General features: G+C 60.2%; 55 protein-coding genes (1 of these 55 running past the window's edge). 20 read left to right on the top strand and 35 right to left on the bottom strand.

Features of this window, described 5'->3' with window-relative positions; all coding sequences use genetic code 11:
• From HY962_13405 to HY962_13350, 12 genes are all read left to right on the top strand, one after another.
• Positions 1-504: the 3' portion of a phosphoribosylglycinamide formyltransferase gene (locus HY962_13405; protein MBI5647921.1), read on the top strand. Its footprint begins 126 nt before the window's first position; only the last 504 of its 630 coding nucleotides appear in the window; its start codon lies off the left edge, out of view; its stop codon occupies positions 502-504.
• The gene (gene purH, locus HY962_13400; GenBank protein ID MBI5647920.1) at positions 501-2,030 is read left to right on the top strand and encodes a bifunctional phosphoribosylaminoimidazolecarboxamide formyltransferase/IMP cyclohydrolase; all 1,530 of its coding nucleotides are present in this window, start codon (positions 501-503) and stop codon (positions 2,028-2,030) included. Before HY962_13405 ends, purH begins: the two co-directional genes overlap by 4 nt.
• 18 nt (positions 2,031-2,048) lie before the next feature.
• On the top strand, positions 2,049-3,074 hold the full coding sequence (locus HY962_13395; GenBank protein ID MBI5647919.1) for a rod shape-determining protein: 1,026 nt from the start codon (positions 2,049-2,051) through the stop codon (positions 3,072-3,074).
• A 14-nt stretch (positions 3,075-3,088) separates the two neighbouring features.
• Positions 3,089-3,928, top strand: coding sequence for a rod shape-determining protein MreC (gene mreC / locus HY962_13390; GenBank protein MBI5647918.1), 840 nt, complete (start codon positions 3,089-3,091; stop codon positions 3,926-3,928).
• The gene (mreD, locus tag HY962_13385) at positions 3,928-4,452 is read left to right on the top strand and encodes a rod shape-determining protein MreD (protein MBI5647917.1); all 525 of its coding nucleotides are present in this window, start codon (positions 3,928-3,930) and stop codon (positions 4,450-4,452) included. The genes mreC and mreD overlap by 1 nt, the downstream gene beginning before the upstream one ends.
• Positions 4,445-6,277: a penicillin-binding protein 2 gene (gene mrdA, locus HY962_13380; protein ID MBI5647916.1), complete on the top strand. Its 1,833-nt coding sequence runs from the start codon at positions 4,445-4,447 to the stop codon at positions 6,275-6,277. Before mreD ends, mrdA begins: the two co-directional genes overlap by 8 nt.
• 11 nt (positions 6,278-6,288) lie before the next feature.
• Positions 6,289-7,509: a rod shape-determining protein RodA gene (gene rodA, locus HY962_13375; GenBank protein ID MBI5647915.1), complete on the top strand. Its 1,221-nt coding sequence runs from the start codon at positions 6,289-6,291 to the stop codon at positions 7,507-7,509.
• 184 nt (positions 7,510-7,693) lie between these two features.
• The gene (locus HY962_13370; protein ID MBI5647914.1) at positions 7,694-8,647 is read left to right on the top strand and encodes an NAD(P)-binding domain-containing protein; all 954 of its coding nucleotides are present in this window, start codon (positions 7,694-7,696) and stop codon (positions 8,645-8,647) included.
• Positions 8,644-9,897, top strand: coding sequence for an acetate kinase (locus HY962_13365; protein MBI5647913.1), 1,254 nt, complete (start codon positions 8,644-8,646; stop codon positions 9,895-9,897). The genes HY962_13370 and HY962_13365 overlap by 4 nt, the downstream gene beginning before the upstream one ends.
• Before the next feature lie 15 nt (positions 9,898-9,912).
• Positions 9,913-10,992 carry a glycosyltransferase family 9 protein gene (locus HY962_13360; protein MBI5647912.1) on the top strand — a complete coding sequence of 360 codons (1,080 nt, stop codon included), beginning with the start codon at positions 9,913-9,915 and terminating at the stop codon, positions 10,990-10,992.
• A gap of 58 nt (positions 10,993-11,050) precedes the next feature.
• Positions 11,051-11,440, top strand: a complete 390-nt coding sequence (locus HY962_13355) for an Ig-like domain-containing protein (protein MBI5647911.1) — start codon at positions 11,051-11,053, stop codon at positions 11,438-11,440.
• A gap of 37 nt (positions 11,441-11,477) precedes the next feature.
• Positions 11,478-12,884: a cation diffusion facilitator family transporter gene (locus tag HY962_13350; protein MBI5647910.1), complete on the top strand. Its 1,407-nt coding sequence runs from the start codon at positions 11,478-11,480 to the stop codon at positions 12,882-12,884.
• On the opposite strand, the gene HY962_13345 is transcribed toward HY962_13350, so the two are convergent.
• The 7 genes from HY962_13345 to HY962_13315 form a co-directional block, all read right to left on the bottom strand.
• The gene (locus HY962_13345) at positions 12,875-13,363 is read right to left on the bottom strand and encodes a flavin reductase family protein (protein MBI5647909.1); all 489 of its coding nucleotides are present in this window, start codon (positions 13,361-13,363) and stop codon (positions 12,875-12,877) included. The genes HY962_13350 and HY962_13345 overlap by 10 nt on opposite strands.
• A 111-nt stretch (positions 13,364-13,474) precedes the next feature.
• The gene (locus HY962_13340; protein MBI5647908.1) at positions 13,475-15,007 is read right to left on the bottom strand and encodes an aldehyde dehydrogenase family protein; all 1,533 of its coding nucleotides are present in this window, start codon (positions 15,005-15,007) and stop codon (positions 13,475-13,477) included.
• 50 nt (positions 15,008-15,057) lie between these two features.
• On the bottom strand, positions 15,058-16,428 hold the full coding sequence (locus HY962_13335) for an L-lysine 6-transaminase (protein ID MBI5647907.1): 1,371 nt from the start codon (positions 16,426-16,428) through the stop codon (positions 15,058-15,060).
• Positions 16,429-16,627: 199 nt separating this feature from the next.
• Entirely contained in the window at positions 16,628-17,920 is a 1,293-nt protein-coding gene (locus HY962_13330) for an adenylosuccinate lyase (protein MBI5647906.1), read from the bottom strand.
• A 4-nt stretch (positions 17,921-17,924) separates the two neighbouring features.
• Positions 17,925-19,064 carry a trypsin-like peptidase domain-containing protein gene (locus tag HY962_13325; GenBank protein ID MBI5647905.1) on the bottom strand — a complete coding sequence of 380 codons (1,140 nt, stop codon included), beginning with the start codon at positions 19,062-19,064 and terminating at the stop codon, positions 17,925-17,927.
• 48 nt (positions 19,065-19,112) lie between these two features.
• Positions 19,113-19,658: a glycerol-3-phosphate acyltransferase gene (locus tag HY962_13320; protein MBI5647904.1), complete on the bottom strand. Its 546-nt coding sequence runs from the start codon at positions 19,656-19,658 to the stop codon at positions 19,113-19,115.
• 75 nt (positions 19,659-19,733) lie between these two features.
• The gene (locus HY962_13315; protein MBI5647903.1) at positions 19,734-22,910 is read right to left on the bottom strand and encodes a T9SS type A sorting domain-containing protein; all 3,177 of its coding nucleotides are present in this window, start codon (positions 22,908-22,910) and stop codon (positions 19,734-19,736) included.
• 324 nt (positions 22,911-23,234) lie between these two features.
• On the opposite strand from HY962_13315, the gene sppA reads away from it, so the two are divergent.
• From sppA to HY962_13275, 8 genes are all read left to right on the top strand, one after another.
• Positions 23,235-24,170 (top strand): signal peptide peptidase SppA, encoded by a 936-nt coding sequence (gene sppA, locus HY962_13310; protein ID MBI5647902.1) that lies wholly within the window; start codon positions 23,235-23,237, stop codon positions 24,168-24,170.
• On the top strand, positions 24,167-24,475 hold the full coding sequence (locus HY962_13305; protein MBI5647901.1) for an integration host factor subunit beta: 309 nt from the start codon (positions 24,167-24,169) through the stop codon (positions 24,473-24,475). The genes sppA and HY962_13305 overlap by 4 nt, the downstream gene beginning before the upstream one ends.
• A gap of 2 nt (positions 24,476-24,477) precedes the next feature.
• Entirely contained in the window at positions 24,478-25,341 is an 864-nt protein-coding gene (locus HY962_13300; protein ID MBI5647900.1) for a tetratricopeptide repeat protein, read from the top strand.
• 169 nt (positions 25,342-25,510) lie between these two features.
• On the top strand, positions 25,511-26,026 hold the full coding sequence (locus tag HY962_13295) for an HIT domain-containing protein (protein ID MBI5647899.1): 516 nt from the start codon (positions 25,511-25,513) through the stop codon (positions 26,024-26,026).
• A 61-nt stretch (positions 26,027-26,087) separates the two neighbouring features.
• The gene (locus tag HY962_13290) at positions 26,088-26,480 is read left to right on the top strand and encodes a YtxH domain-containing protein (protein ID MBI5647898.1); all 393 of its coding nucleotides are present in this window, start codon (positions 26,088-26,090) and stop codon (positions 26,478-26,480) included.
• A 36-nt stretch (positions 26,481-26,516) separates the two neighbouring features.
• Positions 26,517-26,915 carry a hypothetical protein gene (locus HY962_13285; protein MBI5647897.1) on the top strand — a complete coding sequence of 133 codons (399 nt, stop codon included), beginning with the start codon at positions 26,517-26,519 and terminating at the stop codon, positions 26,913-26,915.
• Complete coding sequence (locus HY962_13280; GenBank protein ID MBI5647896.1) at positions 26,915-27,823, top strand: decaprenyl-phosphate phosphoribosyltransferase; 909 nt, start codon at positions 26,915-26,917, stop codon at positions 27,821-27,823. Before HY962_13285 ends, HY962_13280 begins: the two co-directional genes overlap by 1 nt.
• 9 nt (positions 27,824-27,832) lie before the next feature.
• Positions 27,833-28,954 carry a DUF362 domain-containing protein gene (locus tag HY962_13275; GenBank protein MBI5647895.1) on the top strand — a complete coding sequence of 374 codons (1,122 nt, stop codon included), beginning with the start codon at positions 27,833-27,835 and terminating at the stop codon, positions 28,952-28,954.
• Here HY962_13275 and HY962_13270 read toward each other — a convergent pair.
• The 28 genes from HY962_13270 to HY962_13135 all read right to left on the bottom strand — a co-directional run.
• The gene (locus tag HY962_13270) at positions 28,940-29,248 is read right to left on the bottom strand and encodes a lycopene cyclase domain-containing protein (GenBank protein MBI5647894.1); all 309 of its coding nucleotides are present in this window, start codon (positions 29,246-29,248) and stop codon (positions 28,940-28,942) included. The two genes, HY962_13275 and HY962_13270, sit on opposite strands and share 15 nt — an antisense overlap.
• Positions 29,248-29,559, bottom strand: coding sequence for a lycopene cyclase domain-containing protein (locus HY962_13265; GenBank protein ID MBI5647893.1), 312 nt, complete (start codon positions 29,557-29,559; stop codon positions 29,248-29,250). Before HY962_13265 ends, HY962_13270 begins: the two co-directional genes overlap by 1 nt.
• On the bottom strand, positions 29,556-30,407 hold the full coding sequence (locus HY962_13260; protein ID MBI5647892.1) for a carotenoid biosynthesis protein: 852 nt from the start codon (positions 30,405-30,407) through the stop codon (positions 29,556-29,558). Before HY962_13260 ends, HY962_13265 begins: the two co-directional genes overlap by 4 nt.
• Positions 30,404-30,955: an SRPBCC family protein gene (locus tag HY962_13255; protein MBI5647891.1), complete on the bottom strand. Its 552-nt coding sequence runs from the start codon at positions 30,953-30,955 to the stop codon at positions 30,404-30,406. Before HY962_13255 ends, HY962_13260 begins: the two co-directional genes overlap by 4 nt.
• A complete protein-coding gene (locus HY962_13250) occupies positions 30,952-32,085 on the bottom strand; it encodes a glycosyltransferase (protein ID MBI5647890.1) in 1,134 nt (377 codons plus the stop codon). The genes HY962_13255 and HY962_13250 overlap by 4 nt, the downstream gene beginning before the upstream one ends.
• A complete protein-coding gene (locus HY962_13245; GenBank protein ID MBI5647889.1) occupies positions 32,082-32,804 on the bottom strand; it encodes a lysophospholipid acyltransferase family protein in 723 nt (240 codons plus the stop codon). The genes HY962_13250 and HY962_13245 overlap by 4 nt, the downstream gene beginning before the upstream one ends.
• The gene (crtI, locus tag HY962_13240; GenBank protein ID MBI5647888.1) at positions 32,797-34,281 is read right to left on the bottom strand and encodes a phytoene desaturase; all 1,485 of its coding nucleotides are present in this window, start codon (positions 34,279-34,281) and stop codon (positions 32,797-32,799) included. Before crtI (HY962_13240) ends, HY962_13245 begins: the two co-directional genes overlap by 8 nt.
• Complete coding sequence (locus HY962_13235) at positions 34,278-34,745, bottom strand: sterol desaturase family protein (GenBank protein ID MBI5647887.1); 468 nt, start codon at positions 34,743-34,745, stop codon at positions 34,278-34,280. Before HY962_13235 ends, crtI (HY962_13240) begins: the two co-directional genes overlap by 4 nt.
• A 5-nt stretch (positions 34,746-34,750) precedes the next feature.
• Positions 34,751-35,788: a phytoene/squalene synthase family protein gene (locus HY962_13230; protein MBI5647886.1), complete on the bottom strand. Its 1,038-nt coding sequence runs from the start codon at positions 35,786-35,788 to the stop codon at positions 34,751-34,753.
• A 36-nt stretch (positions 35,789-35,824) separates the two neighbouring features.
• A complete protein-coding gene (crtI, locus tag HY962_13225; GenBank protein ID MBI5647885.1) occupies positions 35,825-37,303 on the bottom strand; it encodes a phytoene desaturase in 1,479 nt (492 codons plus the stop codon).
• Positions 37,304-37,669: 366 nt separating this feature from the next.
• Entirely contained in the window at positions 37,670-39,646 is a 1,977-nt protein-coding gene (locus HY962_13220) for a VWA domain-containing protein (GenBank protein MBI5647884.1), read from the bottom strand.
• Positions 39,643-40,005, bottom strand: coding sequence for a T9SS type A sorting domain-containing protein (locus tag HY962_13215; GenBank protein MBI5647883.1), 363 nt, complete (start codon positions 40,003-40,005; stop codon positions 39,643-39,645). Before HY962_13215 ends, HY962_13220 begins: the two co-directional genes overlap by 4 nt.
• 2,911 nt (positions 40,006-42,916) lie before the next feature.
• Positions 42,917-43,072 (bottom strand): T9SS type A sorting domain-containing protein, encoded by a 156-nt coding sequence (locus tag HY962_13210; protein ID MBI5647882.1) that lies wholly within the window; start codon positions 43,070-43,072, stop codon positions 42,917-42,919.
• 130 nt (positions 43,073-43,202) lie between these two features.
• Positions 43,203-43,640: a VOC family protein gene (locus HY962_13205; protein ID MBI5647881.1), complete on the bottom strand. Its 438-nt coding sequence runs from the start codon at positions 43,638-43,640 to the stop codon at positions 43,203-43,205.
• A 657-nt stretch (positions 43,641-44,297) separates the two neighbouring features.
• A complete protein-coding gene (locus HY962_13200; protein ID MBI5647880.1) occupies positions 44,298-45,728 on the bottom strand; it encodes an MmgE/PrpD family protein in 1,431 nt (476 codons plus the stop codon).
• 444 nt (positions 45,729-46,172) lie between these two features.
• Positions 46,173-48,143, bottom strand: a complete 1,971-nt coding sequence (gene lysF / locus HY962_13195) for a homoaconitase (protein ID MBI5647879.1) — start codon at positions 48,141-48,143, stop codon at positions 46,173-46,175.
• Positions 48,144-48,367: 224 nt separating this feature from the next.
• Positions 48,368-48,901: a hypothetical protein gene (locus HY962_13190; GenBank protein MBI5647878.1), complete on the bottom strand. Its 534-nt coding sequence runs from the start codon at positions 48,899-48,901 to the stop codon at positions 48,368-48,370.
• 69 nt (positions 48,902-48,970) lie between these two features.
• Positions 48,971-50,023: a hypothetical protein gene (locus tag HY962_13185; protein ID MBI5647877.1), complete on the bottom strand. Its 1,053-nt coding sequence runs from the start codon at positions 50,021-50,023 to the stop codon at positions 48,971-48,973.
• 84 nt (positions 50,024-50,107) lie between these two features.
• Entirely contained in the window at positions 50,108-50,821 is a 714-nt protein-coding gene (locus HY962_13180; GenBank protein ID MBI5647876.1) for an LUD domain-containing protein, read from the bottom strand.
• On the bottom strand, positions 50,808-52,220 hold the full coding sequence (locus HY962_13175) for an iron-sulfur cluster-binding protein (protein ID MBI5647875.1): 1,413 nt from the start codon (positions 52,218-52,220) through the stop codon (positions 50,808-50,810). Before HY962_13175 ends, HY962_13180 begins: the two co-directional genes overlap by 14 nt.
• Positions 52,217-52,948, bottom strand: a complete 732-nt coding sequence (locus tag HY962_13170) for a (Fe-S)-binding protein (protein ID MBI5647874.1) — start codon at positions 52,946-52,948, stop codon at positions 52,217-52,219. Before HY962_13170 ends, HY962_13175 begins: the two co-directional genes overlap by 4 nt.
• 78 nt (positions 52,949-53,026) lie before the next feature.
• A complete protein-coding gene (gene trxB / locus HY962_13165; protein MBI5647873.1) occupies positions 53,027-53,971 on the bottom strand; it encodes a thioredoxin-disulfide reductase in 945 nt (314 codons plus the stop codon).
• 114 nt (positions 53,972-54,085) lie between these two features.
• On the bottom strand, positions 54,086-55,168 hold the full coding sequence (gene queG / locus HY962_13160; protein MBI5647872.1) for a tRNA epoxyqueuosine(34) reductase QueG: 1,083 nt from the start codon (positions 55,166-55,168) through the stop codon (positions 54,086-54,088).
• Positions 55,162-55,521: a nitrite reductase small subunit NirD gene (gene nirD / locus HY962_13155; GenBank protein MBI5647871.1), complete on the bottom strand. Its 360-nt coding sequence runs from the start codon at positions 55,519-55,521 to the stop codon at positions 55,162-55,164. The genes queG and nirD overlap by 7 nt, the downstream gene beginning before the upstream one ends.
• 9 nt (positions 55,522-55,530) lie before the next feature.
• Positions 55,531-56,394, bottom strand: a complete 864-nt coding sequence (locus tag HY962_13150) for an MBL fold metallo-hydrolase (GenBank protein ID MBI5647870.1) — start codon at positions 56,392-56,394, stop codon at positions 55,531-55,533.
• A gap of 74 nt (positions 56,395-56,468) precedes the next feature.
• On the bottom strand, positions 56,469-56,801 hold the full coding sequence (locus HY962_13145) for a 4Fe-4S dicluster domain-containing protein (protein ID MBI5647869.1): 333 nt from the start codon (positions 56,799-56,801) through the stop codon (positions 56,469-56,471).
• A gap of 26 nt (positions 56,802-56,827) precedes the next feature.
• The gene (locus HY962_13140; protein MBI5647868.1) at positions 56,828-57,199 is read right to left on the bottom strand and encodes a DUF309 domain-containing protein; all 372 of its coding nucleotides are present in this window, start codon (positions 57,197-57,199) and stop codon (positions 56,828-56,830) included.
• Between the two features lie 83 nt (positions 57,200-57,282).
• Positions 57,283-57,671 (bottom strand): hypothetical protein (locus HY962_13135; protein ID MBI5647867.1); only part of this gene is annotated, 389 nt, incomplete at its 5' end.

The raw sequence follows: 57,671 nt of genomic DNA, 5'->3' as shown, positions 1-57,671 counted from the left end.
GCAGTGACATTTGCGACTGCCGAGGGCATACCCACGCGGATTCTCACCTCCGAAGACCTGTCCTCACCCGCCCGCGGCGCAATTCTCCTGGAGGCAACACAACGGCACGGGGCCGATTTTATTGCCCTCTGCGGTTATCTGAAACTTCTGCCCGCCGAATTCGTGCGCGCCTTCGCGAACCGCATTCTCAACATCCACCCCGCCCTTCTGCCTGCCTTCGGCGGGAAGGGCATGTACGGGACGCGTGTCCATGTCGCCGTTCTGGAGTCGGGCGCAAAATTTTCCGGTCCGACAGTCCATCTTGTCGATGAAGAATACGACCGCGGTCCCATCGTCGCCCAGCGTGTTGTGCCCGTGCATGACGACGACACGGTGGAAACGCTCGCGGCGCGTGTCCTCACCGAAGAACATCTCCTCTATCCCGCAGTCCTGCAGGCCTTTTCGGAAGGCCGTGTGACTGTCAGCGGATCACGTACCTACATTCTGGAGCACCCTCGCACATGATTTCGACCGCGCTGCTCAGCGTTTCCGATAAAACGGGACTTCTCCCCTTCGCGCAGGCACTTGCCGGGAAAGGCATTCACCTCATCTCAACAGGCGGCACGCACGCAATGCTCGCCGGCGCCGGCGTTCCCGTGACACGCATCGACGATGTGACCGGGTTCCCGGAAATCATGGACGGACGCGTCAAAACCCTGCATCCGAAGATTCACGGCGGACTGCTCGCCCGGCGCCCCGTCGCGGAACACATGGCGCAGGCGCATGAACACGGCATCGGAATGATCGACCTCGTGGTCGTGAATCTATACCCCTTCGAAAGGACCGTCGCCTCGGGTGCGCCGCTCGAGGAGTGTATCGAACAGATCGACATCGGCGGACCGTCAATGCTCCGTTCCGCGGCAAAAAATTTCGAAAGTGTCACGGTGGTGTGTGATCCCGCCGATTATGAGAGCGTCCTGTCTGAAATTCTCCGAGACGGAGACACGGATCCCGCGACACGGGCGCGTCTTGCGCGGAAGGTGTTTGCGCGCACCGCGGCGTACGATGCCGCCATCGCAACACACCTCGAGAACTCCTCCGTCGGCGACGGCACCCTCCCCGCCACGCTGCGTTTGTTGCTTCCGCAGAGTATGCCGCTCCGCTACGGCGAGAATCCGCATCAGAGCGCAGCGTTGTACGGCGACTTCGACGGCATCTTCGAGAAGCTGCACGGCAAGGAACTGTCGTTCAACAACATCGTCGACATTCAGGCAGCCGCGTTGCTCGCCGAGGAATTCGAACATCCTGCGGCAGCGATCATCAAACACACGAATCCCTGCGGCTGCGCCATTGGTGCTTCCGTCCTCGAGGCCTATGTCGAGGCGCTTACCACCGACACTGCATCCGCCTTCGGCGGTATCGTTGCGGTGAACCGCGTGATCGACGCCCCCTTCGCCGAAAAACTCAACGAGATTTTTCTCGAGGTGCTTATCGCACCCGATTACACCGACGACGCACTCGCGCTGCTCATGCAGAAAAAGGACCGCCGGCTCCTCCGTCAGCGCGGCGCGGTGCGGGAGCGCCTGAAGTACGACATCAAAACAGTCGCCAACGGCTGCCTCTGCCAGACCGTTGATACCGCGGTCGAGGATCCCTCCACATGGAAATGTGTCACGCGCCGCGCACCAGACGCTCGCGAGCTGGCCGCACTCGCTTTCGCGTGGAAGGTTGCCAAACACGTGAAGTCCAACGCGATCGTGTACACCAATGACATTAAAACGCTCGGCGTGGGCGCGGGACAGATGTCGCGCGTCGACAGCAGCACCATCGCAGTGATGAAGGCGAAGAAGGCGGGACTCCCGCTCGACGGATCCGTCGTCGCTTCCGACGCGTTTTTCCCCTTTGCCGACGGTCTGCTCGAGGCCGTCGCCGCAGGCGCGACAGCAGTCGTGCAGCCGGGCGGCTCGGTCCGCGATCAAGAAGTGATCGACGCCGCCGACGCCCACAACATCGCGATGCTCTTTACGGGCATCCGCCATTTCAAACACTGACCGGAACACGGAAGGCCCATGGGCTTGTTTAGCGTATTCTCCAACGACATCGCCATCGATCTCGGAACAGCCAACACCCTCATCTGGGTGAAGGGCAAGGGCGTGGTTCTCAGCGAACCATCCATCGTGGCGTTCGACATCAATACAAAAAAAATCATCGCCATCGGCAACGACGCGCGCGAGATGCAGGGCAAGACGCATCGCGACCTTCAGGTGATCCGCCCGATGCGCGACGGCGTGATCGCGGACTTCGAAATCGCCGAGGGTATGCTGCGCGCCTTTATCAAGAAGATTTCGAATAGCTGGGTCCCGAGCAGGCGCATTGTCATCTCCGTGCCGAGCGGCATCACCGAGGTCGAGAAACGCGCGGTGCGCGACAGCGGCGAACACGCGGGCGCGAAGGAAGTGTACCTTGTTGCCGAACCCATGGCGGCGGCCATCGGCATCGGACTGCAAGTCGACGCACCCGTCGGCGACATGATCATCGACATCGGCGGCGGCACGACCGAAATCGCCGTGATCGCGTTGAGCGGTATTGTGCAGGAGGAATCGATCCGCATCGCGGGCGACGAACTCAACAACGCGATCATCACGCATTTCAAGAAGAATCACAATCTGCTCATCGGTGAGCGGACGGCCGAGATCATCAAGTGCGAGGTCGGATCCGCCGTGCCCCTGAAGCAGGAGCTTGCGGTACGCGTGAAGGGCCGCGACCTGGTCGGCGGTCTTCCCACCACGGTTGAAGCGTCCTCATCCGAAATTCGCGAGGCCCTCGCCGAACCGATCGGCATCATTGTCGAAGCCGTCAAAGCCACGCTCGAGCGCACGCCGCCGGAACTCGCGGCCGACATCCTCGACCGCGGCATCATGCTCACAGGCGGCGGAGCGCTGCTCAAAGGACTCGACGCGCGCATCCGTCAGGAAACCCACCTGCCTGTACACGTCGCGGAAGATCCGCTCACAGCCGTCGTGCGCGGCGCGGGCGCGATCATGGAGAACTTGCCGAAGTACAGCAAGGTCATTCTCAAGGGCAAGAAGTACTAACCGATCGGGCCGCGATGCAGCGTCTACTCCGCCTGCTCGAATCTCTGAGGGACTATCTCGTCGCCGCCGGGCTCTCGCTCGTGTCGATCGTGCTGATCGCCAACAGCGACGGCCCCCAGGTGCAGGTGCTTCGCGCGGGCGCGCTCGCCGTCTTCGCCTCGGCGCAGACACCGACGAGCTGGCTCGCGTCGCTGTTCACAGCGCGCGACGAGATACGCACCATGCGCACCATCAACATGGAGTTGATGGAGGAAGTGATGCAGCTCCGCCGCCTCAAGCAGGAAAACGACGAATTGCGTTCGATGGTGGGATTCAGCCAGCGATCACAACATCAGCTTGTTCCCGCCGAGATCGTCGGGAAAAGCACGGCGCCAGGGCAGTCGACAGTCACGCTCAACGTCGGATCCGACGACGGCGTGGCGGCGGGCATGCCTGTCGTTCATGAACGCGGGCTCGTCGGCAAAGTGATTTCAACCAGCGGCGGCTACTCGATCGTGCAACTGGCCACGAGCAAGACGTTCCGCGCAACCGCGAAGATCGCCCGCACACGTGTCGACGGGATCATCGGCTGGGAGAGCGGCGCGTCGCTGCTCCTGTTCAACGTGTTGAAAACGGCGGACGTCGTTCCAGGCGACACCATCGTGACGTCCGAGTACTCGAACACGTTTCCCGCCGAAATACCGATCGGAGTGGTCCTGTCGATCGGACCCGGCGAGCGCGGCATTTTCAGCCGCATCGACGTCAGCCCCGGTGTACAATTCGAACGGCTCGAACGAGTGTTTGTCATTCGTTACACACGCAAACCGGGTCAAGATGAACTCGAGCAGCGCGTCACGCCGAAGGAGCCGACGTGATGTCGCAGACCGTCCGCGAGATACTCCGCGCTTCCGCCCTTCTGCTCGGTCTGATCCTGCTGCAGGTCCTCTTCGCGCGGTACCTCTCCATCGGCGGCGTTGCTCCTGACCTGCCGCTCGTGGGATTGATCTTCATTGCCCACCGGCTGGGCCGTCTTCCCGCGACAGCATTGGGCTTCGGCGCGGGCCTGATCATGGACCTTGCCTCGGGCGAAGTGGTCGGCATACTCGCGCTCGCAAAAACCCTGACGGGCTTCGGCGCGGGCATCCTGTACGATCCGGAGCGCAGTGAACCGTTTGGACGCCTGCCGCGCTTCATGACGCGTACGGCCGGCCTGGTCTTTTTCCATCAGATCCTGTCCCTCCTGCTGTATTTCCGCACACTCGACACCGATGTGCTGCTGGCGATAGTGCAACACGGTTTCGGCGGCGCCGTGTACACGGCCGTCATCGTACTTATCGTAGTGCTTATCCTGTCGCGGCAGAGCCGTCGCGTCGACATGCAGAAGGCCGTCAATGGATAGCGAGCACTTCTCCTCGTCGCGCCGGGGCATCGTCATCTACGGCATTTTCCTCGCTGGGTTCGCGCTGCTGGGCTACCGGCTGTACCATCTGCAGTTCGTGGAATACGACGCATTCCGCGAACACGCTGCACGCAACTCGCTCCGCCGCATCGCGCGGGAACCGATGCGCGGCCTTATATACGACCGTGAGATGAAGGTGGTGGTGGACAACAATCCGTCGTACACACTCACCGTCACACCGTTCGAGTTCTCGTGGAGCAGCCTTCCCCTCCTGAGCCGCCTCTTCGCCCTCGATTCAAATCTCGTGCGGTACCGCATCTCAAAATCGACACGGAACGCGTTCGAACCCGTCAAGATTGCGCGCGACATCACCTTCGAACAATTGGCGCTGCTCGAGGAAAATCGCGCCGCGCTGCCGGGAGTGAGTTATCTGGTCGAGAGCCGGCGCGAGTACAAGATGCAGGCGCGCATGGCGCATCTCATCGGGTACACAAAGGAAATTTCGCAGAAGCTGCTCGAGAAGAAGGGCCCGTATTATCAACCCGGCGACATCGTCGGATACAGCGGACTCGAGGCCTACTACGAGGATGTGCTGCGCGGTGTGAAGGGCTACGGGTACTACACAGTCGACAGCCGCGGCAAGGTGGTGGAGAGTTTCGAGAACGGACGTTCCGACGAGGCGGCCACGGAAGGATCCGACATCGTGCTGTCGCTCGACATGAAGTTGCAGGATTACGCCGAGCGCCTGCTGCGCGGGCGTCGAGGATCCATCGTCGCACTCGATCCGAGCAACGGCGAGATCCTGGCATTTGCAAGCAGCCCCGATTACGATCTCAAGGATTTGTCCGGCAGAATTTCCTCCGATCTCTGGCGCAACCTCAATGAGGACGAGGGCCATCCGTTATACAACCGTTGTTCGATGGCCGCCTATCCCCCCGGCTCCACGTTCAAAATGCTGCTCGCCGTCGCGGCTCTGCAGGAAGGCATCATCGATGAGAAGACCACCATCCCCTGCCCGGGCTCTTACACCCTTGCGGGCGTGACCTTCAAATGCCACGGCGCGCACGGAAACATCTCGGTCATCCCCGCCATCGAATACTCGTGCAACGTGTTCTTCTACAAGCTCATCTTCAAGCTCGGTTTCGACGCGTGGTCGCGCTACGGAGCGATGTTTCACTTCGGGAGGAAGACCGGCATGGACATCGCGTCGGAAAGTCCCGGCGTGCTGCCAAGCGAGGCGTATTACAACCGCCGATACGGTAAGCGATGGAACAAGGGGTATCTAGTGAGTCTGGGCATCGGCCAGGGAGAGGTGAACACGACACCGTTGCAGATGGCCGCCTATACTGCGACCATCGCGAACGGCGGCACCTACTTCCGTCCCCATGTCGTGCGCGCCATCATCGACAGGACGGCGGGAGGAAAAAAGATGGTGCCGGTGCCGCGCGAGAAGCTGCCCATCGCCGATCACGTGTGGAGTACGGTGCGGTATGGAATGTTCCGCGCGGTGAACGGGAACGGCACGGGATACGCGGCACGCATCGGCGGCGCTCAGGCGGCGGGCAAGACAGGCACCGCGCAAAATCCTCACGGCCGCGACCACGCATGGTTTGTGGGATTCGCCCCGTACAAAAATCCAAAGGTTGCCGTGGCCGTCATCATCGAGAACGGCGGCTGGGGTGGTGATGCGGCGGCGCCGGTCGCAGGATCCATCATGCGGTACGCGCTGTTCGGACCAGGCGCCGGAACCGCGGGAGGCGACAGTCTGCGCGTCGCAACTCCGGACGAGCGGCGCCCCAAAGTCGTTCCCCACCTGGCGGACTGATGCCGAGAAGTATGACCGACAGATCCGGCGGAGGTGTCGACTACCTTCTGATCGCGGCCGTCGCGGTGCTGCTGGCGCTCGGCCTCGTGTCGATGTACAGCGCGACACACGGGACGGAAGTCTTCGTGCGTTTCCAGAAACAGATTGTATGGGCGGTGCTCGGCATACTTCTGTTTGTTGTCGTGCTGCTCTCGCCGGCACGATTCTTCCATTACAGCGCGTACATCATCTACGCCGTCGCGCTGGTACCGCTTCTTCTTGTTCTGCCCTTCGGGAAAGTGGTGTCGGGGAACGCCGGCTGGTTCGGTGTCGCCGGATTCGGAATACAGCCGTCCGAATTTGCCAAGGTCGCGACCGTGATTGCGCTGGCCCGCTTCGTCTCAGACAGCACCACCTCGCTACGCTCGTTTCGTGATCTCGGTATCGCCTTCGCCATCGTGTTTGTTCCCTGGCTGCTGATTTTTATTCAGCCGGATTTCGGAACCGGCCTCGTGTACTGGGCGTTCTTCCTCGTGATGATATTCTGGGCGGGAGCCGATCTTGTCATTCTATTGGCCTTTGTGTCCCCGGTCATCGCCGCGGTGCTCTCCATCTTCGATCTGTGGATGTTCCTCGCGTTCACGATGGTTCTCTCGGTTGTGTTCTACCTTCTGCGCCGAAATATCGGCGTGGCGCTGCTCTTTCTTGTGCTGAACCTCTCGGTTGGCTTCACGGTGCAGTACTTCTACGACCGTCTTCCAGAATACCAGAAGGCGCGTATCGCCGTGTTCCTCGATCCCTCGCGCTCGCCGACCTCGGCCGGCTACAACGTGATGCAGGCGAAGGTGGCAGTGGGATCGGGTGGTTTGACCGGCAAGGGCTACCTGCAGGGAACGCAGACACAGTTGCGGTTCGTCCCCGAACAGTGGACCGACTTTATTTTCTGCGTCCCGGCGGAGGAGTTCGGTTTTATCGGCGCCATCGTCATCCTCTGTCTTTTCGGATTTGTCCTTCACAGGGGGTGGCGAATCGCGCGCGACGCGCCCTTCCGCTTCTCGAGCGCGATGGCCATCGGTATCACGACAGTCTTTTTTGTGCATGTGTTCGTGAACGTCGGCATGTCGCTCGGGCTGCTTCCCGTCATCGGCATTCCCCTGCCGTTCATGAGTTACGGCGGATCCTTCCTCATGACCACGATGATCGCCGCAGCGTTGCTTGTCCACACGGCACTCTACAACACCCGCGGCGAATAGCACCGTTCACGATATTCTTGTCCTCTATCGCATCTTTTTTTTCACCCGCCCGAGCGGTACTTTTGTAAGGATAGAACGGATCATGCCGCACGGCGGCATTCCCACGCGCACATTCCATCCGCACCTCCACTCACCAACACCTTGCGTGGCACATCCCCGCGAGCGTTCCACCGGAGCACACCTCATGTCTGAACAACCACTCACGCTGCAGGATCTCACCAGCGACATGCCCGCGCAACCCGCGTCGGCCTCTCGCATCGAATCGGTGGGCATCATCGGTGGCGGCGTCATGGGCCGCGGCATCGCCCAGACCCTCTCGACGCACGGCCTGAACGTCCTCATCGTCGAAAAAGATTCCGAACGGCTGCAGGCCTGTCTCGACGGCCTCTCCGAGAACATGGACCGCGAAATACAGCGCTGGGCCATGACAACCGGCGAGAAACGCGCCATCCTCTCGCGCATCAAGGTCACCACCGACATCAACGAAATGGCGCATGTCGACTTTGCAATGGAAGCGGTCGACGAGGGCTTCGAATTAAAACGCGACGTGCTGCTGAAGCTCGATCGCGTGGCGGCACCCGGCGCGATCATCGCCTCGAACACATCGACGCTCAGTCTCACGAAGATGGTCCGCGGCGCGGTGCACCCGGGAAAAATCATCGGCCTGCACTTCTCGAATCCCGTGCCGAAAACGCCGCTCTGTGAGATCATCCGCGGCTTCCATACAACGGAAGACACCTTCCGCAAGACCAAGGACTTCATACGCTCGATCGGCAAGACGCCTGTGGAAGTGTACGAGTATCCCGGATTCATCACCACGCGCACCATCATCCCCATGTTGAACGAGGCGATGTACATCCTGATGGAAGGAGTCGCGTCGGCCGAGGACATCGACACCGCCATGCGCCTCGGTTTCAATTTTCAGATGGGTCCGCTTGAACTTGCCGATTCGATGGGTCTCGAGGAGTTGCTCGCGATGATGGAATCGATGTTCCACGAGTTCGGTGAAGCGAAGTACCGTCCCTGTCCGCTGCTGCGCCGACTTGTGCGGGAGCAGAAATTCGGAAAGAAAAGCGGCGAGGGATTCTTCCTGTATGACGAATCCGGCAACCGCATCAAAGAGGAGGCATCCAAATGAACATCCTCGTCGTCAATTGCGGAAGCTCCTCGATAAAGTACCAGTTCATCGAAGCAGAATCGCGCACCACGATGGCGCGCGGTCTCGTCGAACGCATCGGCATGAGCGGCGCGGTGCTCACAAACACGCGCTACGACAGCGACACGATCAAGCTGACGGGTGACATCCTCGACCATGGCATTGCCATCGAATACGTGCTGGCGGTGCTTCTGAGCAAGAATCACGGTGTTATCAAGGACCGCTCCGAGATACACGCCGTCGGGCATCGTGTCGTGCACGGCGCGGAAGACTTCGCCGGTTCCGTGCTGATCACCGACCAGGTCATGCAGTCGCTTCGCGACAACATCGAACTTGCGCCGCTTCACAATCCGCATAACATCCGCGGCATCGTCGCATGCAAGCAGCATCTACCCAGCGTGCCCCAGGTGGGCGTGTTCGACACCGCCTTCCATCAGTCCATGGAGCCGAAGTCCTTCCTGTACGGCATTCCGTACGTGTTCTATCAGAAGTACAAGATCCGCCGCTACGGATTCCACGGCACATCACACTTCTTCGTGGCGAACCGCATGGCGGAGTTGCTCGACAAACCCATCGAGGATCTGCGCATCATCACCTGCCATCTTGGCAACGGCTGCAGCATGGCCGCGGTGAAACACGGACAGTCGATGGACACAACGATGGGCTTCACGCCTCTCGAGGGATTGCTCATGGGCACCCGCTCGGGCGACCTCGATCCGCAGTTGATCCTGTACATCATGGGCAAGGAGGGCCTGACGCTTTCGGAGGCGACCACCCTGCTCAACAAACACAGCGGTCTCATCGGTATCTCGGGCGAGAGCAGCGACATGCGCGAAATCGAGAACGCCATGGTGAAGGGTTCGGCAAAATCAAAAATCGCGTTTGATCTGTTCTGCTTCCGCGTGAAGAAATACATCGGCGCGTACGCCGCAGCGATGGGTGGAGTCGACGCGGTCGTGTTCACCGGCGGCATCGGTGAGAACAGCGTCCGCGTGCGTGACGCCGTGTGTTCGTCCATGGATTTCATCGGCATCGACTTCGATCCCGCGCTCAACGCGGAGGGTCCGAAGGAGCGCATCGTGACACGGCCGGGGTCCCGCGCCGTTGTGGGTGTGATTCCGACCAACGAGGAACTCGTGATTGCACTCGACACCATGGCCATCGTAAACGGGCAGACGCCCCCGACGATGAAAAACATGGTGAAGAACCGGGACCTCGAGCCCCTGTCCTGACGCATCCAATCCGACATGCGCGCGCCCGCACCGCAGTTTTTGTATCCCGCGTTGCGGGCGCGTCCTGTCCGGCGCATACTCATCGTCAAGCTGCGCGCCATCGGCGACGTCCTTTTGTCGACGGTAGTTCTGCGCTCTGTCCGCGCGGCCTTTCCCGACGCGGAGATCGACTACCTGACGGAGGCGCCCGCGCGCGACATCGTCGAGGGGCATCCTGCACTGACTCGGACGCTCATCTTCGATCCGCGGCACGACAGTTTTCTTTCGCTCCTTCGGCAGATATATCGCGCGCGTTACGATCTGGTTTTCGATCTCTTCTGCAATCCCCGCTCGGCACAGATCACCTTCGCGACGCGCGCGCCGGTGCGAGTCGGGTATCCCTTCCGTGGTCGGGCATACGCCTACACCGTCCATGTTCCGGTGCGGTCCGACCGCGTGCACAACACAGAGTTCAATCTCGACGCGCTCGCCGTCCTGCAGATCCCCATTACCGACCGCGCGTTGTCGTTTGCGATCACACCGGATGCCGACCGCTGGGCGGCGGGTCTGCTTGCTCCCTACAGGGCGGAGGGAAAAATGCTTGTCGCCCTGAACCCGAGCGGCACCTGGGAATCGAAGCGCTGGGGACTCGATCATTACGCCGGCCTGGGGGACGCTCTGGCGGCGCGATATAACGCCGTGCCTGTGATTGTATGGGGTCCCGGTGAACACGACGACGCTCTGCGCGTGGCCTCACTCATGCAGGCACCCGCGCTTGTTCCTCCGAAGACGACCCTCAAACAACTGGGGGCGCTGCTCGCGCGCTGCGACGGCATGGTTTCGAACGACACGTCGCCCATGCATCTTGGCGCGGCTGTGGGCATTCCTGTGCTCGGCGTGCACGGTCCGACCAATCCGCATCTGCAAGGACCGTTTAATGCCCTCAGCGCGTGGGTGCGCAATGAAAAACTCGAATGTCTTGCATGTAATTACACGGAGTGCCCCATCGGCAACATGTGTATGACGGAACTCTCCGTCGACACCGTGCTTGCGGCCTTCGATTCCATGCTCGAGAGAGCACGGCATATCCGTGCAGGCGGCGGTGCGGCGCTTTGATTCCACACACAAATCCGCTAGCATCGGTCAGGCAACCATCTCACATCCCGACAGAGCAATGAAACATTCGGCCATAGTCCGCCGCCTCACGCGCGGGCGCATCGTGCTCGCCGCGACTACCCTCCTTCTTGCCTTTATTGTTGCGGCCTGCGACGAGGACACCCCCACCGAAACGCCATGGGTTAAAACCGTCATCACGCAGCCGTTGGCCGGAGAGGTCATCAGCGACTCGACCGTGCGTATCATCGCTTCGGTGACACGCAACTGCGGATGTCTCGCGCAGGCGGAGTTCTGGATCGACGGCAACCACCTGTTCACGGATTTTCTCGCGGACTACTCCTACGACTGGGACGTGCGCGGGCTCAGCGGCGAACATCTGATCGTTGTGCGCGGCATAGTGCCGGGGAAGGCCGAAGACAGCGACTCGCTCCGAATAACGCTCCGATGACGGCCGATCTGCACACAGGCCACAGTCCACACAGCATATGAAATCGGCAGAGGAACACGCCGCGGCCGACGCCCTGATGCGTCGCGAAAAAAACTTTGTCGCGATGACGTCCGTGATCGCGGCAATAGCCCTGACCGGCGGAAAACTGGCAGTCGGCTTGATGACCAATTCCCTCGGCATCCTTTCCGAAGCGGCGCACTCCGGACTTGATCTCGTCGCAGCGGCCATCACATGGATCGCCGTGCGCGCCGCGGATCGACCGCCGGACGAGGATCACAATTTCGGGCACGGGAAGATCGAGAATCTTTCCGCACTCGTTGAAACGCTGCTGCTCCTGCTCACCTGTGTGTGGATATTGTACGAAGCGGCCGACCGCCTGCTCGGAGGCGGACATCCGGTCGAAGTGACTTACTGGTCGTTCATCGTCATCATCGTGTCGATCGTGATCGACTTCAGCCGCTCCCGCGCACTCTCGCGCGTGGCGCGGAAGTATCACAGCCAGGCCCTCGAGGCCGATGCGCTGCATTTTCAGACGGACATCTACAGTTCGTTTGTGGTGCTGATCGGACTCGTGAGCGTGCTCCTCGGATACCCGGCGGCAGATGCCATCGCCGCCCTGCTCGTCGCGGCCATCGTAATCTGGATCAGCCTGCAGCTCGGGAAACGCACCATCGATGTGCTCCTCGACCGGGTTCCCGCCGGCATGCAGGCCACACTGACGGATGGCATTCGCGGCGTTGACGGCGTGCGCGACGTGCGCTCTCTGCGGCTCCGTCAGAGCGGTGCGCGCACTTTCATCGACACGGTGGTAGGAATCGATCGGCGGAACACCTTCGACGACGTGCACCGCATCATGGACGACGTGGAGGCGCGTATCGCCGAACTGGTTCCGCGTTCCGACGCGATTGTCCATGCCGAGCCGGCCATACACGAGAACGAGGCCGTGCAGGACAGCGTCGCCTGGCTCGTACAGCGCCACGGCGTACGCGCGCACAACATCCTCGTGCTGCGCGCCGACGAGCGACTGCACATCGAACTCGATGTCGAGTATCCGTTCGGGACCGATTTCGACAAGGCCCACGCGCTCGCAAGCGTAATCGAGAGGGATATTCTCGAGGCCATTCCCCGTGTCGAGGACGTGCGCGTCCACCTCGAAATGGAGGCGGGCGGTATCATCGAGGCCGATGATATCACTGGCGCCGAGCCGGATCTTGTCGGAAAAATCACCGCCGTTGCTAAGGCCGACACCGAGGTGCTCGGCTGCAGCGACATACGATGTTACCGCACACATCGCGGCATCAAGGTGGCACTCTCCTGCGTGTGTCCGTCAGCGCTTTCGCTGCAGCACATGCACGACGTGGTCAACCGGGTCGAGACGGCTGTCAGTGCCTGTGATCCGCGCATCGTGAAGGTGTTCATCCACGCGGAGCCGGGTCAATCCTGAGGCGCAAGCCTCCTGTAGCCACCGCGGTGGTAGACGAGCGGGCGCGCGTCCTCGTGCATCAAGTGGAGCGCGGTGACCCTGCCGATGAAGATCGTGTGGTCGCCTGCGTCGCGGCTGTCCACGATTTCCGTGTCGAGATACGCGATGGCTCCCTCGACGACGGGATTGCCGAGCGGAGACGCCTCGGTCTGCACGAGCGTGAAACGTTGATTGTTCGGGGCGCCTGCGAAAACGGTGGAGACGGACTCCTGTCCCTCCGCAAGAATACTGACGGTGTACGCCCCGGCCTGGCTGATAACCTCGTGCGCCGTGGTGTTGCGGGTGATGCAGATAAGCACCATCAGTGGATCGAGCGAGACGGATGTGAAACTGTTCACCGTCAGACCGACCGCGTCACCGTTGCAGCGCGCGGTGACAACACACACACCTGTCGGGAAATGGCTCATTACTTTTTTGAACTGTCGTATGGAATCGGACATGGCTGTACCTCGACAGTGTAACACTCGCCGTCGCCCATTGGTTCAACACGCGTCTCCCACACGCGGAAAGACAAGGCGGAGGGCCCCCGCGGGGCCCTCCAACCATGCGAACTATATGTCGAACTTTATTCCCTGCGCGAGCGGGAGTGTTGTGCCGAAGTTGATCGTGTTTGTCTGCCTGCGCATATAGGCCTTCCACGAGTCGGAACCGGACTCGCGGCCGCCGCCCGTTTCCTTTTCGCCTCCGAAGGCGCCGCCGATTTCGGCACCGGATGTTCCGATGTTGACGTTGGCGATGCCGCAATCGGATCCGCGGCACGAAAGGAATTCCTCCGCCTCGCGGAGATTGAGCGTGAAGATCGCCGACGAAAGACCCTGCACGACATCGTTCTGTATGCCGATCGCGTTGCGCACATCACCGGAATACTTGAGCAGGTACAGGATCGGCGCGAAGGTCTCCTCCTGCACGATCGCGTAGCTGTTCTCGGCCTCCATGATGGCCGGGCGCACATAACAGCCCGATTCGTAACCCGGACCTGACAGCACCTCTCCCCCGCTCAACAGTGTGGCGCCCTCGTTCTTCGCCGACTCGATGGCCGCGGTAAACATGCCCACGGCTGCGGTGTCGATGAGGGGTCCGACATGATTCGATGCATCGAGCGGATTGCCGATACGTAGGGCGCGGTAGGCGTTGACGAGCGCGTCCTTCACGCGGTCGTAAATGGATTCGTGTACAATGAGGCGCCGGGTGCTGGTGCAGCGCTGGCCGGCCGTACCTACTGCACCGAACACCACTGCAGGGACGGCGAGAGCAAGGTCGGCGTCCGGTGTGAGAATGATCGCGTTGTTTCCGCCCAGCTCGAGGATGGCGCGGCCGAAGCGGCGGGCAATGGCCTCGGCGGCATGACGGCCGACCGACGTGGATCCGGTGACGGAGACCAGCGGCACGCGCGAATCGTTCAACATTTTTTCGCCGATGGTGGAGCCCTTGCCGATGATCAGCGAGAAGATGCCCTCGGGAAGGTTGTTCTCCGCGAGGACTTCGGCCACAATATTCTGGCACGCGATCGCGGTAAGCGGCACCTTCGACGAAGGTTTCCAGAGGTTCACGTCGCCGCACACGGCTGCGAGCATCGCATTCCACGACCACACGGCGACCGGGAAATTGAAGGCCGAGACCGTGGCCACAATGCCGAGCGGGTGGTACTGGTCGTACATGCGGTGATCGGGACGCTCGGAATGCATCGTGAAGCCATAGAGCTGCCGCGATTGCCCCACGGCGAAATCGCAGATGTCGATCATCTCCTGCACCTCGCCGAGGCCCTCCTGCAGCGACTTGCCCATCTCGAGCGAGACGAGCGTCCCGAGCGGCTCCTTGAATGCGCGCAGGCGGTTGCCGATCTGTCGCACGATCTCTCCGCGTTTCGGCGCGGGAATGTCGCGCCACATGCGGAAGGCCGCCGTTGCCGTCGCGACTATGTGTTCGTAGTCCGCCTCCGAGGCCTGGTATACCGACGCGATGTATTCGCCCGTCGCGGGCGAGCTGATGCGCAGTTCACCCTGGCCGCTGCTTGCAAGCCACAGACGTCCAGTCGATGCGCCGGGATTTTTGTCTTTGATACCGAGTGTTTCGAGAAGGTTCATGGGTGCTCCGTTCTAAGGATAAAACGCTCTTGAATACGTTGTATTGGGAATCAGCCGAGTGTCGCGATCGAGGACCGGAGAATGTCGAGGCCCTCGTCGAGAGTCGCCGCGTCGATATTCAGCGCGGGCCTGAAGCGCAACGCGCTCTCGCCGCAGCCCAGAATGATGAGACCGCGGTTGTAACAGTCGTTACGCACCGCATCGCGCATGTCAGGGGTCGCGAAGTCGATGGCGCAGAACAGGCCGCGTCCGCGGGCGTTCGACAGATACTGCGGGAATTCCGCCTGCAGTTCGTGCAGACGGCCGAGCAGATAGCGCCCGCAGGTGTCGGCATTCTCCACGAGCCGGTCGCTCTCGATAATCTCGAGATACTTGCGCGCGCGCACCATGTCAACGAGATTTCCGCCCCAGGTGGAATTGATGCGGCTCGATACGCGGAACACGTTGGTCGGCACTTCGTCGATACGCTTCCCCGCGAGGATGCCGCAGACCTGCATCTTCTTGCCGAACACCAGAATGTCGGGTTCGACAAAATACTCGTGCGCCCACATGCGGCCCGTGATGCCGATGCCCGTCTGCACTTCGTCGAAGATGAGCAAGGCCTCGTTCTCGTCGGCGAGCACGCGCAGGGCCTGAAGGAATTCCGGCCGGAAGTGATTATCGCCGCCTTCGCCCTGTATGGGTTCGATGATGATGGCCGCGATGTCGCGGGGATGCGCGGTGAACGCGGCTTTGATCTGCGAAAGCGACTGCTTCTCGAGTTCGATGACGGCGGTCAGGTTCTCGTTCTCCAGCGGAAATCGTATGGCCGGATTCGACACGCGCGGCCAGTCACGGAACTTCGGATAATGCCGGATCTTCGTCGGATCCGTGTTTGTGAGCGACATCGTGTATCCCGAACGGCCATGGAAGGCCTGCAGGAAATGCAGAATCATATGACCGCGCTCATCGGTGATGCCGCGCGCAAAGTTCTTCTGCACCTTCCAGTCGAAGGCGGTCTTCAGCGCGTTTTCCACAGCGAGCGCGCCGCCTTCAACAAAAAACGCGTGCTGCAGTGCCTGTGGAATCGCGACACGCGAGAAGGTGTCCACAAAGCTCGCCATCTCGACGGTGTACACGTCGGAGTTGGACGGCTTGTTTATCGCCGCGTGAAGTATCTCATCGCGGAAGGCCTCGGTGAGCATGGCGGGGTGGTTCAGCCCCACGGGCGACGAGGCAAAAAACGTGAAAAAGTCGAGGTACTCGCGCCCTGTCACGGCGTCGCGGATGCGCGAGCCGGAGCTGTTCTGTAAATCGACCACAATGTCGAAGCCGTCGACAAGCAGATGGCGACGAAGGCTGTTGTGGACGTCGGACGGCGCGATGTAAGAAGCGGGAGCGGTGCGGATGTCAGGCGCGTCGGCCTGGTTGGAATGAATCATGACGTTCTCCTGAATGAAGCAAATGACCGTGAATCGAAAGACGGTTGCCGGGGAGGAACGTCGTGGATGGGAGCGCGCCCGAATATTTCACGAACAGAACATCAGCACGGCGGCTGTTCGCCGATGCTGCCTTGTTCTGTCCGTAAATGCGTTTCATCGTGATATTTTTATAAAGTCGATTAAGATCGTGAAATCACTCTCATATTCCAAGCCGCTCGAAAATCGTGTCCACATGGCGCAGGCCGGCCTGCACGTCGAAGCAGGCGTCGAGTTCTGCCTCGGTGAGGAGAGCCGTCACGGACGGATCCGCGGCGAGGAGGTCGCGCAGCTCCACCCTCTCCCGCCAGACGCGCATGGCGGCGTCCTGTACGATACGGTAGGCGTCCTCGCGCAGCATGCCCTTGCGTGTCAGTGCGAGCAATGCCTGCTGCGAAAAGATAAGCCCGTGTGTGGATGTGAGATTGCGCATCATGTTGTCGGGATAGATGAACATTTTCTCGAGTATGCCGCGCATCTTTTCGATCATGTAGTCGAGCGTGATCGTTGCGTCGGGGAGGATGACACGTTCCACGGACGAATGCGTGATATCGCGTTCGTGCCAGAGCGACTGATCCTCGAAGCCGGCCAGAGCGTATCCGCGCATGACACGTGACAAACCCGCAACACGTTCGCAGGTGATGGGATTGCGCTTGTGCGGCATCGCGCTACTGCCCTTCTGTCCCGCGGCGAAATACTCCTCCGCCTCCAGCACCTCGGTCTTCTGCAGGTGTCGGATCTCGGTGGCGAACTTTTCGAGTGATCCGGCGATGATGGCCAGCGTCGAAAGAAATTCCGCATGCCGGTCGCGCTGAAGGATCTGCGTCGAGATGGGCGCCGGGACCAGCGACATCTTCTCGCAGACGTATCGTTCGACGAAGGGATCGATGTGCGCATACGTGCCGACAGCGCCCGAGATCTTGCCCACCGAAACCGCCTCGATGGCCCGGTCGAGCCGCGCAAGATCGCGCTTCACTTCCTCGTGCCAGAGGGCGAGCTTGAGGCCGAATGTCATGGGCTCGGCGTGAATGCCGTGTGTGCGCCCGATCATCACCGAATCCTTGTGTTCACGCGCCCGCGCCGCGAGCACGGGCAGCAGACCGGCGAGTCCGTCGCGCAGGAGCAGTCCCGCGCGCCGCGTCAGGGAACTCAACGAGGTGTCGACAACATCCGACGATGTCATGCCAAGATGGATGAAACGCGAATTCTCGCCGACGTTTTCCGCGACGTTGGTCAGGAATGCGATGACGTCGTGATTGAGGGTGCGCTCGAGTTCGTTGATGCGTTCGACGGTGAAGGCGGCCCGCTGGCGGATCACGGGAATCGCCTCGCGCGGGACAAGGCCGAGTTCGGCCTGCGCCTCGCAGGCATAGATTTCCACGTCGAGCCATGTGCGGAATTTTGCGTCGTCAGTCCAGAGCGCGCCCATCTCGGGGCGCGTGTAACGTGCGATCATGGGATTATTTCGCCTTGAGTTCGAGATCGATGGAAAGTTGTTTACGGTCGCGCAGTACCTGAAGCCGGATCACATCGCCGACCTTTGAATAGCGGACGAGTCCCTCGAGATTGTCGATCGCCATCACCGGCTCGTCGTTTGCGCGCACGATGATGTCGGCCACTTCGAGTCCGGCCGCCTGTGCCGCGCCGCGCCTGTCGATGTCGGTCACGATCACTCCCTCGACGCGATCGAGCTTGTATGCGCGCGCCACGGCTGAATTCACGGGCTGTACACGGAAGCCGGGATAAAACTCGCGGTTCACCTTGCCGTCCTTGCGCAGTATTTCGACGATCTCCTTCACACGATTGATGGGCAGCGCAAAGCCGAGACCGACACTCCCCTGATTCGGTGTGTAAATCACGGTATTAATGCCGATGACCTCGCCGAGTCCGTTCACCAGCGGTCCGCCACTGTTCCCGCTGTTAATGGCCGCATCGGTCTGCAACATGTTCCGGTAGACGCGGCCTTCGCGCTGTTCGAGATACACGTGTGTTGCGCTGATGACGCCGACGGTCACTGTCGGTTTCGCGCTCGAGGAAAAGAGGCCGAAAGGATTCCCGAAGGCGATCGCCCATTCGCCCACTATCACATCGTCCGAATTGCCGAGACGCAGGTATGGCAGATCCGAGGCGTCCTGTATCTTGATCAGGCACACATCTGTGACCGGATCCGTGCCGATGAGCTTCGCGGGACGTTTCTCCCCGTTTGTCAGCGTCACCGTGATTTGATCGGCACTCCCTGCCACATGGTCGTTCGTCACAATGTATCCATCGCTGGAGATCAGAAAGCCGCTACCGAGCGACGGGACGTTTTCGCGGTACACGCGGTCGCCGTAGAAGAAGCGCCAGAATGGATCCTGCTGACGATACTCGCGCACTTCTGTGACGTTGATGCCCACAACCGCGGGGCTGCATGTCTCTATCGCGCGGGTCAGCGCGTTGCGTCGCGAATCGTCCACACCTGCGGCAAGCGCACGGTCCGTTGTACCGCTGATTTCGTGTGAAGGTGCTGTGTCGCCGCGCCGCGCCATCTGCGCGCACGCAAGTGCGGTGACGCTGAAAAAGAGCAGCGCCGTCAGGGGCGCCATTCGTGTGTTGATCATCTACTGCTCCGGAATGGTGATTCTCTGCGCGCTCAGCGCTGCACTCCTTTAAGCCGAAGATCGGAGCAGAACGCGAAGCGGCGCGATGTGTCGAAGAAAAATAACACAGCAGAGCGTGAAAGCCGCTATGCTCCGCACCGCTGGAGCCACTCCCGCATAGGTCGAAAAATAATCGCTGAATGCCGGGAGCAGCAGCACACCAAACGGGGCGAGCACCGTGGCGGCGATATTTCCCACATGGACGTTGCGCGAAAAAATTCGTGAGAGCAGCCACACGCCGACCCAGAAAATCAGAAAGGAGGCGTCAAATACGAGTGTGCCTCCCGCAGCGGACGCCAGTCCGCGTCCACCTTTGAATCCTATCCACGGCGAGTAGTTGTGCCCGATAACGGTTCCGAGCAGGGCCGTCACTGCGAGCACATAGTCGCCGTGTAACACCCATTGCACAACGAGAACGGGCAACGCGCCCTTCAGGAGATCGAGGCCGAGGACGGCGATTCCGATGCTCCGCGACCGTGAGACCTCGAAGGCGTTGAGCGCGCCGATGTTTCCGCTCCCCTCGCGCCGCAGGTCCAAACCACGACGACGCATCATAAGATACGCCGTCGGGATGGAGCCAATGAGGAAAGATGCCGCCGCTACTGCGGCCGTCGGAAGAAAACCGTCCATCTATCGCGTGTGGACAAAACGCGTGACGGCGCGTTGATCACCCGCGGTGAGAGTGCACATGTACACGCCCGCCGGAAGGTTCGACAGATCGAGCCGCGCAACATGGCGTCCGCTGACGAGCACTCCTCGCTCCTGCGTGAATATCTCCTCTCCGAGTACATTGCGGAGCACGAGTGTGACTTCACGCGCTTCGGGCAGATCGAATTGCAGCAGACCGCTTTCGCGCGCCGGCTGCGGGGTTACTCCGAGCAGCGTGAACGACGCGGGAGCGCCAGCAACGGCCACTGCCGGTGAATAGGATTCGGTTCCGTCGAAGTCGATCTGACGCAGACGCACAAAGGCAACCGCGCCGTGTGTCTCGTCGAAGGAGTACGTGTAGGCGGCTTCCGTGTGTGACGTGCCTCGCCCGGGTACAAAGCCCTCACGCTGCCACACCGTGCCGTTTTCCTGCAGTGCCTCGACATCAAATCCACTGTTGCGCAGTTCCGACGCGGTTCGCCATGCAACATGGACGGCGCCATCGCGGCGGGTCGCGGAGACCGACAGGAACTCGACGGGGATGTTGACGGCGTGCAGGATTTCGAAATCGTCCACCGCGGCTTCCACGAGAGACTGCGGATCGTCGTCGCGCGCGACAAAGCGCACACGCACGGCGTTGGTGGGGGTGATATAGTCGCCCACGATGATCACGTTCTCGGACCAGACGTTGAACGAGGTAGTGGTGTTCTCGACCCGCGCCCACGTCGCGCCGTTGTCGCTCGAGATTTCCACCACCCACGGATCGCCACCCGGATTTGCGCCCATGTTATTCGAGAACCAGCGGTAATATCGGATGACGGGAACGTTCAGGTTTGTGAGATCGAGAGTCGGCGACAGCAGTGTTGTTTCTCCATCGTCCACATCCTGTTCGCCCAGGTCGCCGCCGATGGTGCCGTTGCCGGTGACCCAGCACTTGGTGCCTGTCGCGGAGTTGTCGTCTTCGGGCTGCACCTGCGTGCTGTTGTACACCGTGCCAACCGGATCAGCCATGATCCACTTCCCTGTCATCGCCTGATCACCCGAAATGTGTCCCTGCCAGCCGTTCGCGTTCTCGAAATTGTAGTAGCTGACGCGGGTGAATCCCACAAGGATCTGATACGGCGCCGCCGCACCGGCCGACGGAGAGGTTATTTCCGAGCCCCACGATTCCTCGGCCTCGAGGTAGTACTCGATCACGCTGCCGTCGGGCTGTCCGGGGATGCTGCCGGCCCATACCGACGTGCCGTTGCTGTTGCCGCTGGTCTTGCTCAGACCCGCGCTGCTCCACGTGCTGGTGCCATGCTGACGGTACCAGACGGTGACGGTTGATGTCGAGATCTGTGAAAGGGCCGAAGTGACGCTTGCCGTCACAGGGATGTCGGTGCTGCCGGATGCGCCGGAAATTTTTGTATGGGTGATCGTCAGCATGCCCGAAGGGATTCCGTGTTTTGCCCATGCGGGCACAATGCTGCTCGCGTTCGGCGTCCCGTTTGCCAAGTTGCCGTCGTTGTCGTCGGCCTTGAGGACTTCCAGAAAATACTTCGTGAAGGCCTTGCCGGTATTGGTGTCGTCGGGTTTGCCGCGGCGGGCGTAATGCACGTACTGGGACGCGAGTGTGAGCCCGATCGCCTGACGCATATCCCACACGGCGCCGCCGATCACAAGACCGTCGTAATGCACTTCGTTGATGATGTCCCGCGGGTAGCGGTTGGTGTTGTTCAAATTCCGCAGCACGGTGTTACTGCCGAAAAATCCAACGCCCATCTCGGGGCGGTCGAGTTGTAATGCGGCATTCGCGTCCGCGATCCCTTCATGTACGGCGCCGTTCACCATTCCCGCCGAACCGGCACCCATCTGCACGTACACTTTTTCATTCACCAGGTGCCCGTATTCGTGCATCACCACGTCCACCATCTCGGCGGCATTCGGGCAGGTGCCCTGTGTCGAGGTGCCGCTCCGATAGAAGTTCAGTCCGCTGCCGTCGAAGTTGGCATTACAGGTCTGCGCGAGATTCACCTTGGTAAGCACCTGATAGTTCAACGACGAGATGGCCGGATCCATTTCGAGGATGTACCGACGTGAACGGTTCACTGCGTAGAAGGCCGTTCGTTCGGATGCGGTGCTGTTGGTCGCTGTCCAGGCAAGATTGAAGGTGGTGTTGTTCGTGACGGTCGTTGAGATCTGCGAGTTCGTTCCATCCTGCCGGGATATCTTGCAGTAGGGACCCTCAAATTTGGTTGTCAACGATCCGGAATTGTTGCTTGTAACGTTGCCGAGCGAATCCGACGTGGTGTTCACCCCGCCGATGGTCACGTACTGATCCGTCACAGGCACGGTGACCGGCGGCTGATTGATGGATGTTGTCCGCACGGAACTCGACACGGTTCCATTCACGCCGTCATGCACGATATTTGTCCGCCAGAGAACCGTACCGATGTGTGCATCCACGAAGGTATGCCACACATGGAATTCGTCCTGCGGTATCGTGAATTCGTAGACGAGGTGCTGCGACACTCCGCTCTCGGAAAATCTCGGCAGCACGTAGAGGTCTCCGCCGGTCACCTGGTCGATCACGCCGGGGGCGAGCGAAAGTCCCGCGGCCGCATACACACGCGCCGTCTGTGCATCGAGCGACGGCCGCGTCTTGACGTCGAGTTCGGGCTGATACTCGGATCCGAAAAGGAACACCCGGCCGGACGATGTCATGCTCACGTACACGGTGGAAAACAGAACCGGCACACCTTCATGTATCTGGTCGTAGCTTATGCTCCATTTGCCGTTGTATTCGTTGGCATTCGCCAGGCGCAGTTTTGCGGGATCACAGCGGAGCAGTGCGCTGACTCGCCCGAGGAAGACTCGTGCCGCCGCGTCGGCATTTGCGGCGGTGATGGTCGAGAAGCCCGGAACCTGCATGCCCTCGCCCCACACCCGGTACGGCGTCGCGCCCCAGGCATTCCACACGGCGCTCCATTCGCCATGCTGCGCGCGAAATTGCGCCCACTGGACGGAATTCGCGTTTGCCGCCTGTGCCTCTTTCATTGCCCGCTCGAAGGCGGGAGAATACCCTTGATGTGGAAGTCGGATTTCGCCCTCTTCCTGTGCCTGCGCGACAAACACAAGTGTGACTAGGGTCAGGGAAACGCGGAGAAATCTGAGCATGACTTGATCCTGCAATTGGTGGGATCTCGAAATAATGGGATAAAAATACACTCGAATGCACTCAATTGGTATCGGGAAAATGGAATACAGTATAGAATTTGCATTGGTCTTTGTTTGTATGAACCGGAAGGCGGTGCAAAAGGATCCTGTTGGTGCAACGCCACACCGTTGCGCAGATAGGAGTCGTTCACCGAAGTAGCGCATGAAGAGAGGGAGGAAAGATTGAGGAATTCTGTCGGAAAGGAAGAACCTTTCGATTGACAATCTCTGTTTCTTTTCGTAACTTATGAATCCTCAACAAGTTACCTTGTCGAGACCACCACGATGAGTAATACCGGAAAATGGATTCTTGGAATTGGGCTGGCGCTCCTGGGCCTCGGCATGCTTGCCGTTGCCTTCGGCTTCTTCGGCCTCATCACAACACTCTCGACGTCGCAGTCGGGTGTGTATGATGAAACGGTCGGCTCGAGTTCCGGATCCGGCACTGTTGCCGTCATCGATCTCGAGGAACCGATACTGGAATCGGAGGAGATTGTCCGGCAATTCCGCAAGTACCAGAATCGGAATTCGGTGAAGGCCATCGTGCTCCGTCTCAATTCGCCGGGAGGCGCGGTTGCACCAAGCCAGGAAATTTTCCAGGAAGTGAAACGTACACGCGACCTTGGCAAACCTGTTGTGGTGTCGATGGGATCGATAGCCGCGAGCGGCGCCTACTACATCGCGGCCGGCGCCTCGCGCATCGTCGCCAACCCTGGGACAATCACAGGCAGCATCGGCGTGATTTCCGAGTTCACGAGTTTCAAAGGCCTGATGGATAAACTCGGCATCGAAAATACCACCGTGAAATCGGGGAAGTACAAGGATGTCGGGAATCCCTCGAGACAGATGAACGAGGTCGACATCGCGCAGATCCAGGCGCTGATCGACGACGTGTACGATCAGTTCGTGGAGGACGTGGCGACGGCGCGCGGACTCGACCGCGACAGCGTGCGGATTCTCGCCGAAGGCCGCATCTACACCGGACGGCAGGCCTATCGCAACGGCCTCGTCGACACGATCGGCACGTTTCAAACAGCCGTCACGATTGCCGGCGTGCTGGGCGGCATTGTGGGCGAACCACACATCACACGAGAGCGCAGGCGCGAATCCTTTATCGAACGCATGATGGGAAGCCGCGCAGTGTCGCTTATGGACGATATGCAGAAGCGGCTGCGCACCTCCGCGCCCCTCGAATACAGAATGTCTTACTCGCAACAATAAGGAAACACGCCGTGACGAAGGCCGATATCGTGGACAACATCGCGTCCGCAACCGGATTGACGAAAGTAGAAACCGAAGCCGTCGTCGACGGATTTCTCGCAACCGTGAGCCAGGCGATGCGCGAGGGAAAAACCATCGAGATCCGTGGTTTCGGCAGCTTCAAGGTGAAGAAGCGCAAGGCGCGCATGGCGCGCAATCCCCGCACGGGCGAGGAGGTCTTTGTCGAGGAACACTTCGTGCCCGTGTTCAAGGTCTCGAAGGAGTTGCGTCATGGTGTCGATCAGACGTTGAAGGCCGGAGAGTAATCGTGGCGGCTTCCGAAAAACAGATCTGCCCCGCCTGTGGAGCGCGGATCAACGATGACGCCACCGTCTGTGATGTGTGCGGATACGTGTTCCCCGAATCCGCGGAAGTTGCAGAAGATGCAACGATGCCCGAACCTGTTGCGGCGCCCGAGCCCGCGGTGCAAGCTCCGCCGGAACCTGCACCACAACCGCGCCCCGCGCCGCAGCAGCGTGCTGCATCGGCGACGCAGCAGAAATCGGGTAAATCGTCCCGCTCCGTCGGGCAGGGAAAAAACACGAGACGGCCGAACACCATCACGTTCAGCGTCACGCGCGGTCAGTTACTCTTCGGCTCCATTGTCGGCATCGCGATCATCGCCGCGGTGATCTACATTGCCACCAATGACGGCGGCTCCACTTCGACGCTGCCCGGCGCGCAGAATCCCGCGGCCGGCTCTGTGCCGCCTGTCAACCTCCAACGTCTTGAGGACCTGCGCAAGCAGATGGAGGCGAATCCCTCCGACGCCGAGACGATCCTGCACTACGCCAATGAACTTCACGATGCGCGCATGATCGAGCAGGCGGTCGCTGCATATAAAAGGTATCTTGACCGTGTCCCCGATAATCCCGATGCGGGGATTGACCTCGGCGTGTGTTATTTTGAGTTGCGGGATTTCCCCGCCGCCATCGCGCAGATGGAGGCCGTTGTCGCGAAACACCCCACGCATCAGCTCGGTCATTTTAATCTCGGCATCGTGAACAGAAACGCCGGCAACGAAGTTGCGGCGGTTGAATGGTTCCGCAAGGCCATCGCCATCGATCCCACGAGCCGTGTGGCCGAGAATGCAAAAATGCTTCTCGACGAGAAGCCCGCAGTCCAGAATTGACCTATCGAAAGAACTCTCTAATTCACAGTCCTCACACACACCATCAGGAGAACGCTCATGCCGTGTGGAAAGAAGCGCAAGCGTCATAAAATGTCGACGCACAAGCGCAAGAAACGCCTCCGGAAGAACCGGCACAAGAAGAAAAACCGCTAGTCGGGCGGGCTAACACATGGATCGGCTGTGGTCACCCTGGCGTTCGCAGTACATACAGGCAATCGGCACCGACAAGGAGCCGCAGGGCTGTGTGTTCTGTGATGCCATCGCAGCCGACGACGATGACGCGCGCTACCTCGTGCGCAGGCACGGGGACTGTGTCACGCTCCTGAATCTGTATCCGTACAACAGCGGACACCTGCTCATCGTCCCCCATCGTCATACCGATTCGTATCTTGAACTCGATGCGGGGTCCCACATGGAAATGTGGGACCTCGTCCGTGTTTGGATCCGCGTCCTTACCGACGTCATGCGTCCGCAGGGTTTCAACATCGGCTCCAACGTGGGCCGGGTCGCGGGCGCGGGCATCGACCAGCACATTCACCTGCATATCGTGCCCCGCTGGAGCGGCGACATGAACTTCATGCCGGTGATCGGCGACACCAAAGTCATTTCCGAATCCATGCACGACACCATGCTGCGGCTGCGGGACTCTTTCGACCGGCTTGCGGCCGGCGCACCCGGAGCATGATGCCGTCTCGCGCCGCCTGTGCGGCGCGGTTACGCACACATCGTTTTCGAGGAGAACACCCATGTCAGACGAGAGAATGGCAAAAGGCCTCATCATCGGCTTCCTCTCCGGCGCAGTTGTCGGCGGCGTCATCGCCCTGCTGTACGCCCCCAAATCAGGCAAGGAACTGCGCCAGGATCTGAAGCGCAAAGGCGAGGAGATCGCCGAGGATGTCGAGGAGTATCTGAAGGACGCGCAGGCGAAGGCGAAACACCTGATCAACGAGGGCAAGGAGAAATCCGCGCACCTCATTACAGAGGCCCGCGAGAAGGCGGAAGGTCTCCTGAAGGACGCCGAACAGATCATGTCGGACGCGAAGAAGAAAGTCGCGGACGAGGGTTCGCGGCTGAAGACCGCCGTCAAGGCGGGCATCGACACGTACAAGGACGAACGCGGCGCCGGCGCCGAGTCCTGATTCGCACCCACCCTTTTTCGAACGCGGAGGCCTCTCATGTCGGAGTTGAACAGCACACTGCTGTCGGTCCTGCTCGTGCTCGGGAGCGGATTGATTGTCACTATCATCATCGTCATCTCGCGCATCACACGCACCGTGGCGGAACTGCAGGCCGAACTGACACGCACGACACAGACGGTGCTGCCTCTCGTCGAGCGCATCAACGCCCTCACCGCTTCCGTCGAACAGACGCTCGCCGTGGTGAATGAAAACCGGCAGGCGGTGGCGGAAACAGTGGACTACATGCGCGGCATCACACGCAACGTCTATCGCCTGCAGCAGATTGTGGTCGACAGGATAGAACCACCGCTGCTCGAATTCGCATCGATCGTGAGCAGTGTCACAAGCGGCTTGAAGAGTTTCACCGACACGTGGCGCCGGGGCCGCGGCGCTTGATGTCCGAGGCCGTCAGCCAGCGCGCGCGCAGGTCGCTCCCCGCGGCCCTTCTTGTGTCCATGCGTCCGAAGCAATGGACGAAGAACCTCTTTGTCCTGTCGCCGCTGCTCTTCTCGCGGCATCTGTTCGACATTCCGACACTGCTCAGCGCAGTGGCGGGCTTTGTCTGCTTCTCGCTGCTCGCAAGCAGCATTTACCTGCTGAACGATCTCGTCGACGCGAAGAAGGATCGCGAGCACCCCGTCAAACGTTTCCGCCCCATCGCCTCGGGCGATCTAGGACGCGGCACGGCGTTCGGCGCGGTCGCGGTCCTGCTCTCCGGAACACTTGTCGCGTCCTACGCGCTCAATCTGTACTTCTTTTTGATCGTGTGCGGCTATCTCGTACTGAACGTGGTGTATTCGTTCTGGCTGAAGGAGACGGTGATCATCGATGTTATGTCGATCGCCGCCTCCTTCGTCCTTCGCATCGTGGGCGGCGCCTTTGCGATCACGGTCCCCGTGTCGGAATGGCTGCTGATCTGCACCTCGCTGCTGGCGTTGTTCCTCGGATTCAGCAAACGCCGGCACGAGATCACGCTGCTCGAAAACAACGCGTCGGTGCATCGGCCCGTGCTGCTCGAGTACAACACGTATTTCCTCGATCAGATGATCTCGCTGGTCACCGCATCCACACTGATCTGCTACATCCTCTACACCGTGGCCGACGATACCGTGCTCAAATTCGGATCGAAGAATCTTCTATGGACCGTCCCCTTCGTCCTGTACGGTTTGTTCCGCTACCTCTATCTCGTGCACCAGAAAAAAACCGGAGGTGATCCGACGGCCGAGTTGTTGACCGACCGTCCGCTTCTGGCGAATGTCTTCTTCTGGGGCATTGCCGTCATGCTTGTCATTTATCTGCGTTAGGATTCCCCCATGTCGAAAAGCAAAGTTGCCGTTCTTCGCACCACACCCGAAACGGTGTTGCAGGACTATATCCGCCTCGCCGAACTCGCGGGCATGCGCGACGCACTCACGCCGGGCGCGACAACGATTCTGAAGGACAACATCTCGTGGCACTTCCCTTTCCCCGGCGCAAACACCACGCCGTGGCAGCTCGAGGCCACCGTGATGGCGCTGCGCGACAGCGGCCTGAACGACGTGGTCTGCGTGCAGAACAAGACAGTCGTGACCGACGCGTTCAAGGGTGAAGACCTCAACGGCTACGTGCCGATATTCAAGGCCTACGACATTCCGGTGCTCTTCAACTTCAAGGAAGAGGACATGAAGTGGTCGGTGTATGAGCCGAAGGCCGAGATGATGGTGCTGAAAAAAATCTTCCCCGAGGGCATCCTGATTCCGGATTATTTTTTCGGGAAGAACATCGTGCATCTGCCCACCGTGAAATGTCACATATACACCACCACGACAGGCGCGATGAAAAATGCCTTCGGCGGATTGCTCAACACGAAACGGCACTACACACACAGTTGGATTCACGAGACACTCGTGGATCTTCTGGCGATACAGAAGGAAATCCACTCAGGCATCTTCGCGATCATGGACGGAACAACCGCAGGCAACGGGCCCGGACCACGCACCATGTATCCCGAGATTAAAAACGTGATTCTTGCGAGCGACGATCAGGTTGCCATCGACGCGGTGGCCGCCAAGATGATGGGGTTTGATCCGCTGAAGGATCTCGCCTATGTGCGTCTGGCGCACGACAAGGGACTCGGCATCGGCGACGTGCGTGATATCGAGATCGTGGGAGACGACATTCACAACGAGAACTGGCACTTCACCGTGGGCGACAACGGCGCCAGCATGGTGGGTGATCTCATGTGGTTCGGACCGCTCAAACCGCTGCAGAAACTGTTCTTCCACACGCCGCTTGTGCACATGTTTGTGGCGGGCTCGGAAGTGTATCACGACTACTACCGCTGGCCGCTGAAGGACAGGAAAACGTTCGAAGGTTGGATGGCGAACACTTCGTGGGGCCGGTTGTTCGCGGAGTATAAGAAACAGGGAACCCTGGCCCACTCACCGCGGCCGTGAACGTTCGCCCCTGCCCGTGAGTTTCTCCCACACCGTCACAGTCAGCAGAATCAGGCTGTAGCCGAACAGAAAATCCTCGACGGGAATCGTGATGATGCGGAGGCCGAGATACTGCGTCTCTTCATACATCACGATGGGCCGCCAGGTCAGGTAGCCGTTTACGGCCAGCTTGAAGGCGAACATCACCGCGAGGAACAGCCAGAAGGCACCGCGTCGAGTGAGACGCGCGCCGAGGGTCAGGTCTGCCGCCGTCACAAGCACAACCGAGACCGATGCCCAGATCGTGTACTCCATCACTTCCCTCTCCGCAGAAAGTACTTCACCGATTCCCAGGTGAAAATGGCGACAAAGGGCACGACGAGAAAAAACATCCACTCCTCGAGAGGCAGGTGGATGATGGTGATACCGAGCGTGTAAGAGGGATTAAAGAACCAGTGTCCGCGAAGTGTGGCGGCCACATCCCAGGCGCCGAACACCACAAACACCAGCGCGATCGCAAGAAACATCGCGCGGCGGTGGCGATAGATTCCCAGTTTCCGGTCGAAGCTGAGCAGGAACGGAAAAAACACAGTGGCAAGGAGGACGAGGAGATATTCCGATTTCATGATCCGATACTCCTGTGTATGGACGCCAGGCGTTTCCGCTGCGGCGCCAGAAGCGCGGCGATCAATGCCAGAGCAAGCACCGTTTCGGCGACGTGGCCTGCGACCAACGCCGAGACGACAAACACCAAGACCTGCATCACGTATAGTATTGCGGCGCTGCGTGTGTGCGGAAGCGCGGGTGGAGCCGTGTTGCGCAGCCTGTCGTGTATCTCAAGCAGCAGCACGGCCGCGGCGGAGAGAAGAAACCAGGCGGCGTAGTTCTGCAGCGGCACGGATCCGCCGCTCCATCGCCAGTAGTCATGCACGAATGCGGCCATGGGTTCGAGGAGCAGATCGAGCGCGGTGGCGAGCAGCGCTGCTCCGAGTGTGATCACACCCGTGTTGCGCCAGAATCCGGCAGCGGCGGCGGCGCTCTGTGCGATGCGCCATGATGTGATGAGTACGGTGTACCACGCGAAAGCCATGGCAAGCGGCACACCCGCGAAGGTCGGCGCGAGTCTGTCGGTGTACGTGTAGACACCGAAAGGAAAACCGCTGCTCACGCCGGCCCATTCGATGAAAAAGAACAGACAGGCGATTACGGCGAAGCGCGCGAGTGTCGTGCCGGCAGAACCCAGACGCAGTTCGGAGAACAACACCGCCATGCCGTACAAGACGATGCTGGCCGCGCTCATCCAGGCGAGCATGCCGGGCAAGAGACGGAACGGGACAAAGATCAGACTGAAGGGCAACAAAAAGACGAGTGTCCCGAGCAGGATTCGGAACAGCGTGCGCGCGGGGCCCGGACCGTAATCGTGATCGTGCAGCCCGAAGAATCGCTCTCCGTATGTCCGCAGTGTGTCGTTCACTGGCGGCCTGTTCCCCGCCCGAGTTTGTTGTACAGCTCGGCACTGGCGCGCTGTTTGAATTCCTCCAGCATCTCCTTCATGTCGTCGCTCATCTGCTCCGACAGGAATTTTTCACCGACGATGGGCGCCAGCCAATGCACGTCGGAAGCGTCCTCGCGCTGCAGCCGCAGACGTAATGAAATCTCGAAGCCGGTGCGCGACTCGCCGAGAGGCACCAGCCGCACGGCGCAGCGCATGTAATTCGGATCGTTGGGCTGCACCGATTCGTACACCGTGGTCTCGCCCGAAAGACTCCGCTCGATGGTGAAATCGAGCTTCATGTCGCTCGACAATGGCACGGACTTGCGCGTCTTGTACAGGTACCTGTTCGGCGCGATCTGCTGTATCGCGGTCACACCGGGCATGTTGCGCGACAGGAGCCCGATGTCGTCGCCGTACGCCTTGATGCGTTCGATGGGAATGTCCACGCTGTATTTGATGGACGACGAAGCCTCGACGGTGAAGAGCCGCAGGGCTATGTGGGTGGCAATGATGAGTGCGGGTATCATGTGTGGGCCTGGGTGTATGTTCTCCCCTTCCACACAACACCGCCGCGCCTCGAAGCGAGCGCGGATCGAATCGTGATGGACACGAGCAGCAGTATCGCGAGCGGATGTGTGAACACGTGCGGAAGAGAGTAACGGAATTTTATTGTGAGAATGAGCCGGATGCCGAGTGCCGCGACAACATGAAGCAGGAACAATGTGTGTGCGTCTTCAAAAGCCGGAACAAACAGGACAAGAGGAAGCAGCAGAAACGGCAGCACACCGGTCGCGAGATTCCACAGCACCACGGCGGTCGCGAGGAGGAATGAACGACCCAATCCTTCGAAGATGTTTTTGCTGAAGCCCTCGCGTATGCCCTCGAGCGATTCGTACATGCGGCACGAGACGGTTCCCGTGCCGTCCATGACACGGATGCGGCCGCCGTGTTCTTTGACCGCGCGCGCCAGCCAGACGTCGTCCACCACGGCGGAACGAACGGCGGTGTGCCCGCCCAGCGTCTCGTAGCTGTCGCGGCGGAACAGCATACATTGCCCGTTGGCCATGGCAAGCCGTGTGGACCGTGTGTAGGTGGCGAGGGGAAAAGGCAGATAACACATCGTGACGAAATGTAGCAGCGGCATGAATACACGTTCCCAGAAAGTTTCCATGCGCTGCCGCGGAATAAGCGAGAGGAGGTCAGCTCTGTACGTGTGTATCGCCGCGGCCAGCGCGCGCAATGCGCCGGGCTCGTACGTGGTATCGGCGTCGGTAAACAGAAGAAGTTCACCCTGCGCCTGTTCGGCCAGTTGCGCACAGGCCCAGTTCTTCCCCGTCCATCCCTCGGGCAGCGGCTTTCCCGGGAGTACTTTCACAGATGTGTGTCCACCTGCCGCATCCCGCACAACGTCGGCGGTGCCGTCGGTGGATTCGTCATCCAGTACCAGGATTTCGAAAGACGGATACTCCTGCGCGACAAGCGAGCGGATGCATGCGCCGATACGCGCGGCTTCGTTCCGCGCGGGGATACATACGGAGAGCCGCGGCGTGCCGCCCGATACGGCCTTCGGTATGCGACGAAAAAACTGCACGTTCACGAGCACGACCGCGAGCATGAGCAACAACGCGGCGAGCACAACCCAACCGTACACGATCATTGGCCGCGGCCCTCCGCGGCAGTTTCCACCAGCCGACTGCCCTTCGAAGCACGGCCGCGAAGAATGTATCGAAATGAGGCGATGTCGGATCGCGCGAGATCCTGCGTCATTGCGTCGAGCAACGCGGTGACACGCTGCTCGAGTTGCGCCGAAAGGGATTCGCCGCGAGTCGGCGCTATCGCCGCACCGGCGGAGATAAAAATTTCGGGCCTTTGTTCATGACGGAATTCGTACGTGAACGCCATGGGAACAAAGAGCGCATCAGGAACCGCGGAAGCAAGCATATCCACGCCGCGCAGGAAATGCAGGGGCCGCACGGCATGCGGCCGCAGCTCGCCCTGCGGATACAGCCACAGTGCGCGGCCCGGCGCGTTCAGCAGACCCGCCGCGTACTCGAGCGATCGCAACGCGTCGCGCCCGCGCCCGCGGTCCACGGAGAAGACGCCGATGCGGCGGAAGAACGGATATCGTCGAAGCTGCTCCTCCTCCATCATCGCGTAGGAATCGATGTGGAAGACATGCCGCGCGAGATAGAGCGGGAGAAGCGCATCCCACCAACTGCTGTGATTCGGGCATAACACCAGCGGCGCGGACCGTATCGACGCCTGAAGATCCGCGTCCGCACGCAGACGAATCGTATGGAAACTGCGCTTCAGCAGCCGTGTGGTGTACACGTCGAACAAGGCCTCGAAGATCCGCGATTTGTGTGCTTTAATCACGCGCGCCCTCGATCAACTCTGCGACGATTTTCCCTGAGAGCAACACCAGCGGTATGCCGCCGCCCGGATGCGCCGTGCCACCGGCGAAGTAGAGTCCGCGTACATGACGTGAGCGGTTGGGCGGCCGCAGGAAGGCCGAAAAGCGGTTGTTCGACGAGGATCCGTAAATCGATCCGTGTAACGCGTGTGTGCGCGCCTCGAACTCGTCGGGAGTGACTATCGCCTCCTCCTCGATGTGTGCTTCGAGGGCGTCGAGACCACATGCCTCCAGGCGCCGAAGCACGATGTCGCGATAACGCAGTTTTTCCGCGGGCCACGATACGCGTCCGTTGAGCGCGGGCGCGTTCACCAGCACAAACAGATTCATCGAGCCCGCGGGCGCGTGCGACGGATTCGCGCGTGACGACGTGGAGACGTAGATCGTGGGTTCATCCGCCGGCACTCCCTCGTCCACAAGCTGCGCAAACTCGCGCCGGTAGTCGCGCGAGAAAAAGATGTTGTGGTGCGCGAGCTGCGGATACTCGCGTTTCACGCCGAGATACATGATGTATCCCGCGAGGGACGGTTCGAGCGCCGACCACTGTGTATGCGGAATGCCCGCGGTGTCGCGCAGGAGGGTTTGCATCGTGTATGATGCATCGGCATTCGATATGACCACATCGGCCTCGTGGCGCGAACCGTCGTGCAACTGCACTCCCCGCACGGAGCGGCGCTCCGTTGTGATCTGCCGCACCTCCGCATCGAAGCGGAACGAAACACCCACGCGTTCCGCCACACCGTGCAGCGCGCGTGCGATCTCGTACAGGCCGCCGTCCACATACCATCCGCCGAAGGCGAATTCCACATAGGGAATGATGGCCAGTGTGGCCGGTGCGCGGAATGGTGATGAACCATTGTAGGTGGCGAAACGGTCGAACAGTTGCCGCAGGCGCTCGTCGTGAAACGCTTCCGCCACGGCCTCGTGCAGGGTGCGTCCCGAATCGAGCCGCGGCACGGCGGGCAGATGGCGCATGCTGCGCAGGATGTCGCCCATGCTCCAGCTTCCGAAGCCGGAAAATAAAAACGGCTGCGCGGCGGCGTTGTATATCCGTTCCCCTCGACGAAGGAAGCGTGTGAATGCGCCGGCATCCGACGGACTGAATGCGCTGATCCGGGCCTCGAGCTCCGCCATGTCGTTGCTCGTGTCGAGCTGTGAACCGTCGGAGAAGGTGTAGCGGCAGCTCGGATCCAGTGGTCTCAGCGTGAGGTGCCGCGCGGGATCTTCACCCGCCGCGCGAAAAAGCTCTTCGAGCACAAAGGGCATGGTGACAAGTGTCGGTCCCGTGTCGAAGGTGTACGCACCGAGTTGCAGCCGGTGCATCTTCCCGCCCGCACTGTCGTTTTTCTCGAACACCGTGACATCATGCCCCGCCCGCGCAAGCCGGATCGCCGCGGAAAGGCCTCCGAGACCCGCGCCGATGACCGCGATCCGTTTCATACCACCTCGTCGACAGTCACGTCCTTCTCGCGCGGATGCAGGTGCCTCCGTGAAAAAAGCAGCAGTCCGTAGGGCTCTTCCCCGTAACGATGATGCGCCGCATGCGCCTTTTTTATCTTGAGCAAATACGACCAGCGCGGACGGAAATGCCTGCTGCGCCGATGGACGTAGATGTCGTGTATCAGGAAGTAGGTGACACCGTAGGCCGACACGCCGATGCTGAAAGGCAGCAGCCAGGAGAGTAATTCGAACTGCAGCGAGAGTATCATGACAGCCGTGGTGCTCGTCGCAAAAAAGAGCGGAAACACGTCGTTCTTCTCGAAGATGCCGTGGCGCTTGGTGTGATGGCTCTGATGAAAGCGCCACCCTATGCCGTGGTACACATACCTGTGCGCGAGATACGACACAAACTCCATCACCAGGAAGGAGCCGGTCATCGCGAGGATAAAATACACGGCGTTCATGCGGTTCAGGTCCTCTCGCTCATGTGCTCCGTCGACTCGCGCGTGTCGTTGTACGACGACTGCAGCGCGGCGAAACCCGGCACGGTCTCGTTCCCGGGATTCAAAGAATCGTCGCCGAGGCCGGGCGCAAAAAGTGTTGCGGAGTGACCCGATCCGTGCAGGAGGCGGGGCACACGCGCCATGTAACTCGATACCGCAATGCCCAGCTTTTTCCGTGTCGACACATAGGCACGACGATTGAAGACGTTGTACTCGAGCCGGACGATCTCGTCGAGAATGCCCTCGTAAATGTTGCTCATGAGGCGCACGCAATACCGCGAACCGTCGTCGGGCAGCAGGGCGAGTCCGTGCTCCGCCAGCCGGTAGTACGAGCGCGCGCGGCGCGCCTGGAATTCCATCATCCGCACAAAGGCCGGAGTTGCTGTGCCCGCGGCAAGATCGTCTTCCGTGATGCCGAAGGCGCGGAGTTCGTCCTGCGGCAGATACACACGACCGAGCCGCAAATCCTCCGCGACGTCGCGAAGGATGTTCGTCAAGTGCATCGCGGTGCCGAGCGCCGCGGCGTATCGCAGCGCGGACGTTTCGGTCGCACCAAAAATGTGTGTCATGATGAGTCCGACCACCGACGCGACGTGGTAACAGTACAGGTCCAGATCCGTGAAAGTGTCGAATCGTTTGATGGTGAGATCCATCTCGACGCCGGCGATCAGTTCCTGGAAATACCGTTTCGGGACGTCATTGGCGCGGACGGCGATCGACAGGGCGCGGAAACGCGGCGGCAGCGTCTCGTCCCCCTCGTACGCGCGGTCCACAAGCACACGCAATGTGTCAAGCGCGCGTGTGATGGCAGCGGCATCACCATCGGGGGCGTTGTCGACGGTATTGTCCACCAGGCGGCAGAAGGCGTACACGGCGTACGCGGCGTCGCGTTTTTCGCGCGGCAGGACGTGCGAGGCAAAGTAGAACGACTTTGCGTGCGCGCGCGTCTCCTCCCTGCACAGTGTGATATCATCCCGGTCGTAGGCCGGTGTGTGCTCGCTCATAGTTCCCTCGAGTGTCTGGCTGCGTTGATACAAATATCAGGAAAGATCCTGCACAATGCACTTCTCCGTTGCCTCGGCCGACAGAAGCACACCGGGCACTCCCCCGCCGGGATGGGTGCCCGCGCCGACGAAGTAGAGACGGCGCACATCCTCGCTGCGGTTGTGCGGACGGAACCACGCCGTCTGCGTGAGCCGCGGTTCGATGCTGAAGGCATTGCCGTAGAGCGAAAGCAACTGCGAGGCAAAATCGTCAGGAGTGAACGTCTCGAGCACCTCGATGTTCGCGCGGAAATCCTCGAGACCGAATTCCTCCTCGAGGAAGGCGAGAAGTTTCTCGCGGAACGGCGCGGCCATGCTCTGCCAATCAATTCCCGATCCGTTATGCGGCACGGGCACGAGCAGATACATGCTGTCGCAGCCCGGCGGCGCCATGGCGGGATCGGTGCGTGTGGGCACATGCAGGTACATCGAGAAATCGTCGGCCAGAATTTTCCGGTCGAAGATGTCGCCGATCAGTTCGCGGTAGCGCTCGCTCAGAATCAATGTGTGATGTTTCAGCGCGGGGTACTGCTTCTTCACGCCGATATACAACAGGAACACACTCATCGAGATGTGCAGGCGGTCGATGCGGCGGTTGCTCCAGCGCCGCCTGTGTTCGGGTTTCAGCATGTTGCGGTACACCCAGGGCACGTCGCCGTTCGATACAACCGCGTCGGCACGCAGGACTTCGTCCCCCAGGCGCACACCCGCGGCGGTACCGTTTTCGACAAGAATCTCGTCCACCTTCGCACTCGTACGGATGGTGCCTCCCAACTCGCGGAACACACGCTCGAAGGCATTCACCAGACTGTACATGCCGCCTTTCGAAAACCACACGCCGCCCTCTTTCTCGAGATACGGAATCATGATGTACACACTTGGTGCGCGGAAGGGCGACCCGCCGATAAACAGCGGGTGAAACGAGAAAAGGAAACGCGACTTGGGATCGGTGAAATAGTCCGCAACAAAGGAATGAACGGGCTTGAGCGCCTTGAGCGACATGGCGCGCGGCGCAAACGAGAAGAACTGCTTCAGCGATCCAAAATCCTGCGCGCCCATGCCTTCCGTGATTACCGCATCGTACACGGCCTTGATATCGTGAAAAAAGCGGTCGTAGGCATCGGCGTCGACAGGATTGATTGCGCGAAGCTGCGCCTTCATCGCCTCGGAGTCGCCGGAGTAATCGACATAACTTTTGTCGTGGAAATAGATGCGGTAAAAGGGATCGAGTGGAACGACGTCGAGGTAGTCCTCCATGCGCTTCCCCGCCGCGGCAAACACATCCTGAATGATAAACGGCGCAGTGATGAGCGACGGTCCCATGTCGAAGGTGTAGCCGTCCTTCACAAGTTGATACGCGCGCCCGCCGACCCGCTCCCGCTGTTCAAGCAGTGTAACGCGGTATCCGCGCGCCTGAAGCCGTATCGCCTCTGCGAGTCCGCCGAACCCGGCGCCTATGATGATGATGTCTTTCACGTGTGGCATTCCATATGTACTGCCCCCTACAACACGCCGCGCGCTTCGCGGGGTTCCCGGTGTGGAGAGCGGGACAGCGGGAGAGCGGGACAGCGGGAGCGGAACAACGAAATAGTGTCTCGCTGAGCGGAGTCGAAGCGCGACGGGACAGCGCGAGAGCGGGACAGCGCGAGAGCGGGAGCGGAACAACGAAATAGTGTCTCGCTGAGCGGAGTCGAAGCGCGACGGGACAGCGCGAGAGCGGGACAGCGGGAGAGCGGGAGCGGAACAACGAAATAGTGTCTCGCTGAGCGGAGTCGAAGCGCGACGGGACAGCGGGACAGCGGGACAGCGGGAGAGAGACAAGGTCCCGAACCCGATCTCCATTCAACGCACTATGCGAAAAGAACGTGTCTCGCCCGCGGTCTCGCTCTGGAGGTGAATGTGGTACACTCCGGACGGAAGCGCCACGAGATCGCAGCGCAGCACATGCGTGCCCGGCTGAAGTAAACCGTCGTGAAGACGGAATACTTCCGCGCCGTCTCCGGCGGTGAGTACGATACGAATCTGTTGTGCCTGACCGGATGGCATATGCACCGGTAACAGCACCATCCCATTGGCCGGTTGCGGGTACGGTGCGCCGAGACGCGCACTGGACGCTCTGCCAAGTAGCGGTGTACAGTAACCGTCGATGGACGTGCTGTCGGATATTTCCGCTGTATTCCATACGCAGCAGTCGGCGTATGCGCGAGCATCATGTACAAGTAGTCCCGCATGCGCTCCTGCAGGCAGCGACGCGGCAGCAAACACAAGGCGACAGAGTACTGAATCGCCGGTTGCGGATCCATCCCCCGCTCCGGAAACACGCACCGAACTGCCTTCGCTCTGCCAGCGTAACCGATCCCCTGCCCCGCCCTCCGCGCGCAGAAATCGCAGGTGTGCATCGTGCCGGAACTGCAGGTGAAACACCCCGGGCCTGCCACGGAATGCAGCCGGGTAACGGACCGTTGCGGTGAGTTCCGAACCGCCCTGACTGAAGACGGGTACCGACACCTCCGCGGGTGCCAACACAAGGCACTGGCACACATCGATGGTGTCGGGCACAGTGTGAACAACACTGGCGCAGCCGGCTTCGAACTCCAGACTGTCGATGGCCAGTATCACGGGACGGCTGCTGTCGGCCGCGCGTCCTGTGAGACGGAAACCGAGCAACGCCCCGGTATGAAACGCCGGCTCGATGAGTTCGGCGCTGCACTCGATTGTGCCCGGTCGCAACGCGCGCAATGTCACGCGTGTATTCTGCGTGATGGTGCCGACCGTCACAGGAAGCAATGGGGCGATGTCGAGCAGTGCGGCATCGTAGCGGAACAGAAAACGGAAACTGAGCAACAGGCCGGTGTGCACACGTGGTGTAAGCCGCAGGTAGGCGATCACGTTTCCCCCGGGATCCACCTCGGGAGGAGCGTCCACACGCAATGTCAGTGTATCTGGTCGGAAGGGAAACTGCACAACACTGTCCCACATCGCCGTCTGCCCCTGCGCCGTGGCCTCGAGGTGGAGGAAGCGTGTACTGTCGGTGCAGGATGGCGCCTGCCACGTGAGCACACAGCCGGGGAAGGTCAGGTCGCTGGCGATGGCGGCAAACACCTCGCGCAACTGCGACGCGCCGAACACACGGAAGTAGCGTGCCCCGGTCTCGGTGGCCAGTAGCTGGAGCTGCCGCTCCGATACCGCCCCGCCGCCGAAACCGATGGTGAAGAGGCGCACGCCCGCCGCGGAGGCCGCAGCGCGTATATCCTCGAAACTCGACGAGGACGCGTTGTCGACCCCGTCGGTGAATACAACCAGCGCCTTCCGGCCCTGCTTCAGGGAGATGCGCCGCAGTGCCTCCATGATGGCGTCGTACAGCGGAGTGTTCCCGCCGGCACGCAGCGTATCGATTGCGCGATGCAGCGAGTCCTTTGCCGCGGTGAAGTCGCGTGTCACCTGCACACCTGTACCGAAGGTGACGATGGCCGTTTCGTCGACGGGACGCAGACTGTCGACCAGCGTATGGGCCGCTGACTTGAGTCCATCCAGCGAGACACCGGTCATCGAACCCGAGTTGTCGAGCACAAGTGCCACCGCGTTGAACCAGCCGCTGTCGGGACACGCCACCTCGATATCGACGGGCCGACCGTTCTGTGTGAGCCGCCACGTGGCGCGGGCTGATGCGGCGTAGGGCGCACCATCGCGCAACAGCAACACACGCATACGCACATGCGGAAGGGCCTGCATGTCGAGCGCAGGCACCTCGAGGCGCAACTGTGCGGACGTAGTGCACAGACATAGAAGAAGAAGTGGAAGGATCAGACCTCGTTTCATGGCAGCACGCTGATACGTCGCACATCAACGCCGGAGGGCGTCGTCACCCGCACAAAGTACAGCCCCGCGCGCAGACCCGCCACGTCCACATCGAGGACACGGCTGCCCGGCGACTCCTCGCCGGCTCGCAGTGTGCGGATGTGGCGGCCCATCGCGTCGTACAGATCAAAACGCAGCGTCCCCGCATGCTCCACCGTGTACGGCACCTGCACGCGTGTACGCGCCGGCTGCGGGTAGGCGGGACCGAGCAGCGCCTGTTGTGGCGTATGGTTGTAGTTAATCGTGGTTGAGGAGTACGATGTTAGGCGGTATATTACATGACCGCGAAATACGAGAGGATCATGCTTGTCGATGGTCACGATCGTAACATTGTTTCGTTCATTAATACTGCACACAGGCGTATATGATCTCCAAAGATCTGTCGTCATGTTTATAATATATTTTGTGCCACCTGGGATCGTATTGTTCTTATATAATACACCAATCCCGCGTCCCTCCATATTTAGTCCACCTTCGGTTCTCACACGAGGATTGTCGCCGCGAAGTGGACTACTTGACCACTGTATACCTCCATCCTCAGTGTGATACAGCGTTCCTGTAACATCGCGAGCAGCGCCATGTTCACGAAATGTCGAATACACCGCAACGGTTTTTGGTCCAAGAACTGATAATCGTGTATTGTTCGGAGGCATTGTCAGGACACGCTCCCACGTGCGTCCATCATCTGCCGAACGAAATATCGAACCACCGAATAGCGACCAGGAGTACTCCCGATATGTCAGATCCATGGTATACCAAATCGAATCGCTCGTACGCGGAAATCCTTCTCTTGCATAGTAGGTCCAAGATTTTCCCTGATCGCTGCTGCAATACATGCCTTCTCTCCCGGCGAGAAATACGGTGTCGCGACCGCGATGCAACCTGTCACGCATATTATTGAGGTGCAATGCGGCATCAGGTTGCCCGGACGCGAGAACGCTTGTCCAGGTGTTTCCTGCATCGGATGTCCGGTATACAAGCGGTCCTGTTGCAGTTGTGGATGTCCGAAATGCCAGGACCTCTGTTGGCGAGATTGGTATAACTCCAAGCACTGCGTCATACTCTGGTAGGTTCAGCGTGCGCCAAGTTTTCGCTGTATCTGTGGTACCAGCAATGACTGTTGTAAGATCAGAACCGGGTGGCATCGCAAGCGAATATGCTTGGGTGTTATTGTGGAAATATCTGGGGAGTAGACCGTTACGATATTCGTGGTATTGACCGTTCCACGTCTGCCCTGCGTCAGAGCTGCCGAATCTCATTCCAGTTTCAGTGATTATCACGAACGTCGAATCCTTCAAAAGACGAACTATGGATTGCTCGGAAGCTGCCCTTTGGCGTGTAAGCGCCACCCACGTCGTGCCAAAATCTGTGGTGCGATACACATCCAGACCGGCCCCGACCATAATCCCTACCCCCGAACCTCGCATGGCAATGGAAATCCCAATTGCAGGAAGTGAGATATTGCGTAATTGCCATGTCCGACCATAGTCTCTGCTTAAATACACCTCTGTATTGCGCGAAATGGCGACAATACTGCTATCATCAATCCAACTTACCGGATATCCTAGCCACCCGCTGTGCCAGCGAGTGCGAAACTGAATCTCGTTTGCGCGCTGCCACGACAACCCTGCGTCATTTGTAAGGTAGAGGTGATAATCCCCGTCAGCTTCTTCCGCGGTGATTGCGTGCCCTCTTCTAGCATCGTGAAAGAACAGTGCATTCATGATCGACGGTTTTCCATCGCTGGGAAGCGGTACAACGTCCCACGTACGTCCTCCCGTAGTCGTACGAACCGCTCGAGACTGGCCTTGTGTTGGTGACCAGTATGCGACAAATGCGGCAGCCTGATTGGCCGAGAGATCCAGACCAAGAACAGAGTTTTCATCCACTCCGAGCGATAATGGAATCTGAATGCGTTCACTAGTCCCGTCTAATCCGAATCGTAAAAGGAAGAGATTGGATGAGTCACGCAGCAATTCATCTCTGTAAGATAGACCTGATGGGAGAACCCACAGTGAACCGTCATACCACCCCGACCTCCAGTAATCGTAAGCTCCATATATTCGTTGTTGGAGAGACCAGTTTGCACCCCCATTTGTGGAGATCAGGATTGTGGCGTTAAGACCGGTGGCGAATAATGTATCGGAGCCCGAGACACAGAGAGATGTAAGAGTTTCACACGGCCAGTCTGGATATATCTGGCGTAATGTTTGAGCTTGACACGGATAGTTGTTCCCGAGCCACGGAATGATACAGGCGAGGATGAAGAGGATGCGGTTTTTGAGCACTGGAGTGTCCTGAACTTGGATCATAATTTCAACCTCCTGGTCGCCCGGTGTTAGGGCGACCAGGAGAATCTGTTCTTTGCTAACGCGGCCGCCCCGAACTCAACAAGGGCATGGAATTGCCGTCGCCACCAGCTTTTTGTTGCGCACACATCAATATCAATCCAAATCGTGTCCCCATTGGACACAGAACTGCAACAATTGATTGGGAACCAAGACTGGGAACATGGTTGAGGATTCGCAATGTTGCCACACATGAGTCCGGACTTGAATCTGACCGTTGCAGAGCAGTAACATGGAGGATTGGAACAATCACCGGGTGCGCAATCAGTACCTTGGGGTGGGTATTCAGAGATGTTAATGCAGAATCCCGTCCTGCTGCTCACTATGATCATGTGTGAACCAGATGCCATTGTTTGGCTCTGTCCCACGGATGTGAATATATATTCTACTGGGGGAACGGCCGACATTATTGCAGATTTGAAGGCAACATTCTGCCGCGAATAATCATGCGCGTCTGACGTGTCAGGAGTTAGTGCAAGTATGAACAATATCAACGAGAGTCCGACAATCGAAGCCAGAACTGAGCTACCCGACGGTTGCACACAGTGGCGTTCTTGTACTTTGGATAAGGATGGTTCGGAGGACACCTGAACGAACCCCACCAACTTGTAACGTTGGCGGCTACTGTTGTTCAGAGTTACAAGTGACGGGGGGGGTGGGGCGGTGCTGCGTTTCATAACCAATCCTCCAAATATTGGTGGTGTATCCCCGGCCAGTTTGACCGTAGGATGTCAACGCATGAATTCACCCAGAATCTGTTGTGAGCTGAACATGTGTCCGGAATTCCACCTGTGTTCACGGGACGTTCAACGAAGGTCTGTAAGGAAATTATACGGACGAGAATAGTCATAGTCAAGCAAAATCGATCCGTTGCGAGGGCTTATCAACGTATGAGCAGTTTCACTGTCTGTGTCGCCTGCCTGCCGGTCACCCGCACAAAGTACAGCCCCGCGCGCAGACCCGCCACGTCCACATCGAGGACACGGCTGCCCGACGGCTCCTCGCCCGAACGCAACAGGCGGAGACATATTATTTGCATTCGACAGGTTGAGTAAAAAAAGGTGGAAACCGCTTTCACAGTTTCCACCGTGTTACAATTCCACATTGCTACCTTGCTACCTTGCCACCTTGCTACCTTGCCACTTTGCCACTTTACTGCACTGCTGCTGTTACATTCCCTCGCCGCCCTGGCTCACCATCCAGTTCACACCGAACTTGTCGGTGAACATGCCGAAGTAGGAGCCCCAGAAGGCGGTGCTGAGCGGCATGGTGACGGTGCCGCCGGCGGAGAGTCCGGCGAAGAGCCGGTCGGCTTCTTCCTTCGTGTCGGTGCTGATCGAGATGGCGAAGTTGTTGCCCTGCACATAGCTCGGCGCCCATTCGCCGCCGGTATCGCTCCCCATCAGCATGGTGTCGCCACCGATCGGCAGCGAGATATGCATGATCTGGTTTTCCATCTCCGCCGGCAGCGGCGGCATACCCTCTTGCGGCGGCATGTCCTTGAAACGTCCGACATACGGGAATTCTCCGCCGAACACGGATTTATAGAATTCGAACGCCTCTTCGCAGTTCCCGGCGAAATTCAGATACACGTTCACTGTTGTCATGGTATTTTCCTTTGTGGGGTGAAAGAAAACGGAGTCTGAAAATAGAAGCCGGACGGAGATCATGCAATGAATTTCGGATGATTTCCGCATTGCGACACGTTCACATCGCATTGCGACACGTTCACATCGCATTGCAACGCGTTCACATCGCATTGCGTGCCGTGAACACCACATTGCAAGTCGTGAACATCGCATTGCGATCCGTGAAAACCACATTGCGAGACGTGAAAACCGCATTGCGATCCGTGAAAACCACATTGCGAGCCGTAAAAACCGCATTGCGAGACGTGAAAACCGCATTGCGAGACGTGAAAACCGCATTGCAACGCGTGAAAACCGCATTGCGAGACGTGAAAACCGCATTGCAGCGCGTGAAAACCACATTGCGAACCGTGAAAACCGCATTGCGAGACGTGAAAACCGCATTGCGAGAGCGTGTGCGCGATTTTCTGGAAACTGATCCGTCGTGCCTCGACAAACTCGGCATGTCACAGCTCCCGCACTCCCGCTGTCCCGCTCTCCCGCTCTCCCTACTCCCTCCTCCCTACTCCCCACTCCCTCCTCCCAAATCCTAATTCCTACCTCCTCAATCCTAGCTCCTCCAAAAAAAACCCTCCCCGAAACGGAGAGGGTTCTGTATCCACCACATGAATCGAATCAGACAACAAGCGCCTGCATAAACTCGCGCACGTTCATCACGTCGCAGCCAAAGATTGTATCCTTGACCGCGGCACGTTTTTCGGCGGAGAGTGCGCCGGCGAGAGCTTCGAACTTGTTGTCGAGATCCTCCATGGTCATCGGTTCGCGGGGATCACCTTTCGGATATTCGAGATACTCCGAGAACTCGCGTCCATCCTTGGTGCGGATCACGACACGCGAGGGCTGTTTGGCGGGGAACATCTGCTCGAATTCCATCGAGGCCTCGCCCTTGATACGATCGATCACTTCCCAGATTCTGGGATCCTTCAGTTTCTCGTCGCTGAACGACTGTGTTGTCACCTTGTGATCCACCATGGCCACCGCGAGGCAGTACGGTAGTGAATGGTCCGCGGTCTCCCGGCTTTCGGGACGGTACTTGTGCGGATCAAAGAGGATGTCGCATGCGCGCGCGATGGTGGTGACGGTGACACTCTCGATCTGGTCGTAGCTGATGTTGTGTCCTGTCACGGTTTTCAGCAGACACGAAATGTGTGTGTGTGTCAGCGCCTCGGTCGGGAAGGCCTTCATCGAACATTCGAGAATCTTGTACGAGGAACCGAGTCCGCCGATGAGCTTGTCGAGATTCCATCCCCACTCGCCGAGAGTTTCTCGACCCTGCATCGGCACCGGCTGCACCTGCTGTGCCTTCACATCCCAGCCGAAGAAGCAGTCCATGAATCCTTCCTTGCCTTCAAACACCGCTTCGGTGCCCGTGTATCCCTTCTGCGCGAGCAGCGCCGCGAAGACGCCTGCCTGCGTGGCCATCGGATCGACCGTGTTTTTCATCATGGTGAGTTTGCCCGCGGTGGGACAGCCGATGGTGTGGCTGTGTGATCCGCTGATGCCGATGGCGTTCACCATCTGGTCCACCGTCAGTCCGAGCACCTTGCCGGCGACGAGGGGCGACACGAACTGCGTGAGTGTGGCGTGATGCCATTTGCGTTCACGAATCCCCGGCACGGCGAACTCGCAGAGCCGCTGCTCGAATTCGTACGCGAGCACGATGGCGGTGATCACGTCCTTCATCGACGCGCCCACACGCTCACCCGCCGCAAGCGCCGCGGGAATGATGTCGGACGGATGCGATGGATCCTCCTTCCAGTAGATGTCGTTAAAGTCGAGCGAGCGAATCATCAGCGCGTTGAGCAGCGCGGTATTCGCCGCGGGAAGCTTGTGACCGAAACCGAGCACGGTGGCCTCGGGCGTGCCGCCCATGTCGAGAAGCACGTCCTTCATCATCGTGACATCGCGCGTTCCTGTCGCGCCGTACGCGCAGCCCACGGAATCGTAGAGGTAGCGCTTCACTTCGTGCACGACGTCTGCGGGCAGATCTTCATATTTCAGGCCGACGGCATATTCGGCCATGGTGCGGGCGATAGATTTTTCCATGTGTGGTGTGGGAGTTTTGAGTGAGTGTGATTACAGGTGGAAGGCGGTGTTCACAGGAGGAACGGAGGGAACGGAGACTTTCTTTTTTGTTCCAACATGCTTGCGTGGAGTATCAAAATGTGGTGAAGGTGATTTGACGGGTGTGCACAGGAGGAACGGAGGAAACGGAGACTTTTTTTAATTTTTGAACCAACACGATTTCGTGGTGTATCGAAATGTGGTGAGGGTGATAGGACGGGTGTTCACAGGAGGAACGGAGGGAACGGAGACTTTCTTTTTTGTTCCAACATGCTTGCGTGGCGTATCAAAATGTGGTGAAGGTGATATGACGGGTGTGCACAGGAGGAACGGAGGGAACGGAGACTTTCTTGTATTTTTTGTTCCAACACGATTTTGTGGTGTACAAGAAAAGTGTGTTTGTGCTCCTCTCGTTGTGTGGGACAATTATACGAGGCGGCGGCGCACCCATTCTTCGAGGCCGCCGAGGAGGACTAATTCCTGGGCGCTCGGACCGACTGGATCGATGGAGTAGGTTTTTCCTGCCGCTTCGAGTTCGGAGAGGCGGAGGTCGATGCGGCAGTGTACGCCGGTGCGGACGGTCAACGTGTCGGTTCCGAAGCGTGCTTTGAGGTCGTTGATTAAACCCGGCGCGTCGATCACGAGAAAACCGTTGTTGAGCGCGTTGCGCTTGTAGGTTTCGTTGAAGGAGCCGGCGAGCACGAGACGGATGCCGCGGTATTTCAGCGCCGTTGCGGCCTGTTCGCGCGAGCTGCCCGTTCCGAAATTGAATCCGCCCGCGAGAATGTCGCCCTCTTGTGCGATGCTGCCGAAAGACGGATCGTAATTCTCCATCACAACGGCGGCCTGCTGCTCCGGCGTGAAGTCGTCGTTGTAGGTGTACTTCCCGGGATAGATGCCGTCGGTGTTGAGGTTGTCCTGATGACAGAAGAGGATCTCGCCCTCGATCACATCGGGGAAGCCGGCAATCACCTGCGTGCGTGTCGCGGCACCGGCTGTTTTTTCGTGTATGGCGATGGATCCGCGGATGCCGCCGGTCCCGGCCTCGTAGGGACTGTCGATATACCCCGCGATGGCCGACGCGGCCACCACGGCGGGCGACGCGAGATAGGCCTGGGACGATGCGGCGCCCATGCGGCCCTTGAAATTCCGGTTCGTGGCCGAGATGCCCACCTCCCCTTCTTCCAGAAGGCCGATGCCGAGGCCGATGCACGGACCACACCCCGGCGGAAGTTCAATGGCGCCCGCGGCGAGCAGGGCCGACCATGCGCCGTGCGCCTCGGCGTCGCGCTGCACTTCGCTCGATGCCGCCGCGATGTAGAACGACACACCCTCGGCAACCTTGCGGCCGCGCACTACATCCGCGGCCTCGATCAAATCCTCGAGGCGGCTGTTGACGCAGGACACCAGGTATGCCTTCTGAATCGGAATACGCTGGTCGCGCAGCACGGCCACGGGAGTCATGGTCTTGACGGAATTGGGTCCGGACGCAACGGGCTCGATGCTGCCGAGATCGAACTCGATGGTGCGCGCGTAGAACGCGTCGGCATCGGGCTGAAGGATGTCGTTCTCGAGCGCGTCGATGCGCGCCGTATTGATGCGCGGATGCAGGCCGCGGCCGTCGGCGTCGGAGGGAACACCCTCGAGCCCGCGTGCCGCAACCGTCGCCGCGCGCGCGCGCAGCCAGGCGATGGTGACAGCGTCGACGGGAAACACTCCCGCCATGGTGCCCCATTCGGTGGACATGTTGGCGATGGTCAACCGCTGCTCGATGGTCAGCGCGGCCACACCGTCGCCGGTGAATTCAAGGGCGTGGTTGAGCACCTCGTCCTTGCGGAAATATCCGCAGAGCGCGATGATCACATCCTTTCCACGCACGCCCGGCTTCAGCGATCCGGTGAGCCGGACACGCGCCACGGGCGGCACCTGCCACCACGTCTGACCGGTGGCCCAAATCGCTGCGGCGTCGGTGCGTACGATCGGCGTGCCGAGGCAGCCGAGTCCGCCGTACATGTTGCTGTGACTGTCGGACGCCACGGCCATGGTTCCCGGCCACGCGTAGCCCTCCTCGCACATGATCTGATGACCGATGCCGCGTCCCGCGGGATAGAAGTCCGCTCCCATCCCGCGTGCAAAGGCCTCGATCTTGGCATATTTCTCGAGGTTCTTCTCGGTGCGATTCTGCACGTCGTGATCGAGGGTCACAACCACCTGCCGCGGATTCTTCAGCGCCGTCGCGCCGATGCTGCGGAATTTCGGAATTACCGCTCCGGTATTGTCGTGCGTGAGCACATGCGCCGGCTGTATGGTTATGTAATCGCCGCTGCGCACCTCGTGTCCCTCTTCGAGACCGACGGCGTAGCGCTGCGCTATTTTTTCGATGAGATTCTGTGGCATGTGCGTGTCCTGAGTGATGGAAACAAAGGGGGTCTGTACACAGGAGAAACGGAGGAAGGGAGACTTTTTTTGTCAGCCGCGATGTGTCGCGCGGGGGACGAATCGTCGTCGGCTGTGCGCCGTCGTAGTGCCGCGGTGCCGTGTGATCGCCGCAGGAGGAAACGGAAAGGAGAGTGTCCTTCCCTCCGTTCCTCCTGCATTAACCTGCTTGCCGCGGGCGCGGCTTATTTCACGAGATCGAAGTCTATAAAATCGCAGTGGTGGAAGATGATGCTTTCGGGCAGCAGTTTTTCGCCGGCGCCTTCCTTGGAATGTGTGGCGATGACGTGCATCACTTCCGAGGGAAGCCCGTGTTTGAAGGCCAGGGCCACGCCGCTGAACGGGTGGCGGATGTGTTTGCCGAAATCCGATTTGATCGACTTCCCGTCCACGATTTCGTACTCGAAGAGTTTTCCGGCATCGGCGAGAAGCGCGCCCGCGATGAGGTAGTCGCGGTTGACGGGCGTCTTTTTCGCGCCGTGCACGGCGGTGAGCACATCGTCGACGGCGGTGCACATACGGCAGACGGCCCGCACGTGGTCGATGAAGGAGATGCTCACATTGCTCGCGAGCAGCGTGAAGGGAATCGCGCGCAGCAGGTCTTCGGTCCAGCCGCGGTACGCGATCGCCTCGTCCCAACAGGCGATGACGCCGGCGCGTATCTTTTCGTCGCTGATGTCGAGTACTTCGGGCAGCAGGCGGGGAACCAGGTCGTTCATGAAATCCTCAAATATGTGGGGAGTGGTGGGAGGTGCTGTGTTGGGAGGGCTAGGCCGCCGCACGCGTGATCAGGCGACGGACAGATCCTGATACACGCCGCGCGCGGCGCCCGCGGGGTACAGCGCGTTGCCGCCGTCGTAGCGTTCGAGGTACTCGGTCACGTCGCCGGCGCACGGCGAGGGTGTTGTGTAGATCTGCGCCATGCCTTCCTCGGCACCGCCGAGAATGGCGTCGCTGTCGAAACTGATGCCGCGCTTGCGCAGCGACAGGACGGCCTTTTTGAGATCGGCGACGGTGTACGCAAAGTGCTGCACACGCGGTCCGTGTGCGCGCACATACTCCTCGGCGGCGGAATGTTCGCTGCGGCCCGCGAGCATGGCGATCGAGAACGCCGACTTCCCTTTCCGGAAGCGAAGGAGGCGCGTGTCGTTCTCGTCCGCATCCAGCGATTCCTGCAGGGTGTACGGCGTGAACGCGATCAGCTCGCGCGCCGCCTCGAGCAGATGCGCGTGGCGGATGCGGTACAGGATGTGATCGAGGGCCTCGAATGAGGCGTACGTCTTCAGGCGCGCCTTTTTCTTCATCGCCTCGGCGATCTCGATGTCGATGGGGATTTCGATGGCGTTCGGGAAAAAGAGGTAATTGTCCGTTTTTTTCTTGCGTTCGACGTAGATGAAGGTGTCGCCCGTGTTGTGCGACTGCGTCGTGGACAGATGCCGCATGCCGTCGCGCTCGAAGGGCGCGTCCTGAATGAAGCTCGCGCCGCGGGCGCGCAGGGTCTCGGCCACGGCGTCGATGTTTTTGACGTCGAAACCGAGCGAATACACGCGGCAGCCGAACTTGCGTGTCATCTCCGCAACGCCCGCATGATCGCCATTCCCTTCCACCACGAGCAGATCGGGTTCCGATCCGCCGCCGTGTATCACCGACACGATTTCATCCGCCGTGGCAAAGTTGCTCACTTCGGCCGGACGGCGTGTCAGGAGCAGATCGAGCACCAGCGGTACACGCATGCCGGGGTGTACGGCGTACACCACAAAGCGCACTTCCGAGACCTGCTTCGAGAGGTCCCCGGGCAGCGATTTTTTGAAGTCGATGAGTTCATCCATCAATACGCGCATTCTATTTTCTCCTCCATGGGATTCTGGTTGTGGACGTCGATGCCGCCCGGGTACTCCCGTGAAGCGGATCCGGCCGCGCGGGTGTCAGCGCTGCGCGTCCGGTTCCAATCCCTCGTCCAACACAAGAATCGCGAAGATTTTGGGACCGTGCACGCCGGTCACGAGAACTTTTTCGATATCCGCCGTTTTACTCGGGCCTGTCACAAGTGTCACCGCGCTGCCGTCCCCGCCCTGCACGACGTTGGACAGGGATGCCGACCACGCCGCGAGACTCGGGTACACGGAGGCGGTGCGCACTATCGCAACATGCGCCCGGGTCAACAAAGATACGGCGCGGCTCTCATTTGCGGAACTGCGCAGGGCGATGCCGCCTTCCATGGCAAATCCCGCCAGCGCGCCTGTCAGACCCGCATCGCAGGTTTCCAGCAGTACTCTCCGCGCGTGCCGCGCTTCGGGATCCGCGCCGGTTTCGGGCAGGACATGCAGGACGCGGCCGTCGGCTCCGGATACACGCGTCTGAAGCGCGGCCATGACAGGTTCAGGTGTCGAGGGCGCGGCGGCCACGGTGGCACAGTTGTGGCGCGTGAGAAAGTCCGTGATCCACAACGCGGCGGCCGCGGCATCAGGCACACGGGCGGCCTCGCAGCCGTGTTCACGCGCGCGCTCGAGCAGCAGCGCTACCGGATCCTGCTCGGCGGCGGGCTCGATGGTGGCGAAAAGTGCGTCGAGGGCCGCTGGATCGGGTGCGGGGGCGGATCCGAAACTCAACCGGTGAAGGATATCGTCACGCGCGCTCATCCGTACGCTCCTTCCAAAGTTGCAGGAACGATTTTTCCGCCGGAAGTGGAAAACGCCGAGTGGCGGACCATACCGGTACCGACAGACCGCCCTCGCCGTCACCAAAAAGGGGCGCGGCAAAGCGGAACAGCGCGGACCCGATACGGTACAACAGCGGCGATGTCATGCCGAGGAGAAACAGACGCATGCCCAGGCGTTCGAGCGGGTGTCCGAGCCGCGACTGCACCGCCCTGCCGCGTAAGGCGAGCAGATGGTGATGCAGGTCGATACGCACCGGACACACGTCGGTGCAGGCGCCGCACAACGAACTTGCGTAGGGCAAATCCTTCGCGTGTGAAAGTCCGCGCAGCGCCGGCGTGACGATAGACCCGATCGGTCCGGAATACACCGAGCCGTAGGCATGCCCGCCGATACTGCGATAGACGGGGCAGGTGTTCATGCAGGCGCCGCAGCGGATGCAGTGCAGCACCTCGCGCAGGCGCGGATCCGCGTGCAGGCCACTGCGTCCGTTGTCGAGCACGACGATGTGCAGCTCATCGGGTCCGTCCCACTCCCCTTCCCTCCGCGGCCCGCGGATGATGTTCGTGTAACACGAGAGCCGCTGGCCCGTGGCGCTGCGCGCGAGCATCGAGAGCAGCAGCGTCAGCGAGCGCATATCGGGCACAAGTTTTTCTATGCCCATCAGCGCCACATGCACGCGGGGCAGCGTGGTGGTCATGCGCGCATTTGCCTCGTTCTCGACGATGCAGATGGCGCCGCTGTCGGCGACCGCAAAATTGACGCCCGAGATGCCGAGATCCGCGCCCAGGAATTTCTCGCGCAGAACACGCCGGGCTATGGCGGTGAGTTCCTCGGGATCGTTGGTGAAGGGAATGCCGAGCACACGCGCGAACAACGCGCCGATTTCGTCGCGCGACTTGTGCAAGGCGGGCGCCGTGATGTGCGAGGGCGGCTCCCCCGCGATCTGTACGATGTATTCGCCCAGATCCGTCTCAACGGAATCGATTCCCAACTCCGCAAGCGCCCGCCCGAGTTCGATTTCCTCCGACGTCATCGACTTCGACCTCACGGCGATGCGGGCGCCGCTTCGCCGCGCGATGTCAAGCACGATCGCCCGCGCTTCCTCGCCGCTGCGCGCGTAATGCACCACGGCTCCGGCGGCCGTGGCCTGCGTTTCAAACAGTTCGAGGTAGTGGCGCAGATGCGCCATCACGTGGCGTTTTACTTCCGCCGCCGCGTCCCGCCGTTCTTCCCAGTCGGGATAGTCGCGAATCACGTCCGCGCGTTTTTTCATCGAGGTGTCGGTGGCGCGCCGCACGTTGTGCCGCAGCGAGGCGTCGCCGATTCGTTCGCCGACAAGGGTGTGGAAACGCGCCGGAGTGAACTCGTCGTGTGTCATAGTGCCCGCTCTCCGGAGGCGAGTATGTCGGCGATGTGTACGGCGCGAAGCGGCAGGTTGCGCGCGCGCAGTATCCCGTCGATGTGCATCAGGCAGCTCGAATCCACGGCCGTCACCACCTCGGCGCCGCTGGCAACGGCATCGTCGGCCTTGTCGCGGCCCATCACGGTTGATATGCCCGCGTTCTTCACCGAGAAGGTGCCGCCGAAACCGCAGCAGACGTCGGGATGCGCCATCTCGACGAAGTCGAGTCCGCGCACGGCGCGGAGCAGCGCGCGCGGTTGATCGTGTATGCGCAGTTCCCGCAGCGCGTGACACGAATCGTGCAGGGTGACGCGTGCCTCGTACGACGCGCCCACATCGGTCACACCCAGCACGTCCACCAGAAAGGCGGTGAACTCGTGTATTCGCGGACGTATTTCCTCGAACGCGCGCCGCTCCGCCTCGGGCAGCGACAATTCGCCGCCGTACATCAACTTTGTCATGGTGACACAGGAACCGGAGGGCGCCACCACGTATTCCGCGTCGCGGAAAATCCGAATGAAGCGGGCCGCCAGACGGCGGGCCTCGTCGTGATAGCCGGTGTTGAAGGCCGGCTGCCCGCAGCAGGTCTGCCGCTCGTCGAAAACCACGCGATGCCCGAGGCGTTCGAGCACCGAAACCATGCTCAGTCCCGTGGCCGGGAAGAACTGGTCTGTGTAACACGGAAGAAAAAGTGATACAGTCACGCGTTCTGCCTCGTCGATGTGAAACGCCCGCGCTGTGCGCGGAATATCGGAGTGAACGATCCGAAAATGGGCGGTCCGCTAGTGTATGCCGCGGTTGGCGAGCCAGCGTTCGGCGTCGATGGCCGCCATGCAGCCGCTGCCCGCCGCCGATATGGCCTGGCGGTACACGCTGTCCTGCACGTCGCCGCAGGCGAACACCCCCTCGATGTTTGTGTAGGTGCTCCGCCCTTGCGGAAGCAGGTAGCCGGTTTCGTCCATGTCGAGCACGCCTTGAAAGAGCGCGGTGTTGGGCTGATGTCCGATGCCGATGAACAGCCCGTCGACGCGGAAGTCGCTGCGCTCGCCCGTGACGGTGTTCCGCAGCACGAGATGTGTCATGCGCCGCACGCCGTTATCCTCGACGCCCACGACGTCTTCCACGGTGTTGTTCCAGAGGAACTCGATTTTCGGATTTGTGAGCGCGCGCTCCTGCATCACCTTCGATGCGCGCAGAGCGTCGCGCCGATGAATGATGGTGACCTTCGACGCGAATTTGGTGAGGTAATGCGCCTCCTCGATGGCGGTATCGCCTCCGCCAACAACGGCAACTTCCTGATTGCGGAAAAAGAATCCGTCGCAGGTGGCGCAGGCCGAGACGCCGTAGCCCATGAAGCGCGATTCTCCTTCGAGTCCGAGCAGTTTGGCCGATGCGCCCGTGGCGACGATGACGGCATCGGCGGTGTACACGGCCTCGTCGACGGTGATGCGGAATGGATGCGAGGAAAAATCGACGGAGGTGACCATCTCGAAACGGGATTCGGCTCCGAATCGTGTCGCCTGCGTGCGCATGTCGTCCATCAATTTCGGACCCATGATTCCCTCGGGGAAGCCGGGGAAATTCTCGACTTCGGTCGTGATCGTCAACTGTCCGCCGGGCTGGCTGCCTTCGAAGATGAGCGGAGTGAGGTTTGCGCGCGCCGCGTACAGAGCCGCTGTGAGTCCGGCCGGACCCGATCCGATGATGATGACTTTCCGATGTTCCATGATGTTCTTCTCTTTGTGAATCCAAATAACCAACTGCGAATTATTGCAAATGTATGATGCCAACCTCTATGAAACGATTCCCGTCCGAAGCTCCACAAGCGGTATCAGCGAAGCTCAAGTTCGCTCTCCGGCTGTCCCGCTGTCCCGCTCTCCCGCTGTCCCGCTCTCCCGCTGTCCCGCTCTCCTGCTGTCCCGTCGCGCTTCGACTACGCTCAGCGTGACACTATTTCGTTGTTCCGCTCCCGCTGTCCCGCTGTCCGATTCCCGCAGCAGCCACCGCGCATTGCGCCTCATCCCCGCGGCCTTCGCGCGCATCACGGGTGTGCCTGCAAACGCGCGGACGAACTCCTGCTCGTCAATATCGGCGAGCCAGTCGAGCGAGGGCAGCGTTGTGGCAGCGCGCGGACGCAAGTCGTCGTGCTGTGTCTCGGATGCGAAACGATTCCAGGGACACACTTCCTGGCAGATGTCGCAGCCGAACACCCAGTTGCGGAAATCCGTGTGTTCGAGTTCCGGCATCACCGGGTCGCGCAGTTCTATCGTGAGATACGGAATGCACGCGCGCGCATCGAGCACGTACGGCTCGGGGATGGCGTGTGTGGGACAGGCGTCGATACACGCGGTGCAGGTACCGCAATGATCGACCGCCGGCGCATCGTACTCGAACGCGGCGGTGGTAAGCACGGCGGCGAGGAAAAACCAGGATCCCTGCGTGCGCGAAATGAGATTGGTGTGTTTGCCGATCCATCCTAGTCCCGCGCGCACAGCCCAGGCCTTTTCCAATACCGGACCGCTGTCCACAAAACTGCGGGATCGGGCTTCGGGATCAATGTGCTGTATCGCCGCCTCGACCTTCCGCAGCATGCGGCGCAGCACACGATGGTAATCGCGGCCGCGCGCGTATCGTGCAATTTTGCCCCGCCGCGTCGGCGCCTCCGCCTCTTCCCCGCCGTGCAGATAGGTGCAACTCACCACGATGACAGAACGCGCGCCGGGGAGAACCTCGCGCGGATCACAGCGCCGAGTCACGTCGCGCGCAAGCCACGCCATGCCCGCATGGTGTCCGCGTCGCAACCACTCCTCGAGTCGCGCGCGCTCCTCGACAAGTGCCTCCGCGCGTGCTATCCCGACCTGTGTGAATCCGGCCTGCAGAGCCGCGGTTTTCACCGCGACGGTGGCTGCGGCTGTGTCTACCACGAGGGCTCCGCCGCTGTGTCGGGCGTGCGTAGATACAGCGTGCCGTCCTCCACGCGTACTTCAAAGGTGCGGACGCGGCCGCTCGCCTGCACCGCGCAGCCGGTGCGCAGATCGTAGGTCCACCCGTGCATGGGACAGGTTACCTGCGTGCCCATCACGAGCCCTTCGGCAAGTACCGGGGCGTGCTGATGCGGGCAGACGTTCGAGATGGCAAAGTACTCCGCGCCCACGCGGAACACGGCGATTTCGTGTCCGCGTACCTCTCGGACCATCGGCCGCTTCTCTCGCACATCGTCGGTCTTGCCGAGCTTGATCCACTGCGCTGTTGTCTGATCCGTATTCTCAGTGTCCACGTCGGTTCCTCACAACACGTCCTCCACACCACCGCTCTTTTCAATACGGAAGCCCTTGATGTCGCGGGTGATACGTGCCGCTTCCACTCCCGGATCATGCTCGAAGACGAGCACATCGCCGCGTGTGGCCGCGGTGTCGAGGATGTGTTTCTTTTCCTGTAGAGTCACGTAGGGCTGCAGATCGTAGCCCATGATGTAAGGCGCGGGCACATGCGCCGACATCGGCACCAGATCCGCGCAGTACACGAGTGAGCGCGCGCCGTCGGTCAATTCGACGAGCTGCTGCCCGAAGGTGTGCCCGTTCACCACACGGAGAAACAGGCCCGGAAAAAGTTCCGTGTCGCCGTCGAGCAGGGCGAGTTTCTCGTGCTCGCGCAAGGGCAGATAGTTGTCGGGGATGTAGCTGGCCTTGTCGCGGTCCGACGGCGCGAGCGCCCATTCCCACTGCACACGCTGCACGTAATGCGTGGCCTGCGGGAAGGTCAGCAGCAGACCCTCATCGCCGCGCTGCACCGCGCCGCCCACGTGATCGAAGTGCAGATGTGTCAGAATCACATCGGTGACATCGGCGGGTGTAAGACCCGCGGCGGCCAGTTGTCCCTCGAGTGTGTAGGTCGCGAAATCCAGCGCGAAGATCTCGCGGAATTTGGCGGAGTCCTTCGTGCCGACGCCTGTATCGACGAGGATGACGCGGTCGCCGTGACGGATCAGCAGCACACGCATCGTCATCGCGATGCGGTTCTGTGCGTCCGGCGGATTGGTCCTCTCCCACAGCGTCTTCGGGACAACGCCGAACATGGCGCCGCCGTCGAGCCGCAGGTCGCCCGCGCGAAGGGATGAGACGGTGAAACTGCCGAACTGTGTCTGCTGCATGGTATCCTCTCACAAATGGAAGAGGCCTGTTCGGAAAAACAGACCTCTTTCTCTGAAATATGCGGGACGCGGGTTCAGCGGCCGATACCGTTCAGATACTCGACCTTGGCGTTCAACTGCTCCTTGGATTCGACATGTTTCGGATCCGGGAGGCAGCAGTCCACCGGACACACTGCCGCGCACTGCGGTTCGTCGTGGAAGGTCTCGCACTCGGTGCACTTGTCGGGAACGATGTAGAAGAAGTCCGACGACCAGAAGCCTGTTGCGCCCGTCGGGGAGGCATCGTTGGCGCCGAAGGTGGTGCCGCCGAGCGTCCAGGTCGCACCGCCTTCATAGATGGCCGTGTTCGGGCACTCGGGCTCGCAGGCGCCGCAGTTGATGCATTCCTCTGTGATATAGATTGCCATGAAAACCTCCGTGAGACTGGTATGAATCAGGAAACGCTGTTGTCAACCAGGTGTATGGTCGGTGCGTTGTTGGAATCGAAGGAAAGGATGCCGCGCGCCGACTGATCGAACGCGGCCGCGTGTGTTTCGAAGACGGGGAGCAGTGTCGCGAGATCCACGCGCCGATGCAGCGGCGCGTATGGACGCAGTTTCGGGAGGGCTTTGTCGAAAAGACTGCGCGCCCCCGTGAAGTTGCCGTGTGATGCGTGGTAGTATCCCACTGCGACCTGTATCATTCCCTGATAAAACAGCTTGTCGTGGCCGATGGTGTCCATCCACAGTTCTTCCCAGCAGTCATGGCATTCGAAAAAGTCATGGGCGTTGAAATGGGCTACACCTTCGAGAAACAGATCGTGCATAGAGGCAACTCGTCGTTCAACATACAAAGGGGGTCGGGAACATCCAAAATGGGCGTTCCCGACCCCGCAGCGACACGCTTCCCTTACTCCGGCAGCACCCTGCCGAACTCCACAATCAGATCCTCGCCCTCCTTCCGGAAGCCACCGAACTCGCCCGTGCGGGCGTCGTACAGGATGTTGGACCACCGGTTGAGCACGTATCCCACACGCCGGTAGGACTGTGTATCGAACAACAACAGAAACGCGCCTGTGGGTCGGCTTCCCGGATTCTCCTGATATATCACGCCCAGGAGATGCTCTCCGAGTCGCGCAAGCCCGGGAGTGAAGCGCAAGATGGGCAGAGCACGTATCATCCGAACCCGCCACTCGTCGTCGGTGATGTCCGACGTGTAATCGAAGGGCTGGAGTTGCTCGATGACACTGCGAAAGGGATATCCCGCCAACGGATACTTCCGCCCCCTGCCGGAATCGT

The sequence above is a fragment of the Ignavibacteriota bacterium genome, from assembly GCA_016218045.1.
GTDB lineage: Bacteria > Bacteroidota > Ignavibacteria > SZUA-365 > SZUA-365 > JACRFB01.
Note: the sequence above shows the minus strand (reverse complement) of the source record. Positions and strands in the feature narration are given on the sequence as shown.

Coding starts and splice junctions, on each gene's coding strand:
- HY962_13175 (MBI5647875.1), bottom strand. CDS start 52,220: ATGACACACGACGAGTTCACTCCGGCGCGTTTCCACACCCTTGTCGGC.
- HY962_13315 (MBI5647903.1), bottom strand. CDS start 22,910: ATGCTCAGATTTCTCCGCGTTTCCCTGACCCTAGTCACACTTGTGTTT.
- HY962_13140 (MBI5647868.1), bottom strand. CDS start 57,199: ATGCACGATCTGTTTCTCGAAGGTGTAGCCCATTTCAACGCCCATGAC.
- HY962_13325 (MBI5647905.1), bottom strand. CDS start 19,064: ATGATCAACACACGAATGGCGCCCCTGACGGCGCTGCTCTTTTTCAGC.
- HY962_13190 (MBI5647878.1), bottom strand. CDS start 48,901: ATGAACGACCTGGTTCCCCGCCTGCTGCCCGAAGTACTCGACATCAGC.
- HY962_13250 (MBI5647890.1), bottom strand. CDS start 32,085: ATGATCGTGTACGGTTGGGTTGTGCTCGCCGCGTTGTTGCTCATGCTC.
- rodA (MBI5647915.1), top strand. CDS start 6,289: ATGACCGACAGATCCGGCGGAGGTGTCGACTACCTTCTGATCGCGGCC.
- HY962_13290 (MBI5647898.1), top strand. CDS start 26,088: ATGTCAGACGAGAGAATGGCAAAAGGCCTCATCATCGGCTTCCTCTCC.
- HY962_13255 (MBI5647891.1), bottom strand. CDS start 30,955: ATGATACCCGCACTCATCATTGCCACCCACATAGCCCTGCGGCTCTTC.
- HY962_13395 (MBI5647919.1), top strand. CDS start 2,049: ATGGGCTTGTTTAGCGTATTCTCCAACGACATCGCCATCGATCTCGGA.
- HY962_13355 (MBI5647911.1), top strand. CDS start 11,051: ATGAAACATTCGGCCATAGTCCGCCGCCTCACGCGCGGGCGCATCGTG.
- HY962_13270 (MBI5647894.1), bottom strand. CDS start 29,248: ATGGAGTACACGATCTGGGCATCGGTCTCGGTTGTGCTTGTGACGGCG.
- HY962_13335 (MBI5647907.1), bottom strand. CDS start 16,428: ATGATTCATTCCAACCAGGCCGACGCGCCTGACATCCGCACCGCTCCC.
- mreC (MBI5647918.1), top strand. CDS start 3,089: ATGCAGCGTCTACTCCGCCTGCTCGAATCTCTGAGGGACTATCTCGTC.
- HY962_13180 (MBI5647876.1), bottom strand. CDS start 50,821: ATGAGCGCGCGTGACGATATCCTTCACCGGTTGAGTTTCGGATCCGCC.
- HY962_13350 (MBI5647910.1), top strand. CDS start 11,478: ATGAAATCGGCAGAGGAACACGCCGCGGCCGACGCCCTGATGCGTCGC.
- HY962_13280 (MBI5647896.1), top strand. CDS start 26,915: ATGTCCGAGGCCGTCAGCCAGCGCGCGCGCAGGTCGCTCCCCGCGGCC.
- HY962_13265 (MBI5647893.1), bottom strand. CDS start 29,559: ATGAAATCGGAATATCTCCTCGTCCTCCTTGCCACTGTGTTTTTTCCG.
- HY962_13345 (MBI5647909.1), bottom strand. CDS start 13,363: ATGTCCGATTCCATACGACAGTTCAAAAAAGTAATGAGCCATTTCCCG.
- mreD (MBI5647917.1), top strand. CDS start 3,928: ATGTCGCAGACCGTCCGCGAGATACTCCGCGCTTCCGCCCTTCTGCTC.
- sppA (MBI5647902.1), top strand. CDS start 23,235: ATGAGTAATACCGGAAAATGGATTCTTGGAATTGGGCTGGCGCTCCTG.
- HY962_13370 (MBI5647914.1), top strand. CDS start 7,694: ATGTCTGAACAACCACTCACGCTGCAGGATCTCACCAGCGACATGCCC.
- HY962_13295 (MBI5647899.1), top strand. CDS start 25,511: ATGGATCGGCTGTGGTCACCCTGGCGTTCGCAGTACATACAGGCAATC.
- mrdA (MBI5647916.1), top strand. CDS start 4,445: ATGGATAGCGAGCACTTCTCCTCGTCGCGCCGGGGCATCGTCATCTAC.
- HY962_13185 (MBI5647877.1), bottom strand. CDS start 50,023: ATGCGCGTATTGATGGATGAACTCATCGACTTCAAAAAATCGCTGCCC.
- HY962_13150 (MBI5647870.1), bottom strand. CDS start 56,394: ATGCAGCAGACACAGTTCGGCAGTTTCACCGTCTCATCCCTTCGCGCG.
- HY962_13340 (MBI5647908.1), bottom strand. CDS start 15,007: ATGAACCTTCTCGAAACACTCGGTATCAAAGACAAAAATCCCGGCGCA.
- HY962_13320 (MBI5647904.1), bottom strand. CDS start 19,658: ATGATGCGTCGTCGTGGTTTGGACCTGCGGCGCGAGGGGAGCGGAAAC.
- HY962_13210 (MBI5647882.1), bottom strand. CDS start 43,072: ATGCAAATAATATGTCTCCGCCTGTTGCGTTCGGGCGAGGAGCCGTCG.
- HY962_13200 (MBI5647880.1), bottom strand. CDS start 45,728: ATGGAAAAATCTATCGCCCGCACCATGGCCGAATATGCCGTCGGCCTG.
- HY962_13230 (MBI5647886.1), bottom strand. CDS start 35,788: ATGAGCGAGCACACACCGGCCTACGACCGGGATGATATCACACTGTGC.
- crtI (MBI5647888.1), bottom strand. CDS start 34,281: ATGAAACGGATCGCGGTCATCGGCGCGGGTCTCGGAGGCCTTTCCGCG.
- trxB (MBI5647873.1), bottom strand. CDS start 53,971: ATGGAACATCGGAAAGTCATCATCATCGGATCGGGTCCGGCCGGACTC.
- HY962_13330 (MBI5647906.1), bottom strand. CDS start 17,920: ATGATCGCACGTTACACGCGCCCCGAGATGGGCGCGCTCTGGACTGAC.
- HY962_13220 (MBI5647884.1), bottom strand. CDS start 39,646: ATGAAACGAGGTCTGATCCTTCCACTTCTTCTTCTATGTCTGTGCACT.
- purH (MBI5647920.1), top strand. CDS start 501: ATGATTTCGACCGCGCTGCTCAGCGTTTCCGATAAAACGGGACTTCTC.
- HY962_13360 (MBI5647912.1), top strand. CDS start 9,913: ATGCGCGCGCCCGCACCGCAGTTTTTGTATCCCGCGTTGCGGGCGCGT.
- HY962_13205 (MBI5647881.1), bottom strand. CDS start 43,640: ATGACAACAGTGAACGTGTATCTGAATTTCGCCGGGAACTGCGAAGAG.
- HY962_13365 (MBI5647913.1), top strand. CDS start 8,644: ATGAACATCCTCGTCGTCAATTGCGGAAGCTCCTCGATAAAGTACCAG.
- lysF (MBI5647879.1), bottom strand. CDS start 48,143: ATGCCACAGAATCTCATCGAAAAAATAGCGCAGCGCTACGCCGTCGGT.
- HY962_13235 (MBI5647887.1), bottom strand. CDS start 34,745: ATGAACGCCGTGTATTTTATCCTCGCGATGACCGGCTCCTTCCTGGTG.
- HY962_13285 (MBI5647897.1), top strand. CDS start 26,517: ATGTCGGAGTTGAACAGCACACTGCTGTCGGTCCTGCTCGTGCTCGGG.
- HY962_13275 (MBI5647895.1), top strand. CDS start 27,833: ATGTCGAAAAGCAAAGTTGCCGTTCTTCGCACCACACCCGAAACGGTG.
- HY962_13145 (MBI5647869.1), bottom strand. CDS start 56,801: ATGGCAATCTATATCACAGAGGAATGCATCAACTGCGGCGCCTGCGAG.